The organism is Pannonibacter sp. Q-1 (assembly GCF_054073275.1).
Window position 1 is genome coordinate 229,306 of sequence record NZ_JBSXNB010000003.1, and the last position, 53,897, is coordinate 283,202.

The 53,897-nt window shown below is 63.9% G+C and carries 60 protein-coding genes and 1 pseudogene (2 of these 61 only partly in view); 39 read left to right on the plus strand and 22 right to left on the minus strand.

Annotated elements, in window-relative coordinates; all coding sequences use genetic code 11:
* Positions 1 to 1,076, minus strand: partial view of a PAS domain-containing protein gene (locus ACVNHC_RS08935; protein ID WP_457167031.1) — the 5' portion only. Its footprint begins 64 nt before the window's first position; 1,076 of the gene's 1,140 nt are visible here — the first part of the coding sequence; the start codon lies at positions 1,074 to 1,076; its stop codon lies off the left edge, out of view.
* Between the two features lie 227 nt (positions 1,077 to 1,303).
* On the opposite strand from ACVNHC_RS08935, the gene ACVNHC_RS08940 reads away from it, so the two are divergent.
* The 4 genes from ACVNHC_RS08940 to ACVNHC_RS08955 all read left to right on the plus strand — a co-directional run bounded on the left by ACVNHC_RS08940 (position 1,304) and on the right by ACVNHC_RS08955 (position 3,846).
* Entirely contained in the window at positions 1,304 to 1,585 is a 282-nt protein-coding gene (locus tag ACVNHC_RS08940; protein WP_050474872.1) for a hypothetical protein, read from the plus strand.
* A 64-nt stretch (positions 1,586 to 1,649) separates the two neighbouring features.
* Positions 1,650 to 1,895 (plus strand): hypothetical protein, encoded by a 246-nt coding sequence (locus tag ACVNHC_RS08945; protein ID WP_123194773.1) that lies wholly within the window; start codon positions 1,650 to 1,652, stop codon positions 1,893 to 1,895.
* A 185-nt stretch (positions 1,896 to 2,080) separates the two neighbouring features.
* Positions 2,081 to 2,491, plus strand: a complete 411-nt coding sequence (locus tag ACVNHC_RS08950) for a DUF3775 domain-containing protein (protein WP_050474870.1) — start codon at positions 2,081 to 2,083, stop codon at positions 2,489 to 2,491.
* Between the two features lie 356 nt (positions 2,492 to 2,847).
* Positions 2,848 to 3,846 carry a DUF1624 domain-containing protein gene (locus tag ACVNHC_RS08955; protein ID WP_457167032.1) on the plus strand — a complete coding sequence of 333 codons (999 nt, stop codon included), beginning with the start codon at positions 2,848 to 2,850 and terminating at the stop codon, positions 3,844 to 3,846.
* A 9-nt stretch (positions 3,847 to 3,855) separates the two neighbouring features.
* Here the strand turns inward: ACVNHC_RS08955 and ACVNHC_RS08960 are convergent, their stop codons facing one another.
* The gene (locus ACVNHC_RS08960) at positions 3,856 to 4,776 is read right to left on the minus strand and encodes a choline/ethanolamine kinase family protein (RefSeq protein WP_457167033.1); all 921 of its coding nucleotides are present in this window, start codon (positions 4,774 to 4,776) and stop codon (positions 3,856 to 3,858) included.
* Between the two features lie 139 nt (positions 4,777 to 4,915).
* Between ACVNHC_RS08960 and ACVNHC_RS08965 the strand changes: the two genes are divergently transcribed.
* Positions 4,916 to 5,209, plus strand: coding sequence for a SelT/SelW/SelH family protein (locus ACVNHC_RS08965; protein WP_457167368.1), 294 nt, complete (start codon positions 4,916 to 4,918; stop codon positions 5,207 to 5,209).
* Here the strand turns inward: ACVNHC_RS08965 and ACVNHC_RS08970 are convergent.
* Complete coding sequence (locus ACVNHC_RS08970; RefSeq protein WP_050474866.1) at positions 5,206 to 5,652, minus strand: MarR family transcriptional regulator; 447 nt, start codon at positions 5,650 to 5,652, stop codon at positions 5,206 to 5,208. The genes ACVNHC_RS08965 and ACVNHC_RS08970 overlap by 4 nt on opposite strands.
* A 128-nt stretch (positions 5,653 to 5,780) precedes the next feature.
* Here ACVNHC_RS08970 and ACVNHC_RS08975 point away from each other — a divergent pair, with 128 nt between their 5' ends.
* The gene (locus ACVNHC_RS08975) at positions 5,781 to 6,266 is read left to right on the plus strand and encodes a DUF1579 domain-containing protein (protein WP_457167034.1); all 486 of its coding nucleotides are present in this window, start codon (positions 5,781 to 5,783) and stop codon (positions 6,264 to 6,266) included.
* Between the two features lie 36 nt (positions 6,267 to 6,302).
* Complete coding sequence (locus ACVNHC_RS08980; protein WP_457167035.1) at positions 6,303 to 7,079, plus strand: VOC family protein; 777 nt, start codon at positions 6,303 to 6,305, stop codon at positions 7,077 to 7,079.
* 57 nt (positions 7,080 to 7,136) lie between these two features.
* Here ACVNHC_RS08980 and ACVNHC_RS08985 read toward each other — a convergent pair whose 3' ends face one another.
* The 9 genes and pseudogenes from ACVNHC_RS08985 to ACVNHC_RS09025 form a co-directional block, all read right to left on the minus strand.
* The gene (locus ACVNHC_RS08985; protein ID WP_186391145.1) at positions 7,137 to 7,520 is read right to left on the minus strand and encodes a carboxymuconolactone decarboxylase family protein; all 384 of its coding nucleotides are present in this window, start codon (positions 7,518 to 7,520) and stop codon (positions 7,137 to 7,139) included.
* A complete protein-coding gene (locus ACVNHC_RS08990; RefSeq protein ID WP_050474863.1) occupies positions 7,520 to 7,951 on the minus strand; it encodes a MerR family transcriptional regulator in 432 nt (143 codons plus the stop codon). Before ACVNHC_RS08990 ends, ACVNHC_RS08985 begins: the two co-directional genes overlap by 1 nt.
* A 208-nt stretch (positions 7,952 to 8,159) precedes the next feature.
* A complete protein-coding gene (locus tag ACVNHC_RS08995) occupies positions 8,160 to 8,624 on the minus strand; it encodes an SDR family NAD(P)-dependent oxidoreductase (RefSeq protein WP_457167036.1) in 465 nt (154 codons plus the stop codon).
* 247 nt (positions 8,625 to 8,871) lie between these two features.
* Positions 8,872 to 9,357, minus strand: a pseudogene (locus ACVNHC_RS09000) (hypothetical protein); the annotation flags it as partial.
* The gene (locus ACVNHC_RS09005) at positions 9,248 to 10,270 is read right to left on the minus strand and encodes an SDR family NAD(P)-dependent oxidoreductase (RefSeq protein ID WP_457167037.1); all 1,023 of its coding nucleotides are present in this window, start codon (positions 10,268 to 10,270) and stop codon (positions 9,248 to 9,250) included. The gene ACVNHC_RS09005 and the pseudogene ACVNHC_RS09000, both read right to left, overlap by 110 nt.
* A gap of 26 nt (positions 10,271 to 10,296) precedes the next feature.
* A complete protein-coding gene (locus ACVNHC_RS09010) occupies positions 10,297 to 11,889 on the minus strand; it encodes an alginate export family protein (RefSeq protein WP_457167038.1) in 1,593 nt (530 codons plus the stop codon).
* A gap of 357 nt (positions 11,890 to 12,246) precedes the next feature.
* Positions 12,247 to 12,663, minus strand: coding sequence for a very short patch repair endonuclease (locus ACVNHC_RS09015; RefSeq protein WP_457167039.1), 417 nt, complete (start codon positions 12,661 to 12,663; stop codon positions 12,247 to 12,249).
* 75 nt (positions 12,664 to 12,738) lie between these two features.
* Positions 12,739 to 13,626 (minus strand): NaeI family type II restriction endonuclease, encoded by an 888-nt coding sequence (locus tag ACVNHC_RS09020; RefSeq protein WP_457167040.1) that lies wholly within the window; start codon positions 13,624 to 13,626, stop codon positions 12,739 to 12,741.
* Positions 13,623 to 14,600 carry a DNA cytosine methyltransferase gene (locus ACVNHC_RS09025; RefSeq protein WP_186391149.1) on the minus strand — a complete coding sequence of 326 codons (978 nt, stop codon included), beginning with the start codon at positions 14,598 to 14,600 and terminating at the stop codon, positions 13,623 to 13,625. The genes ACVNHC_RS09020 and ACVNHC_RS09025 overlap by 4 nt, the downstream gene beginning before the upstream one ends.
* A 210-nt stretch (positions 14,601 to 14,810) precedes the next feature.
* On the opposite strand from ACVNHC_RS09025, the gene uvrB reads away from it, so the two are divergent.
* The 7 genes from uvrB (at position 14,811) to ACVNHC_RS09060 (ending at position 23,256) form a co-directional block, all read left to right on the plus strand.
* Entirely contained in the window at positions 14,811 to 17,732 is a 2,922-nt protein-coding gene (gene uvrB / locus ACVNHC_RS09030) for an excinuclease ABC subunit UvrB (RefSeq protein ID WP_457167041.1), read from the plus strand.
* Positions 17,729 to 18,070, plus strand: a complete 342-nt coding sequence (locus ACVNHC_RS09035; RefSeq protein WP_186391151.1) for a PAAR domain-containing protein — start codon at positions 17,729 to 17,731, stop codon at positions 18,068 to 18,070. The genes uvrB and ACVNHC_RS09035 overlap by 4 nt, the downstream gene beginning before the upstream one ends.
* Before the next feature lie 707 nt (positions 18,071 to 18,777).
* Positions 18,778 to 19,356 (plus strand): ABC transporter, encoded by a 579-nt coding sequence (locus tag ACVNHC_RS09040; protein ID WP_457167042.1) that lies wholly within the window; start codon positions 18,778 to 18,780, stop codon positions 19,354 to 19,356.
* 210 nt (positions 19,357 to 19,566) lie between these two features.
* Complete coding sequence (locus ACVNHC_RS09045) at positions 19,567 to 20,208, plus strand: chalcone isomerase family protein (protein WP_457167043.1); 642 nt, start codon at positions 19,567 to 19,569, stop codon at positions 20,206 to 20,208.
* Positions 20,208 to 21,530 carry an MFS transporter gene (locus ACVNHC_RS09050; protein WP_457167044.1) on the plus strand — a complete coding sequence of 441 codons (1,323 nt, stop codon included), beginning with the start codon at positions 20,208 to 20,210 and terminating at the stop codon, positions 21,528 to 21,530. The genes ACVNHC_RS09045 and ACVNHC_RS09050 overlap by 1 nt, the downstream gene beginning before the upstream one ends.
* 35 nt (positions 21,531 to 21,565) lie before the next feature.
* The gene (locus ACVNHC_RS09055) at positions 21,566 to 21,919 is read left to right on the plus strand and encodes a DUF6665 family protein (RefSeq protein WP_209004878.1); all 354 of its coding nucleotides are present in this window, start codon (positions 21,566 to 21,568) and stop codon (positions 21,917 to 21,919) included.
* A 338-nt stretch (positions 21,920 to 22,257) separates the two neighbouring features.
* On the plus strand, positions 22,258 to 23,256 hold the full coding sequence (locus ACVNHC_RS09060) for a DUF1402 family protein (protein ID WP_457167045.1): 999 nt from the start codon (positions 22,258 to 22,260) through the stop codon (positions 23,254 to 23,256).
* 206 nt (positions 23,257 to 23,462) lie between these two features.
* On the opposite strand, the gene ACVNHC_RS09065 is transcribed toward ACVNHC_RS09060, so the two are convergent.
* Complete coding sequence (locus tag ACVNHC_RS09065) at positions 23,463 to 24,137, minus strand: MBL fold metallo-hydrolase (RefSeq protein ID WP_282097392.1); 675 nt, start codon at positions 24,135 to 24,137, stop codon at positions 23,463 to 23,465.
* Positions 24,138 to 24,591: 454 nt separating this feature from the next.
* On the opposite strand from ACVNHC_RS09065, the gene ACVNHC_RS09070 reads away from it, so the two are divergent.
* From ACVNHC_RS09070 to ACVNHC_RS09090, 5 genes are all read left to right on the plus strand, one after another.
* On the plus strand, positions 24,592 to 25,434 hold the full coding sequence (locus tag ACVNHC_RS09070; RefSeq protein ID WP_019963977.1) for a cold-shock protein: 843 nt from the start codon (positions 24,592 to 24,594) through the stop codon (positions 25,432 to 25,434).
* Between the two features lie 278 nt (positions 25,435 to 25,712).
* Positions 25,713 to 26,561 carry a 23S rRNA (adenine(2030)-N(6))-methyltransferase RlmJ gene (locus ACVNHC_RS09075; RefSeq protein ID WP_050475022.1) on the plus strand — a complete coding sequence of 283 codons (849 nt, stop codon included), beginning with the start codon at positions 25,713 to 25,715 and terminating at the stop codon, positions 26,559 to 26,561.
* Between the two features lie 181 nt (positions 26,562 to 26,742).
* A complete protein-coding gene (locus ACVNHC_RS09080) occupies positions 26,743 to 27,171 on the plus strand; it encodes a hypothetical protein (protein ID WP_208982813.1) in 429 nt (142 codons plus the stop codon).
* Positions 27,172 to 27,212: 41 nt separating this feature from the next.
* Positions 27,213 to 27,863, plus strand: coding sequence for a ribonuclease T2 family protein (locus tag ACVNHC_RS09085; RefSeq protein WP_050475031.1), 651 nt, complete (start codon positions 27,213 to 27,215; stop codon positions 27,861 to 27,863).
* 108 nt (positions 27,864 to 27,971) lie between these two features.
* A complete protein-coding gene (locus ACVNHC_RS09090) occupies positions 27,972 to 28,589 on the plus strand; it encodes a glutathione S-transferase family protein (RefSeq protein WP_050475021.1) in 618 nt (205 codons plus the stop codon).
* Between the two features lie 79 nt (positions 28,590 to 28,668).
* Here the strand turns inward: ACVNHC_RS09090 and ACVNHC_RS09095 are convergent, their stop codons facing one another.
* Positions 28,669 to 29,340, minus strand: coding sequence for an outer membrane protein (locus ACVNHC_RS09095; protein WP_055454062.1), 672 nt, complete (start codon positions 29,338 to 29,340; stop codon positions 28,669 to 28,671).
* Between the two features lie 324 nt (positions 29,341 to 29,664).
* On the opposite strand from ACVNHC_RS09095, the gene ACVNHC_RS09100 reads away from it, so the two are divergent.
* The 5 genes from ACVNHC_RS09100 to ACVNHC_RS09120 all read left to right on the plus strand — a co-directional run bounded on the left by ACVNHC_RS09100 (position 29,665) and on the right by ACVNHC_RS09120 (position 34,851).
* Positions 29,665 to 30,429 carry an SDR family oxidoreductase gene (locus ACVNHC_RS09100; protein ID WP_050475019.1) on the plus strand — a complete coding sequence of 255 codons (765 nt, stop codon included), beginning with the start codon at positions 29,665 to 29,667 and terminating at the stop codon, positions 30,427 to 30,429.
* 121 nt (positions 30,430 to 30,550) lie between these two features.
* Complete coding sequence (gene uvrC / locus ACVNHC_RS09105; RefSeq protein WP_457167046.1) at positions 30,551 to 32,596, plus strand: excinuclease ABC subunit UvrC; 2,046 nt, start codon at positions 30,551 to 30,553, stop codon at positions 32,594 to 32,596.
* Positions 32,597 to 32,654: 58 nt separating this feature from the next.
* Positions 32,655 to 33,740 carry an endonuclease/exonuclease/phosphatase family protein gene (locus tag ACVNHC_RS09110; RefSeq protein ID WP_082206140.1) on the plus strand — a complete coding sequence of 362 codons (1,086 nt, stop codon included), beginning with the start codon at positions 32,655 to 32,657 and terminating at the stop codon, positions 33,738 to 33,740.
* Between the two features lie 140 nt (positions 33,741 to 33,880).
* Positions 33,881 to 34,471, plus strand: coding sequence for a thymidine kinase (locus ACVNHC_RS09115; protein WP_050475016.1), 591 nt, complete (start codon positions 33,881 to 33,883; stop codon positions 34,469 to 34,471).
* A gap of 86 nt (positions 34,472 to 34,557) precedes the next feature.
* Positions 34,558 to 34,851 (plus strand): HlyU family transcriptional regulator, encoded by a 294-nt coding sequence (locus tag ACVNHC_RS09120; protein WP_050475015.1) that lies wholly within the window; start codon positions 34,558 to 34,560, stop codon positions 34,849 to 34,851.
* 232 nt (positions 34,852 to 35,083) lie between these two features.
* Here ACVNHC_RS09120 and ACVNHC_RS09125 read toward each other — a convergent pair whose 3' ends face one another.
* Positions 35,084 to 35,788 (minus strand): GNAT family N-acetyltransferase, encoded by a 705-nt coding sequence (locus ACVNHC_RS09125; protein WP_457167047.1) that lies wholly within the window; start codon positions 35,786 to 35,788, stop codon positions 35,084 to 35,086.
* A gap of 205 nt (positions 35,789 to 35,993) precedes the next feature.
* Between ACVNHC_RS09125 and pgsA the strand changes: the two genes are divergently transcribed.
* The 4 genes from pgsA (at position 35,994) to ACVNHC_RS09145 (ending at position 38,728) form a co-directional block, all read left to right on the plus strand.
* Positions 35,994 to 36,566 (plus strand): CDP-diacylglycerol--glycerol-3-phosphate 3-phosphatidyltransferase, encoded by a 573-nt coding sequence (gene pgsA, locus ACVNHC_RS09130; RefSeq protein ID WP_050475012.1) that lies wholly within the window; start codon positions 35,994 to 35,996, stop codon positions 36,564 to 36,566.
* A 32-nt stretch (positions 36,567 to 36,598) separates the two neighbouring features.
* Positions 36,599 to 36,850 carry a molybdopterin converting factor subunit 1 gene (gene moaD, locus ACVNHC_RS09135; protein ID WP_019963964.1) on the plus strand — a complete coding sequence of 84 codons (252 nt, stop codon included), beginning with the start codon at positions 36,599 to 36,601 and terminating at the stop codon, positions 36,848 to 36,850.
* A gap of 2 nt (positions 36,851 to 36,852) precedes the next feature.
* Positions 36,853 to 37,332, plus strand: coding sequence for a molybdenum cofactor biosynthesis protein MoaE (locus ACVNHC_RS09140; RefSeq protein ID WP_050475010.1), 480 nt, complete (start codon positions 36,853 to 36,855; stop codon positions 37,330 to 37,332).
* A 133-nt stretch (positions 37,333 to 37,465) separates the two neighbouring features.
* Complete coding sequence (locus tag ACVNHC_RS09145; protein ID WP_123194791.1) at positions 37,466 to 38,728, plus strand: multidrug effflux MFS transporter; 1,263 nt, start codon at positions 37,466 to 37,468, stop codon at positions 38,726 to 38,728.
* 85 nt (positions 38,729 to 38,813) lie between these two features.
* Here ACVNHC_RS09145 and ACVNHC_RS09150 read toward each other — a convergent pair whose 3' ends face one another.
* Positions 38,814 to 39,713 (minus strand): branched-chain amino acid aminotransferase, encoded by a 900-nt coding sequence (locus tag ACVNHC_RS09150; protein WP_123194792.1) that lies wholly within the window; start codon positions 39,711 to 39,713, stop codon positions 38,814 to 38,816.
* Between the two features lie 316 nt (positions 39,714 to 40,029).
* Between ACVNHC_RS09150 and ACVNHC_RS09155 the strand changes: the two genes are divergently transcribed.
* The 3 genes from ACVNHC_RS09155 to ACVNHC_RS09165 all read left to right on the plus strand — a co-directional run bounded on the left by ACVNHC_RS09155 (position 40,030) and on the right by ACVNHC_RS09165 (position 42,713).
* Positions 40,030 to 40,575, plus strand: a complete 546-nt coding sequence (locus tag ACVNHC_RS09155) for a MarR family winged helix-turn-helix transcriptional regulator (RefSeq protein ID WP_457167048.1) — start codon at positions 40,030 to 40,032, stop codon at positions 40,573 to 40,575.
* Positions 40,576 to 40,579: 4 nt separating this feature from the next.
* Positions 40,580 to 41,275: a response regulator gene (locus ACVNHC_RS09160; protein WP_019963959.1), complete on the plus strand. Its 696-nt coding sequence runs from the start codon at positions 40,580 to 40,582 to the stop codon at positions 41,273 to 41,275.
* 145 nt (positions 41,276 to 41,420) lie between these two features.
* Positions 41,421 to 42,713 (plus strand): ATP-binding protein, encoded by a 1,293-nt coding sequence (locus ACVNHC_RS09165; RefSeq protein WP_208982814.1) that lies wholly within the window; start codon positions 41,421 to 41,423, stop codon positions 42,711 to 42,713.
* Positions 42,714 to 42,716: 3 nt separating this feature from the next.
* On the opposite strand, the gene ACVNHC_RS09170 is transcribed toward ACVNHC_RS09165, so the two are convergent.
* From ACVNHC_RS09170 to ACVNHC_RS09190, 5 genes are all read right to left on the minus strand, one after another.
* The gene (locus ACVNHC_RS09170; RefSeq protein WP_050475004.1) at positions 42,717 to 43,073 is read right to left on the minus strand and encodes a tRNA-binding protein; all 357 of its coding nucleotides are present in this window, start codon (positions 43,071 to 43,073) and stop codon (positions 42,717 to 42,719) included.
* 90 nt (positions 43,074 to 43,163) lie between these two features.
* On the minus strand, positions 43,164 to 43,931 hold the full coding sequence (locus ACVNHC_RS09175; protein ID WP_457167049.1) for a TetR/AcrR family transcriptional regulator: 768 nt from the start codon (positions 43,929 to 43,931) through the stop codon (positions 43,164 to 43,166).
* Between the two features lie 102 nt (positions 43,932 to 44,033).
* The gene (gene proC / locus ACVNHC_RS09180) at positions 44,034 to 44,855 is read right to left on the minus strand and encodes a pyrroline-5-carboxylate reductase (RefSeq protein ID WP_457167050.1); all 822 of its coding nucleotides are present in this window, start codon (positions 44,853 to 44,855) and stop codon (positions 44,034 to 44,036) included.
* Positions 44,852 to 45,352, minus strand: a complete 501-nt coding sequence (locus tag ACVNHC_RS09185; RefSeq protein WP_019963954.1) for a type III secretion system chaperone family protein — start codon at positions 45,350 to 45,352, stop codon at positions 44,852 to 44,854. The genes proC and ACVNHC_RS09185 overlap by 4 nt, the downstream gene beginning before the upstream one ends.
* Before the next feature lie 311 nt (positions 45,353 to 45,663).
* Positions 45,664 to 45,954, minus strand: coding sequence for an accessory factor UbiK family protein (locus ACVNHC_RS09190; RefSeq protein ID WP_457167051.1), 291 nt, complete (start codon positions 45,952 to 45,954; stop codon positions 45,664 to 45,666).
* A gap of 204 nt (positions 45,955 to 46,158) precedes the next feature.
* On the opposite strand from ACVNHC_RS09190, the gene lgt reads away from it, so the two are divergent.
* The 8 genes from lgt to ACVNHC_RS09230 all read left to right on the plus strand — a co-directional run bounded on the left by lgt (position 46,159) and on the right by ACVNHC_RS09230 (position 53,410).
* Entirely contained in the window at positions 46,159 to 46,980 is an 822-nt protein-coding gene (gene lgt, locus ACVNHC_RS09195) for a prolipoprotein diacylglyceryl transferase (RefSeq protein WP_457167052.1), read from the plus strand.
* Entirely contained in the window at positions 46,977 to 48,125 is a 1,149-nt protein-coding gene (locus tag ACVNHC_RS09200; protein ID WP_457167053.1) for a class I SAM-dependent methyltransferase, read from the plus strand. Before lgt ends, ACVNHC_RS09200 begins: the two co-directional genes overlap by 4 nt.
* Positions 48,122 to 48,895, plus strand: a complete 774-nt coding sequence (gene pgeF, locus ACVNHC_RS09205) for a peptidoglycan editing factor PgeF (RefSeq protein WP_457167054.1) — start codon at positions 48,122 to 48,124, stop codon at positions 48,893 to 48,895. The genes ACVNHC_RS09200 and pgeF overlap by 4 nt, the downstream gene beginning before the upstream one ends.
* A gap of 4 nt (positions 48,896 to 48,899) precedes the next feature.
* Positions 48,900 to 50,057: a M24 family metallopeptidase gene (locus tag ACVNHC_RS09210; RefSeq protein WP_050474997.1), complete on the plus strand. Its 1,158-nt coding sequence runs from the start codon at positions 48,900 to 48,902 to the stop codon at positions 50,055 to 50,057.
* A gap of 74 nt (positions 50,058 to 50,131) precedes the next feature.
* Positions 50,132 to 50,650, plus strand: a complete 519-nt coding sequence (locus ACVNHC_RS09215; RefSeq protein WP_209004882.1) for a hypothetical protein — start codon at positions 50,132 to 50,134, stop codon at positions 50,648 to 50,650.
* 249 nt (positions 50,651 to 50,899) lie between these two features.
* Positions 50,900 to 51,832 carry a ribose-phosphate pyrophosphokinase gene (locus ACVNHC_RS09220; protein ID WP_019963947.1) on the plus strand — a complete coding sequence of 311 codons (933 nt, stop codon included), beginning with the start codon at positions 50,900 to 50,902 and terminating at the stop codon, positions 51,830 to 51,832.
* Positions 51,833 to 51,948: 116 nt separating this feature from the next.
* Positions 51,949 to 52,641: an MOSC domain-containing protein gene (locus tag ACVNHC_RS09225; RefSeq protein ID WP_094463805.1), complete on the plus strand. Its 693-nt coding sequence runs from the start codon at positions 51,949 to 51,951 to the stop codon at positions 52,639 to 52,641.
* Positions 52,642 to 52,804: 163 nt separating this feature from the next.
* Entirely contained in the window at positions 52,805 to 53,410 is a 606-nt protein-coding gene (locus tag ACVNHC_RS09230; protein ID WP_058899226.1) for a 50S ribosomal protein L25/general stress protein Ctc, read from the plus strand.
* Between the two features lie 56 nt (positions 53,411 to 53,466).
* On the opposite strand, the gene ACVNHC_RS09235 is transcribed toward ACVNHC_RS09230, so the two are convergent.
* On the minus strand, positions 53,467 to 53,897 hold the end of the coding sequence (locus tag ACVNHC_RS09235) for a LysR substrate-binding domain-containing protein (RefSeq protein WP_348771096.1). It continues 532 nt past the right edge of the window; only the last 431 of its 963 coding nucleotides appear in the window; the start codon falls outside the window, past its right edge; the stop codon is at positions 53,467 to 53,469.

Genomic DNA, 53,897 nt, shown 5'->3' on the forward strand with positions numbered 1-53,897 from the left:
ATGCGCTTGTTTCTGGACGAGCCGTCAAGGCTGTTCACCACCACGGCGATGGGAATGTTGTTGGCCTTTTTCGCGGCCTCAAGCAGCAGCCCGTAGCTCTTGGGATGCAACAGCGTTTCGGTGATGGGATGCTCATCCATCGACTGCTGGGTCAGCTGAAAGGCCTTGCGCGCCGCCTTGTTGGCCGCCAGAATCTTGCGTGTCTTCGTGTCGACGACGATCAACGGCGACGTCATCACATCAAAAATACGGGTAAAATCCGCATCGCCGTGGCCATCCGGCTCTGCCGTAAAGACGACACCTCCGGCAGTTTCTGAAAGGCGAAAGAACAGCGCTGAATAGTTCATCACCATCGTGTCGCCATTGGGCATCTTGAAACGCCCCTTGCCGGAGGCGCTGGACGTGCGGGCGAGAACCGTCTGGATCAGCGCCGCCAGCGTCTTGCCGACCCGCTTCGGGATATGGGCGATGTTGCGCCCGATGCAGAGCGCCGGATCGTCAATGCCGAAGGCGTGAAAGAAGCCGGGGCTGGCATAGCGGACATAGCCGAAATTATCGGCCGTCATGACGATCTTGCCTGAATTCTCGACGAAGTGCTTCAGGATCGGCGCAAGGCCGCGCACCACATGCCCGCCCTCTCCGCCGGCGGCAACGGCCGAAGGATGGCAAATGACAAACTGGCGCCCATCGCCTGCGTCGTAACGCCAGCCGGTCAGGCTGATGCCGGCAATGCCGCTCTCCGCATCCGTGCCCACATCCATCGGGCCGCACTTGCCTTTCCGGATGACGGTGTTGAACAGATTGAGAAGATTTTTCTGCGTCTGCGGCGCCAGTGCGGAAAGCGCCTCGGACAGGGCGGCTTGTTTCAGCCCGGACCCCTTGCCCTCGATCTGGGCCGTCGAGGTTTCGAGCCACATCAGCCGCTTGGCGGATGGATCGGCGATCAGAAACCAAAGGCCTGAGAGGCTGAGATGCGGCCCGGCGTGGGCATCCGGCACCGCGGAAGCCGCAGTCTGCAAAAGCTTCTGGTCCGGCGCCTGCATCACTGCCGCCGCCGCCTCGCTTGATCCGCTCATGCCTCTTGCCCGTCCCTGGCGGGCCCATCCCCGCGCCGAAACATCCAGTACGTTCCGGTATCGCCTGCAAGGGCAAAAATCCAGTGAAGATGATCGTTACAAACTGAAACTTTTCCCGCCACGAAATGGCCATGAAAAATGCTGCAACCCGCCCGTTTCCGGGCCGCAGGCCGTCGCATTTTCAGGCCAGTTTCTGCCCGTCTGGGCGCTGATGAAAGGGCCTTGGAATGGTAGATCAGACGATGCTCGACCCACAGAACTCCTTCAAGGAGATTTTCCGGCTCACTCCCTTCACCGCCGCCGGCGGTGCTGGCGTTGCAGCCGTTGCGATTTATGCGGTGACCGCGTCCCCCTCAGAAGATGGCCTGATGCTGACGCTGGCAGCCGCCTTCGCCGGCATGCTCTCCCTGACCCTCAGCCTTGGCATGAAGCTGCTGCAGGATCTGGAGGCGCGCCCGCTGCGGCAGGCATTCCCCGTGACGGAGAGGACCTGCGATGACCGGAGCTGACCGCACAGCCACAGGCTCCTCTGCGCCAGAACCGGAACGGCAGGCACAAGCAGGGAACACCCGGATGGATGCCCCGCCGATGGCCACCATCCGCACTGCACGCAAGACGCGTCCCGAAGACGAGGCGAGCCTGCGTCCCCTCGGCATGGCGATTGTGTTCGGCGTCATGCTCGCCGCTGCCGTTGCCTTCCTCGGCTCTTCGCCTTCGGCGCATGAGCCCGGGCAGAACAATGCCGCTCAACAGGACATGCAGCACCCCGCGCAGGCCGGCAAGGACCTGCGCCACCTGCAGGCTCTGCGCTCCGGGTGAAGCTCCGGCCAGATCCGTTGTGCATTTATGCGAAAGCCCCGGGAGCGCGCTCTGCGGGGCTTTCGCATGTCCGGCACACACCTGGCCGCGTGCCGCATTGCACCAGCCGCCTCCGGGCCTGCCCCGTTGCGTCTCTGTTCATCCAATGACTTAATGAGGGAGTGAAAGACACATGGAGTTCTGCCATGGCCGTTGAACTGACCCTGTCGCCTGAAACAATCCGCATGCTGGTGCAGAAGGCCCGCTCCGCAGCTGCCGCCCTCAACGACGCTTTCGAGGAAGACCGCGGCAATGGCATCGACTTTGATGAGGACCATCTCTCCGACCTCCACATGCACGATGGCCTTGCGGAAGAGGAATCCATCGACCTCAGCGAGGAGGAACTGCGGGAGCTGATCTCGGACCTGAACGTGGATGAGTCGGCCGAACTGGTCGCCATTGCCTGGGTCGGCCGCGGCGACTTTGATGCCAGCGACTTCGATCAGGCCGTCGAGGAAGCCCGGGCCAGAGGCATGAAGGGCGCCGCCAGCTATCTGATCGGCCTGCCCCTGCTCGCCGACTATCTGGAAAACGGCTTGGAAACACTCGGCTTTTAGGATCTTTTCCACAGCCGCGGAAAAAACATGCAGGACAACGGAACCGGAGGGTCAAATAGGGCTTTAACCAGACGTTAACCATATGCAACGTTCCTAGGGACGTCACATATGGACCAACCCCAACCGGGAGGAGCCCTGAGATGAGCATTCAGGATCGTTATGATACCGATAGTCTCGTCAGCAGTCCGCGTTCACCCTGGCCCTATGTAGCGGGCTTTATCGCAGTTTCAGCCTTTGCCAGCGTTCTGGCGTCCGCCTTTCTTGGCTAGGCATACCGTCAGGCACCTGCCCGGCTCGCTCCGGCAGCCTGCCAGAAGCGCCGGGCACGGCAGGCGGAGTTTCAACGGATCTCCGCAATGACCGCCAGCCCGGCACCCAGTTCCCCAAGTACCGGTTCTTCCACGCTGCGCCTTCACGGGCTGGACCTTGCCCGTGGCCTCGCGCTGCTGGCCATGGTGTCCTATCACCTGTCCTGGGATCTTTCCTGGTTCGGGATCGTGGACTGGCCCGTCAACGAGGATGGCGGCTGGCAGACCTATGCCCGGCTGATTGCAGGCACCTTCCTGTTTCTCGCCGGTGTCAGCCTGAGCCTTGCCCATGCCAGCGGCATCCGCTGGCGCGCCTTCTGGCGGCGGGAAGCCGTGATCCTGGTGGCTGCGGCAGCCGTCAGCGCCGGCACATGGTATGCACTCGAAGCCAACATGGTGCGCTTCGGCATTCTCCACTGCATTGCCGCAGCCAGCCTGCTGGCCCTGCCCTTTGTCCGCCTGCCCGCCCTTGCGTCCGTTGCCGCCGCGCTGCTGGTCTTCTCCCTGCCCTTCTGGGCTGCTGGCCCTGCCTTCGACGGGCCGCTGTGGCTCTGGACAGGACTTGGCGATCCGGGCTTTTCCAGCGTGGACTGGGTACCGCTGGTGCCCTGGGCAGGCGCAACCCTGCTGGGCGTTGCTGCCGGGCATATGCTGCGCCACCCTGACGTAAAATTCTGGGCCTCCCGCTGGCAGCCGCGCTCCGCATTCAGCCATCAGCTGTGCCGGGGTGGACGCCACTCGCTGGCGGTCTATCTGATCCATCAGCCCGTGCTGTTCGGCAGCCTCTGGCTCGTGGCAGCCACCGGCGTCATCGAGGACAGAATCTCCCGTGACTTTCAGGAAAACTGCACCCTGACCTGCACGGCGGGCGGTGTGGAACAGCCCGCCTGCGCGCGCATCTGTTCCTGCACCCTCAGCACAATGAAATCGGAAGGCCTGTGGGACAAGCTGCTGGGCAATCCGGAAGATACCGGCCTTCTGAGCCAGATGAACACGAGCCATGCTGCTTGCGTGCAGCAGGAGTTCGAGGCCAATCCGCCGCAGTGACCGCAGCGCTCAGACGCCGGTGCTGTGCCGCGCCCGCGCCAGCCGCTCAACCGCAAAGGCCCTGAAATCCGCCGCATCATTGCCGCGCGCGGCCTGCCCCAGCGCCCAGAGCGCGGAAATGCCGTCGCAGACCGGCTTCATCGCGGCCACCCGGCGGCGCATCAGGTCAGGGTCTTCGCCATGGGCAAGGCCTGCGGCATGGGCAGTCAGAAGCGCGGCTTCGGCAGCCGCATCCAGCCCGCATTCCAGCACCGCATAAGCCAGATCCCAGGCTGGATCGGACCAGCCCGCATATTCCCAGTCGATCAGCCACAGGCGCTCGGCGTCACTGAGGATATTCCCCGGCACCAGATCGCAATGGCATGGGGCGGGCAGCCCCTGCGGCACGGCTGCAAGGCCACCGGCAGCATCCCGCAGAAAGGCAAGATCCTCCGGTGCAGCACCGTCTGCCTCTGCCGCAAGGATCATCTCCCGAAGCCGCTGCGAGGGCACGAAGACCGGCGGCCGTGCCAGCCCGCCGAAAGCGGCAGCCGCCCCATGCAGCCGGGCCAGCAACGCCCCCAGAAGCTCTGCCCCGGCAACACCCGCCGCTGCAAGCGGATGGGCATCCGGCACCGCCTCGATCAGCATCACGCCCTGCTCCGGCACCGCCAGAATGACACGTGGCCCCAGCCCCAGCCGTTCGGCAACGCGCGAAAACTCAGCCTCGGTCTGGCGGTCGACAAGCCCCTGGTTCTCCGCCCGCTCCACCCGCAGGACAAAGCTGCCCGCCTCCCCCGTCAGCCGGTAGACGTGATTGCTGAGGCCGGAGACCGCCGTCACCTGCAGCCTGTCTCCCGCCTCCCGGCGCAACGCCCCGGCCAGCGGCGGACAGGCCGCAAGAGCAGCCGCAAGAGGCGCAGGCAAAGGCTGGGGCGACAGATCAGGCATGAACGGGAACCACGAAATCGGGGCGGGCAGCAAAGTGCATCCCTTCTGCTCCATCCTGTCCCCGGCGGCAAGCGCCAGCCGCAAGCGCAATTTCCACGCGCCTCTTCCCGGAGCGACGGACTCACCGCATACTCACGCCATGACCGAAAAGCCCGCCATCACCATCACCTACTGCCGCCAATGCAACTGGATGCTCCGCTCCGCCTGGCTGGCCCAGGAACTGCTGTCCACCTTCTCCGAGGAAATCGGTTCCGTCACCCTAATCCCCAGCACCGGCGGTGTATTCGTCATCACCTGCGACGGCACGCAGATCTGGGAGCGCAAGGAGGACGGCGGCTTCCCCGAGGCCAAGGTGCTGAAACAGCGCCTGCGCAATCTCGTCTGGCCGGAGCGGGATCTCGGCCATTCGGACGGGCCTAAAAGCGGCGGCTAACCGCTGATTTCCGCCAGCCCATCGCGCAGGACCTGCGGATCGGCCGTCATCCTTGCTTCAAGGGCACCATGCACCTCATCCCAGATGGGCACCGCAGCGGCAAGCGTCAGCGCCCCGGCTTGCGTCAGATGCAGCCGCTTGCCGCGCCTGTCCTTCGGATCCGGCAGAACCTCCACCCAGCCCTTGCGCGCCAGCGGCTTCAGCGCCGCCGTCAGCGTTGTCCGGTCCATGCCCAGAAGCCCGGCCACCTGCCCCAGCGCCGGAGCCTCCGGCCGGTTCAACGCCATCATCAGGGAGAATTGCTGGTTCGTCAGCCCGGTGGGCTTCAGCGCCAGATCAAAGCGGCGCGCCAGTGCACGGGCGGCACGCTGGGCGAAAAGGCACAGGCAGGTGTCCTTCACCTGCAGGGTCTTGGCATAGGGAACGGGCGGGGTGTTTGACATGGTCTATTTATGTTGATATCAACTCATATCGTCAATCGGCAGTTTTCGGGGATAGAGCGCCCTGATCCGGCGCGCAAGCGCGCTCGTGCCGGACGGCACCAATCAGCAACCGGGAGAGGAGGCCCGTCATGCAACCTTCAACCGCAACAGAGCATCACAAGATCCTGCGCAGGCTCGCGGGCGAATGGCGGATGGTCTCGTCCACCGGTCACCCGGATTATGATCCGGAGGATCCGGCGAAGCGCTGGACCGAAACCGGCCGCATGCTCGGAGATCTCTGGGCCATCATCGAAACGCGCGGCCCCATGCCGGATGGTGAACCGGCAGAAATGCTGATGACCATCGGCTACGACCCTGCCCTTGGCCGCTACACCGGCACCTGGACCGGCTCCATGATGGATTATCTCTGGATCTACCGCGGCTGGGTGGAAGACGAGGGACAAACGCTGGTCCTGGAAGCCGATGGCCCGGATTTCGACACGCCGGGCAAAAGCGCCGTCTACCGCGACGTGATCCGCTTCCTGCCGGACGGCACCCGCAGCTTCACCGGCAGCGTGCAGCAGCCGGACGGCACCTTCCGCGAATTCATGACCCACATTCTGGCTCCAGCCTGACGGCTCGCCCCTTTAATTTGCAATGAGGAGACTCCCATGATCGGGAAATTCATCTGGTACGAGCTGATGACGACGGACCCGGAAGCAGCCGCTGCGTTCTATTCGGACGTGGTGGGGTGGCAGGTCTCGGATTCGGGCATGCCGGGCTTCGATTACACGCTTCTGACCGTTCCCGGCCAGCCGATGCCCAGCGCAGGCCTGATGGCCCTGCCGGGCGAACTGGCAGGCTCAGGCGTGCCGCCCCATTGGATCGGCTATGTGGGTGTTGCCGATGTGGATGCCAAGGCCGCCGAATTTGCCGCCAGCGGCGGCAGGATTGTCCGCCCGGCAGAGGATATCCCGCAGGTCGGCCGCTTTGCCGTCGTGGCCGATCCACACGGCGCCGTCCTCAGCCTGTTCAAGCCGGACATGCCGGATGGGCCTCTGCCGCCGGAACCGGCCATGGGCCTTCCCGGCACCTTCGGCTGGAACGAGCTTTATGCCGGAGATGGGGTGGAAGCCTTCACCTTCTACAGCAAGATGTTCGGCTGGGAGAAGGACATGGCCGTCGATATGGGGCCAATGGGCACCTACCAGTGCTTCGCCCTGAACGGCCGGGGCATCGGCGGCATCATGACCAAAATGCCGGACATGCCGCAGCCTTTCTGGAACTACTACATCAACGTCGAAGCCCTTGACGCCGCCATCGCCCGCGTCACCAAGGCCGGCGGCAAGGTCATCCACGGCCCGCAGGAAGTCCCCGGCGGCGCCTGGATCATCAACGCCCTCGACCCGCAAGGCGCCATGTTCTCGCTGGTGTCGATGAAGCGGTGACAAAGAAAACCTTCAGCCCGGACCTGTCCGAAGGCCCGGGCTGAGGGCACAGGAAATTCACTCCGGCTGGCCCGCTTCGGCAAATACCTCGCGCGCGGCATTGAGGCCGTTGATTGCGGCCGGAAGCCCGCCATAGACAGCCATCTGCCAGACAGCCTCTACAATCTCCCCGCGGCTCGCCCCTGCCGCCAGCGCATGGGCAATATTCACCTTCAGCTGCGGGCCGGTCTGGCCGCCCAGCGCCGTGAGTGCGGCGACAGTGCAGAGCTGCCGGGTTTTCAGATCCAGCCCGGTGCGGGCATAGTGGCGGCCATAGGCCCATTCCACCAGACTTTCGCTAAAGCCCGGCACCAGATCGTCATACCGCTCTGCGAGCACCTGCTCGAGACCGGGATTCAGCAGGCGGACGACATCACGTCCCTGTTCAAGCGCTGCAGTCATCATGCTCTCCGTTTGGCTTTGCGAACGGCTGGAGCTCCAGCCTGTGAGGCCGGAACAGCCGCCGGATCTTCGGCTTCCCCGGCTTCGATCTTGCGGTAAAGCGCCACCTTGCCGTCGAGCAGTTCCAGCGTTTGCTGCAGTTCCCAGATGCTGGCCGAAACCTTCTGGCGGTGCCGCTCAATCATCTCCCGCCGCTCACGGGCCGTGGCGGCTCCCCGTGCCCGCAGCTCCGCATAGGCCAGCCGGTCGCGGATGCCCATGCCGGTGGCCTTCAGCCTTTCGAGGAACTCAAGCCAGCGCAGGGCCGGCTCGTCATAGACCCGGTGGCCGCCGGCATCCCGCAAAGGGGGCGGGATCAGGCCGATCTTTTCGTAATAGCGTAAGGTATCGACACTCAGGCCCGTCCGGGCCGCGAGATCACCGATCTTCATGAAACCTCTTTCCCGGGCATGCCCTGCTTCTCCGCAAGCCGCCCGCATGGCTGTTCGATCCATGACATTTGCCCAGTTGCGCTGGACAGTTACCAACGCTAGGTGCTGGAGCGCACTCCAGGTCAAGAGGCGAAATTCAGAAGGGCGATGACATGTCTGCCGCTTCAGCGGGAGGAACCTGCACGCAGCACCGGCAGTAGAACTCAGCTCAGTAGGTTGTCCAGCCGCCGTCCGTCGCCCAGTTGGCTCCGGTGATGTTGGAGGCCTCATCAGAAAGCAGGAACAGCATGATTGCCACCTGCTCCGCTGGCGTGGCCGGACGGTGCGCCGGATCGGCATAGGCAAGGATGCTCTGGGTCTTGATCCGGCCCATGCCGCCGCCGTCCTTCATGCTGGCGGCTACCAGCGCACCGGCGCGGGCAACCATCGGCGTATCGGTAGCAGCCATGTTCACGGAATTGATGCGGATGCCATAGGGGGCATAGTCGATGGCCGCGTTCTTGGTGAGCCCGTTCACAGCGTGCTTGCTGGCGACATAGGCCGGATTGCCGGCAAGACCCGTCAGGCCGGCGATGGAGCCCACATTGACGATGGCGCCGCCCTGCCCCTGCTTGACCAGCTGCGCCAGCTGCGGCCGCAGCGAGCGGAACACACCGCCGGCGTTGATCTCCAAGCCGCGTCCCAGTACTTGTCGGTCGCCTCATGGATCGGGGCAAAGACGCGCGGCTTCTGGGCCGCGTAATCGACCGGGTCACCGGAGTACACACCGTCCATGACACCGGCGTTGTTGATGGCGCCGGACAGCCCGCCAAAACTTGCGACGGCCACGTCGACCGCCGTCTGGCAGACGGCGGCATCGCGCACACGAACTCGGCCTTGCCACCCGCCTTGCGGATCCCGTCGATCACCGCCGTGCCCTGATCCTCGATCCAGTCGACGCCGGCGACATTTGCGCCCTCGCGCGCAAGGCGCTCGGCTGCCGCCTGCCCCATGCCGCGCGCGCAACCGGTGACTATGACCGTGCGGCCCTTGAAACGATCCGGCACGAAATAAGCCGGGTCAGTCGGAGCAATGGCCAGGCCGCCGGCATATCCACCGCCGCCACCGTCTGGTGAGGCAGCAGCGGCAGGCTGTGTCTGGGCCTGTGCCATCTGCAAACCGCTGGCGGCATGAACGCCAACGGCACCACCGGCCAAGGTCATTCCCTTCAGGGCATCGCGACGATCAAGGGTCATTTCAACTTTCCCCCTGGCGCACGGGGACAGACAGGACGCAACGTCCGGGCAGCTCCAGTCATCAGTAGGTGGTGAAGCCGCCATCAGTTGCCCAATTGGCGCCGGTGATGTTGGAGGCCTCGTCTGACAGTAGGAACAGCATGATCGCCGCCTGCTCCTCCGGCGTGGCATCGCGGTAGCTGGTGTCGGCGTATTGCAGAAGGCTGCGGGTCTTGATCGTACCCATGCCCACCCCGCCCAAGGCCTTCATTCGAGCACCGACGAGCTGCTTGGCCCGCTGCACCATCGGCGTGTCGGTGTTAGCCATGTTCACGGAATTGATGCGGATACCATAGGGTGCGTAGTCGATGGACGCGTTCTTGGTCAGGCCATTTACCGCATGCTTGCTGGCGACATAGGACGGCGTGGAGCTGAAGCCCCGCAAACCCGCGACACTGGCGACGTTAACGATCGAGCCGCCCTTGCCCTGGGCCACCATGTGGCGCAGCTGTGCCCGCATGCAGCGGAACACACCGGTGGCATTCACCCGCATGACCACGTCCCAGTAAGCGTCGCTGGCGAGATGAACCGGGTTGAAGGCGAGGTCCTTCTGCTTGTCGTAGTCGATGGGCTCACTGGGCGGAATGGCATCCATGACGCCGGCGTTGTTGATCGCCCCGTCTAGGCCGCCAAAGGCCGACACCGCCACCTCGACCATCTGATCGCAGATGGCATTCTCGGAGACGTCACCCGGCACGAACTCGGCCTTGCCGCCGGCTGCCTTGATTGCGGCAATGACGGCGGCGCCCTCGTCGGTAATCCAGTCCGCTCCCACGACGTTGGCACCTTCCCGCGCCAGACGCTCGGCGGCCACCTTGCCCATGCCCCGCGCACTGCCCGTGACGATGTAGGTCTTGCCGGCAAAGCGGTCTGAGATGAAATAGTCTGGACTCACCGGCGTCACGTCATGGTGCCCCGGCATGGCGGCAATCGGGTTTCCGGCCTGAGCCTGAGCCTGCGTGGCCGAGGCACCCGCAACCGCGCCAGCGGCGGCGGGGGCAGCTGCAGCCAGTGCCATCGTCTTCAGAAGATCCCTGCGTTCCATGTCAAAAACTCCCTTTTCGCAAAGCATCAATAGGCCACGCGCACGAAGAGCATCGTGCTGAGCCAGGGATCGGGATCGGCGTTGAAGGCTTTCTTGACGGCAGCCCCCGGGAACGTCGCCGCCACATGACCCTGAACATAAACATTGCGCGAGGCGAAGTACTTGCCGGTCAGGTTGAGTTCGTAGCCGTAGTCCTTCGATCCCAGGAACGACAGGGCCGGATTGCCGCCCAGGTTCGTCAGGCTGTCGGCGCGGAAGAGCCAGACCTGCGGCACCAGCTCGAACTTCGCAGACGGACGCAGCCGCAACTGAAAACGATGCGCGATGATGTTGGAATCCTGCACCACCTTGAAATGATTGATGCCCTGCACCCACTGCTCGCCATTGCCGCCCGACAGCAGCGGATCCCAGCGCTCGAAGGTGGAGGTGTTCGGATCATCGCCCGAGAACTGTGCGTAGCGGTAGCTGAAGGTGGGCGACCAGGGCAGGCTGGCAAAGCTCCAGCCGGCCTCGCCATAGAAGCCATAGGCCTGCATGTCGAAGTTTTCATTGCGCTGTAGCGCGGCTTCCGCCGCAACGAATGGCCCCGGCGTTCCGGCCGGATTGGGCTGCCAGCGCAGCCGGGCATCGAAGACCTGCAGCCCTTCCCGGGTAAAGGTTTGGGCCGGCGTGAAATACTTGAAGCTGGACTGTGGCACACGCAGGAAGCTGGCGGCCGCCTCGAAGCCGTTGCTCAGCCGGGTCTCGATGTTGACACCATCGATGACGGTCTTGCTGTCGAGAATGGGAAGCTCGTCTGGATCGACCCGGAACAGCTCGACCTTGGTGTTGTTGTAGCGCAGCCGCGCCAGCGCAACCATGTCTGCCGACCAGCGCGGATTGGCCTGCAGCGCCGCCCGGTCCCGGCCATTGGCTGCCGTGTTGATGATCAGGAAGCCGTCGCCCAGCGTGAAACGCTGACGCCCGGCAGACGCGTCGAGCTGAAGCCGGTCACCGTTCTCGCGCGTGACCCCGGTGATGAAGCCGGCAAAGGCATCTTCGATCGCGACATGGCTGCGGGTGCGGTTGCTGAACAGCTCCTGGCCATACGAGCCGCTGGCAAGAACACTCGCACCGCCAAAGATATAGAACCGCTCGCTGAGCGGCGTGATGCCATAGAGGCCGGTGTGCACCATGCCCTCGACCCATTGCTGATAGCCCTTGCCGGAGGGCTTGCCCTGCACCATGGGATTGCCATTCAGCATCAGATCGGGCCGGCCGTACCAGGCATCCGCGTTGCCATAGTGCAACGCGATGGACTCGGCTTTCACCTTCACGTAGGTCCCACCGCTGTCATAGAGCACGGGGAAATCTGATGTCGTGCCCGTTGCAAGCATGCCGCGCGGCGCCCCGGCAGCCGCAGAATCCCCCAGCCTAAGGTCGAAGGTCAGCGTCAGGCCGCCGGTGTCGGCAAAGCCGATGTCGTAACTGGCGCTGGCGAGTCCTGCCGCGCGGGTGGCCCGGTTCAGCGCAAAATCAACCAGCGTCCGGTAGAAATGGTCATCTGGATAGACCGCAAGACCGCGCCGGAATTGATCTATGGCGCGGTCGTTGAGCGCCTTGTCCGGCGACGGGTTCATCAACCGGACCCGGATTTCGGCGATCCGTTGGCCTTCATCAGGCCCAATAGAAGCTTGCGCCCAAGCCCGCTGCGCCCCGGGCAGCCAGGTGAAAGTGGCTGACACCACAAGCACCACGATGCCGCGAGCAAGGGCGGCAAAGGTCTGCAGTGACAAGAGGGGCCGCGAAACCATAGGAGCTACTCGCCAACCGACCGTCCTTCTCAATTATTAATGGCAATTGACGACTGAATCAATCAAAAGAAGCAAAATGCAAGACCACCCTTGGCAGGATGCATACGGGACACCACGTCTGTACCCCGAAGCCCCAGCCTGGAAACTCCTTCGAGGGACAAGGCGGGCGTCGCCGGGCTGTCCTCACAGCCTAAGGAAAGCAAGGATTTTGTCCTTCAGCGCATCCGGCCTGCGGACTTCGCATTCCCAGATGATCAGAACCTGCCAGCCCATGGCCTCCAGCTGCTGCACATGGTCCCGGTCCCGTTCGGTGTTGCGGGTCAGCTTGGGCAGCCAGTAGTCGCGGCGGGACTGGGGGATGCGGGCATCCTTGCAGTCCGGGTCAGGATGCAGATGCCAGAAGCAGCCATGCACGAAAATCACCTTCCGGCGCGGGCCGAACACCAGATCCGGCTTGCCCGGCAGATCCTTGCGGTGCAGGCGGTACCGGAAGCCCAGCCCGTGCACCATTAACCGGACAATCATCTCCGGCTTCGTGTTCTTCGAGCGGATCGCCGCCATATTGCGCGACCGTCGCTCGGGTGAAAGCTTGTCTGCCATTGATACCAGGGCTAATGCGCCGCACGGGCTTGACCAGCTCACGATGAGCCAGGCTCATCGTGAGCTGATGTGACTTCAGTCTTTTGCCGCCAGATACCCGCCTGCAAGCACCATATCCCACTCCGTCTCATCGCAGCGGCGCGCGATGAACTCTTCCCTGTCACAGGCGGGAAGCCCGAGTGCCGCGATGAGAGCACTGTGATACAGCCCTGAAAATAGCGCCGTCCGCTCCGCCATCAGAATATCACGCGCGCCGCCATTGCCGCGAACGCGCTTCATGTAGTCTTTCTGGTCAAAGAGCAGCGCCTGCAGCACCGTGCGGTGGATCACCTTGCCGGTGTTCTCCCGGAAGAACTGCACCACACGCTTCGTCCCGCCGTTCACGGCCCGCAGTTCGCGGAAGCGAACCATGTCCAGCCCTTCAAAGCGGCTGTCCGGCAGCTGGCCATCACGGATCATCCAGTGAATATGCTCGAAACTGGACCGCCGGACACTGCGCTTTCCATCCCGGTTCGGCTGGTTCAGATAGTCCTCGCGGGCAATCATGATGCCGATGGAACAGCGGCGCTCTTCCGTTGCCACCATAACCAGCAGGCAGGGCTCGGCATTGCGGAAGGTCTCGGGCGGGATCATCCAAGTTTCCCGGACGGTGTTCTTCACGTCCACGTCTTCGCCCAGCAGGCGGAAATCGCGCAGGCCTTTCGGAACACCGAGAAAGTCGCGCAGGAAATGCTCCACCTTCAGGCCGATGAAGGTCTTTTCCACGTTGTCGAGGTCCGACACCCGCGTGCGTGCCGTGCGCACGGGATCGATGACATATTCCACGGCTTCGCGGATCAGCTCGGGAAAGGTCCGGATGAACTGCGCCTCGCCGCCAGCAAGCCGGAACACCTCATCCGCGATCAGTTTCAGCTTCTGCTGATCCTGCTGCCGCAGATCCGCCGGGGAGCCATCGCCGATCATTCCGCCGCTTCACGCCCTGCCAGCGCTTCCAGCGCGGGCATGCCCAGAGCCACGGCTATGCAGCGGGCAACAGCAGCAGCCACAGGCGGCGGGAAGGCATTGCCGACCTGCCGGTAGGCGGCCGTCTTGCGGCCCGAAAATTCCCAGCTGTCCGGGAAGCCCTGAATCCGGGCCACCATGCGCACGGTCAGCCGGGGCATGCCCTCGTGGTCCGGCGCAGGACACTCATCGGCAATCGTCCGCCCCTCGACCCCCAGCTCGGCCCAAGCCCGACGGGCACGTGTCGGACCAAGATCCGGTCCGCCGTGCTTCTTGGAACCGCCAACCACCGTCGGAGCGATGCGGCAGGCCTGTTCCTTCCAGGCAGCAGCACCTGCCCAGCCCCGCGCTGCCATCAGATCATGCAGCGTTTCGCCCACGGTTGCCGCCGGCACCTTTGTTTCGGGCCATGTGAAATTGTCCGCGAACTCGCGCTGCAGCGCCACCATCACCACACGGGGCCGGAGCTGCGGCACGCCGAAATCGGAGGCCTGCAGCAGCTTCCAGAACACCTTGAAGCCAATCTTGCGCAGACGCAGCTCGATGAACTCGCGGTAGGACAGGAACGAAGGGTCCAGCATGCCGCGCACATTCTCGAACATGATGGCACGCGGCTTCACCCGCTCGGCAATCTCGACGCCCCGGGTGAAGAGATTGCGCTCGTCCTTCTCGCCCAGCTGCTTTCCTGCCACGGAGAACGGCGGACAGGGCAAGCCGCCCGCCAGAAGATCCACGCCCCGGAACTGCTCGAATGCGAAATCCTGAAACAGGTCATGCTCGTGAACCGTCCACTCCGGACGGTTGAGCCGCAGCGTCTGGCAGGCGTGGGGATCATTCTCGAACAGGGCAGCATGATCGAAACCCGCCATCTCCAGGCCAAGCGCCTGCCCGCCGCCGCCGGCGCAGAGTTCCAGAGATGTCAGCTGATTCCTCATGCGGTATCCTCAAAGACGGCGGGGCGCCGTTCTGGCGGGAGCATATATTGCCCTCCGGATATCACGAAAAGAACAAAATATGAACAGTTTTCTTATCCCCAGTTCGGCGGCAGCATTCCGGCCAGCATCATGCCGCCACAAAGCAGCTTGCCAGAACAAAGCCGCAACACCCCCTTTCCCCGGCTGCGGTTTCGGCCCATATTGCACGGCATGAGCAAGAAGCCTGTCTCCCCCTCCACTCCGGAACCCTCAAGCCAGCCGGAAGGCTTTGGCGAAGCGCCTCAGGCGGCGTTTGAGGGAGCGCCTCTGCCATCCGTCAACCTGTCGGGATCGATTGCCGACTGGGCGGAAGAGATCGCGGGAGCGGCGGAGAAACTTCCGGCTGAACCACCCGCACCGGCGGCAGATGCGGCGCCACGCAAGGCTGCACGCGGCAAGGGCAAGGCGGAAACCGGCAGCCGCTCGTCGCGCGGCACCTCCATCGGCAAGGCGGAAAGCGCCAGAGAGCGGGCAGCGGGCGGTCTCAACCCGGTGGCCGGGCTCGATATCTCGCTGGAAGAGGCCGAGAAGCTCGAGCAGCACCTCAAGGAAAACAAAAAGAAGAAGGGCCGCAACGCCCTGCCGGAACTGTCCGGCAATCAGGGCGCCACGGCCACCGTACAGGCTCTGTCCGCGCTGATCGAAAGCGGCAATCCGCTGCACAAGAACGGCGAGCTGTGGGTGCCGCACCGGCCCGACCGGCCGGAGAAATCCGAAGGCGGCGTGCCGATCGTGCTGAAATCCGCCTATGAGCCCCGCGGCGACCAGCCCACGGCCATTGCGGAGCTGGTGTCCGGCCTTGAAAGCGGCGAGCAGACGCAGGTTCTGCTGGGCGTCACCGGCTCGGGCAAGACCTACACCATGGCGCAGGTCATCGCCCGCACCCAGCGCCCGGCACTGATCCTGGCACCAAACAAGACGCTGGCGGCGCAGCTTTACGGCGAGTTCAAGAGCTTCTTCCCGGACAATGCCGTCGAATATTTCGTGTCCTACTACGACTATTACCAGCCCGAGGCCTATGTGCCGCGGACGGACACCTACATCGAGAAGGAATCGTCGATCAACGAGCAGATCGACCGGATGCGCCACGCGGCCACCCGCGCCCTGATCGAGCGCGATGACGTGATCATCGTCGCCTCCGTCTCCTGCATCTACGGTATCGGCTCGGTCGAGACCTATACGGCCATGACCTTCGCGCTGGAGGTGGGCGAGCGCATCGACCAGCGCCAGCTGCTGGCCGATCTGGTGGCGCTGCAATACAAGCGCAATGACGCGGCCTTCCAGCGCGGCGCCTTCCGGGTGCGCGGCGACACGGTGGAACTGTTCCCGGCCCACCTTGAGGACCGGGCCTGGCGCATTACGCTGTTTGGCGACGAGGTGGAGTCGATCACCGAATTCGACCCGCTCACCGGCAAGAAGTCCGGCGAGATGAAGAGCGTCAAGATCTACGCCAACTCGCACTATGTGACGCCCAAGCCGACGCTGCAGCAGGCAACCCGCTCCATCAAGACCGAGCTGAAGCAGCGGCTGGAAGAGCTGCACGCCCACGGCCGCCTGCTGGAAGCGCAGCGGCTGGAACAGCGCACCATGTATGATCTGGAGATGCTGGAGGCCACCGGCTCCTGCGCCGGCATCGAGAACTATTCGCGCTATCTGACGGGCCGCAAGCCGGGCGAGCCGCCCCCGACCCTGTTCGAATACCTGCCGGACAACGCGCTGGTGTTCCTTGACGAAAGCCATGTCACCGTGCCGCAGATCGGCGCCATGTACCGGGGCGACTTCCGGCGCAAGGCGACGCTGGCGGAATACGGCTTCCGCCTGCCGTCCTGCATGGACAACCGGCCGCTGCGCTTCGAGGAATGGAACGCCATGCGGCCCCAGTCCATCGCCGTGTCGGCCACGCCCGGCAAGTGGGAGCTGGACGAATCCGGCGGCGTCTTCGCCGAGCAGGTGATCCGCCCCACCGGCCTGATCGACCCGCCGGTTCTGGTGCGCCCCGCTTCCTCGCAGGTGGACGACCTGCTGGGCGAGGTGCGCGAGACATCTGCCAAGGGTTACCGCACGCTGGTCACAACCCTGACCAAGCGCATGGCCGAGGATCTGACGGAATATCTGCACGAAAACGGCGTGCGGGTGCGCTACATGCACTCGGACATCGACACGCTGGAGCGCATCGAGATCATCCGTGACCTGCGCCTTGGCGCCTTCGACGTGCTGGTGGGCATCAACCTGCTGCGCGAAGGCCTCGACATTCCCGAATGCGCGCTGGTCGCCATTCTGGACGCGGACAAGGAAGGCTTCCTGCGCTCGGAAACCTCGCTGGTGCAGACCATCGGCCGCGCGGCGCGTAACGTGGATGGCAAGGTCATCCTCTATGCGGACAACATCACCGGCTCCATGGAGCGGGCGATGGCGGAAACCACCCGCCGCCGCGAGAAGCAGATCGCCTACAACACCGAGCACGGCATCACCCCGGAAAGCGTGAAGCGCTCCATCGGCGACATTCTGGAAAGCGTCTACGAGCAGGATCACGTCACCGTGGATGCGGGCTTTGCCGAGGACGGCAATCTGGTCGGGCACAATTTCAAGGCCCATCTGGAAAGCCTCGAAAAACAGATGCGCGAAGCCGCCGCCGATCTCGACTTCGAAACCGCCGCCCGGCTGCGCGACGAAATCCGCCGCCTGCAGGCAACCGAGCTTGCCCTCAGCAGCGATCCCTTGGCCCGCCAGTCCGATGTGGAAGAGCAAGGCGGCAGCTATCGGGGCGAACGGCTCTATGGCGCAGGCGGCACCAAGGAAGGCGCCAGCGGCAAGAAGAAGGAAACGGCGGCCGACCGCGCCCGGGCGGCCAAGTCCTCAAGCATGCCAGCGCCGAGCTCAAAGGTGCGCAAGAACTCGCTGGACGAAATGACCGTCGGCCGCACGGAAGTGCCGGCCCATGCAGGCCCGCTGCCGAAGAAGCCCGTCATCCAGGCAGAGGACGCTCCGCATCTCACCCCGCGCGGCAAGACCGGCATCGGCTCCTACGAAGACCCGGCAGACGAAAAACGACGCAAAGGCCGCTCCCGCAAGACAGGAAGGCCTGGACAGTGAAATCATTCGTCTTCCTCCTCGCTGCGGCCCTCGCCCTGCCCTCTCTCATCCCTGCCCCGGTTCTGGCGGCAGGGGCGGAGCTGCCGGCCTGTGCGGTGACGGGGGCACGGTCGGTGTTCATCAATGGGCGCCCGGCGCTGCGGCTGGCAGATGTGGCGGGATGCCCGGCGGGCATGTTCGAGACCGTGCCGGGGCTTTTCATTGAAGGGCAGCCCGCCGTGCGGCTGTCGGCGCCAAAGGAAGGCTGTATCGCCACCGGCTCATCCAACGTGATTGCGGGGGGCGGCATGGCACCAAGAGCGGGTGATGTGGCCTGCCCGCCTGCTCCGCAGCGCTAATCCCAACTTTCGATGCGCTCGACGCATCGGAAGTTGGTCAAGCCCGCGCGACGCTTGAGCAACTTCAAAGCGTGATGCGTCAGCATCGAAAGCCTTGGCATAAGCGCAGGCCGATGAAAAAGGAGCCGCCGAACGTGCTTCCTCTCTTTGTTGTCACGCAACTGCGGAGGCAAACCGGTTCCCGCTTTTGCTGGACTTGCTCCAGTTGACTTTGCGTTAGTTTTATTTAACCTTTAACGTCACAGTGCGGTGGCGCAGACATATCATGCCAGATCCGGCGAGATCCGGTTGCCCCTGAATTACCAGAAACCGGCCATTTCCGTGCGGCACGTGAGCATTTTCAAGACTTGACCGGCCGGTAGCAAGCAACCCGGCTTCACCATCATGCCTTGTGAGTGCTCCATCACTGCGCCAGCTGGTCCAGGCACTCAGGAAACGGGTTCAGCGAACTTGGTATAAGCACATCATCCGGTTACCTGGCCTTAAGCGGAACGGGACAAACTGCGCGAGCGATCTGGCGCCTGTGGGAGGGGGGCATGGTGAGGTGTCTGACCGGCAGAGCACGGAAGTGTTTCAGATACTCCGCCATCCTCGCGGCACTGATTGTGCCGCTGGCTTCGGGCCAAGCCGGTGCAGAGGCGAAACCGGCCTTGCGGCTGACCACACTGGAATGGCCGCCTCATGTTTTCGCAGATGGTTCCGGTCCCGTGGCAGATGCGGTCAGGCAGGCCTTCAGCCGGACCGGGCAGGCTGTGATCATAGAGGTTCACCCGTGGCACCGGGCGGTGTCGCTGGCGGCGGAGAACGAGGCCTATGCGGGCGTCTTTCCCGAATATTATTCGCTCAAGGCGGATGCAGAAGCGGACGGTCACCGCTGTCTTTTCTCGCAGCCTTTTGACAAAAGCCCACTGGGCTTGGCCGAGCACCGCAGCGGGCCCGTGACATGGGACAGGATCGGCGATCTCGCAGATCTGCGGATCGGCACGGTCCGCGGCTACAAAAATGAGGACATGTTTGATCTTCTGGTCGCAACGGGCAGAATCCACGCAGTTGAAGCCACCAGCGACGAGCAGAACCTGCGTAATCTCGTCGAGGGGAAAATTGCCGCCGCGGTGATCGATCTCAAGGTCTACGAGCACCTGACCGCCAACACGCAGGATCTGAAGGACGCAGCCGGAAACTTGCAGTTCAACAGCCGGCTCCTGGGAACCCCGGACTTCCATATCTGCTTTCAGAACTCCCCCGAGGGCCGCCGCGCGCGGGAGATCTTCGAGAAGGGCCTCTGATCCCGGCTCCCAAAGAGCTTGGCTCACCGGGAGTTGGTCAAGCCCATGCGGCGTCTATGTCTTTTCGAGCCGTCATGCCTCAACCCCGGCAGAGCCGGCATCACGCTCCCGTGAAACTCCACCTGCCCTCTTGTTCAAACAAGGAACAATCCGGCCCGCGCTGCATTGCGTAAAGGCCTGAAACGGAATGGCAGACAGGAGGATGAATTCATGACCATCACCCCGCCGCAAGATCAGCAGCCCGCCATCCGCGCCGCGCGTGCGCGCAGCATGTCCCACGCCATAGCAGGCGGCTTCACCGGTACCCAGTCGCGCCGTATCGTCATGGCCTTCGTCATGGGGCTGCTGCTGGCTTTGGCCGTCACGGCCATGCCCCGCACGGCAGCAGCCGACGCCGGTCCGGCCGCCCGGCTTGTCCCGTCCGCCGAACTCGTCGGCCAGGGCCGCATGACCTATTTCGGCTTCCGCGTCTTTGACGCAGAACTCTACGCCCCCCAGGGCCGCTATTCGCCGTCGAAACCCTTCGCCCTGAAGCTGACGTATCTGCGCAATTTCAAGGGCGCGGACATTGCCAAACGCTCCGTCGATGAAATGCGCCGTCAGGGCCTGCGGGACGAGGCCAAGCTGAAGCAATGGGGCGACCAGATGCGCGCCATCTTTCCGGATGTGGCACAGGGCGCTTCCATCACCGGCGTTCGCGATGCCTCCGGCAAGGCCATTTTCTACAAGGACGGCCGCCGGATCGGCACGATCAATGATGCCGAATTCTCCCGCCGCTTCTTTGCCATCTGGCTGGGCGACAACACGGCAAACCCGGGCCTGCAGGCCAGCCTGACCGGATCTGCCCGCTGATGAGTGCCCCTTTGCCCGCGGAAGCTTCCGCAGACCAGCGCAAGGGCAAAGGGGCTCTCTTCGCCTATGGCTTCATGGCGCTGCCCCTCGCCTTTGCCGGGCTGCCCGTCTATCTGCACGCCCCGGATTTCTATGCGGCCGCACTGGGCGTTCCGCTCGCCAGCCTCGGCACAGTGCTTCTGTTGTTGCGGCTGGTGGATGCAGTCCAGGATCCACTGATCGGCAGCCTCAGCGACCGCTTTTCCCATCTGCGCTGGCTGGTGCTGATGCTGGGCAGCCTGCTGCTGGGAGGGGGCTTCTTCATGGTGTTCACACCGCCCGCCGGGGAGGGAGCACTCGGCTGGTTCGCCCTGTCCATCCTGCTCTGCACCACCGGTTATTCCATTGTCGCCATCAACCTGCAGGCCCTCGGCGGGTTGTGGATCGCCGCCGAGCATGAGCGCACCCGTATCGCCGGATGGCGCGAGGCGCTGGGGCTGATCGGCCTGCTGCTGGCCTCCATTGCCCCAACGGTGCTGGATCAGGGCGCAGGCAAGGAAGCGGCATTCTCCCGGCTTGCCTGGCTCTATCTGCCGCTCCTGGCGCTTGCGCTGGTGCTGCTGCTGCGCTGGCTGCGCCATGCACCGCTGGCGCAGGAGGCCGCAGGCACCAGCCCTGCGTTCCGCTGGCAGGATGTGACGGGCGACCGGTGGCGGCGGAGCTTCTTCGCCATCTATCTGGCCAACACGTTCGCCAGCGCCATTCCGGCGGTTCTGGTCATTTTCTTCATCCGCGACCGGCTGGGCGCAGAAGGTCTCACAGGCTTGTTCCTGCTGGCCTATTTCCTTTCCGGTGCCGCATCCATGCTGCTGTGGCAGGTGCTGTCCCGGCACATGGGCAAGCTGCAGGCCTGGGCCGCCTCCATGGGCCTGAGCGTGCTCACCTTCGTCTGGGCCATCTTCATCGGCGAGGGTGATATCGCAGCCTACACGGCCATCTGCCTGCTCTCGGGCCTTGCGCTGGGGGCGGATCTGGCTCTGCCGGCCTCGATCCTTGCCGACCACATTGCCCGCAGCCGCAGCGAAGGGGCCGCCAGCCGTCTTTATGCCGTGATGGCGCTGTTCACCAAGGGCGCCTTGGCGCTGGCAACAGGCCTCACCCTGCCGGCGCTGGGCCTTGCAGGCTATCAGCCCGGTGCACCGCTGACGGCGCAGACGGCGCTTGCGCTCAGCATTGCCTATGCCGCGGTTCCCTGTCTGCTGAAACTGGCTACAATGGCATGGCTCTGGCGCAAGTCGGCCCTGCTGACCCACGGCGGAGCAACGGGCCACGCCCCCGCCTAGGCGCAGAGAATGACCCCACCGGGAGACAGGCCGCGATGAGCGTACGCCCGCCCAGCCAGTACAGGATGGAAGACAAGGACCCGCTCGCCGCCGCCCTTGCGCAAGAGGTGATGGCAGAGAAGGCCGGAACCCTCGCCCGCCTGACCCGCAAGCTGGATGAGGCTCTGGCCCGGCTCGAAGGTGCCGCCCGGCGTCTGGCCGAAGCCCCGGAGGACGAAAGGCTTCGATCGCGTCATCAGGACCGGCTGGAGGAGGCTGCCGAAGCACTCTGGCATGTGGTGATCCAGCGCGAGCTCTGCGGCCTGCGTCAGCACCGGGAGTTTCTGGACCTGATGCAGGTACCGGCACCGGTGCGCCTGCGCATGGGACCAAGGCCGGCGCGCCGCTGAAGACTGGCTCCGTCAAAGCTCCCATCTTCCGTCAAGGCCTTGCAGCGTCTCCGTTTTTCCCCAGACTGACGCAACGGCACACAAAGACGTGATATAAAACCGCAACACCTGCCAGAAACCTTGCCGCCAAAGCTCTGGATGATGCGGTATAAACGGCCGCAGACATTGATTCGGGCGCTGGCCTCGCGTATTGGTTCGCACGCCTGAGAGCACTGCATTGTGGACTGGAAACAACACATTTTCAGGTTCCACGGCTGTTCCGGTGAGTTTCCTTGTTTTGGACTTGTATCTTGCGGAGAGCCCCGTCTATTTCTCCCGGCGGGGGCCTGGAGTCAGGCATGAGCATGTTTAATGGATTGCGTCTGACGGGACGCAGTGTGAAATTTGCCGCGCGTCAGCTTGCAGCGGCAGGACTTTCGGCTTCGGTTCTCCTTGGTGCATTTGCCGAGGCTTCTGCTGCTCCGCGCAGCGTGCCTCCCGGCAACCGCAATGCGGAGCAGCCCGCAATACCCTTCGCCTCGGCCCGCCGCACGGCAGCCATGCGCTCGACCTATGACGCGAAGTTTGAGCGCGTTCTGGGCGTGCTGCGCCGTGACACGGCTCTGATTTCCGACATCAAGCGCGTTGCCGCCCGGTATGACATCGACCCGGTCCATATGATCGGCGCTATCGTTGGCGAACACACCTATAATTATGACAGTCTCGACAGCGCCCAGAGCTATTACGTCAAGGCCCTGTCCTATGCCGGTGTCAGCCTGAATTTCGCCCATGGCGGCGTCAACGTGACGGACTTCGTTCAGAAGCCGCAGTTCAGCGCCTGCAACACCGGCGCCACCCAGAACGACAGCAACAAGCTGTGGACCTGTTACGAACGGGTCTGGGACAGCGACTTCCGCGGCAAGAGCGTGGACGGCACGCGCTATCCCCGTACGAATTTCAACGAGACCTTTTTCCAGCCGCTCTTCTCGGGCCAGAGCTTCGGCCTCGGCCAGCTCAGCCCGCTCACGGTGTTGAAAATGACAGACCGGGTCGCCCGCCAGAGCCGGATGCAGCGCCTGACCGCCGACAATGCCCGCGATGTCTATCAGGCAACGATGGATCCGAACATCTCGCTGCATTACATGGCCGCGATCATCCAGGATGCGATCGAGGCCTACCGGATCGTCGGCGATGTGGACATTTCCAACAATCCCGGGATCACGGCAACTCTTTATAACCTTGGCGACTCCTGGAACCGGGCGGCCCAGTTCCGCCGCAGCGGCAACACCTGGCCCCAGGAAAACTATTACGGCTGGCTCGTGAACGAGAAACTCGAGAAGCTGAGATCGCTTCTGTGAACATGACAAAGGGGCCGAAAGGCACCTCAGACTGCTGACAAACCTGCTGCTTCTCCATCGTCATCCTCGGCCTTGTGCCGAGGATCTATAGAAATCGATGGCCTGTAGATGGCCGGGACAAGCCCGACCATGACGAAAGAGAAGAAAACCTGCTTTGTCATCAACCTCAGGGGCCTCGCGGCCCCTTCTTTCATATCTGGCTCATATCAGCGCAGGAACGGATTGGTCAGGCGCTCGTGACCGAAGGTGGACGGGTCGCCGTGTCCGGGCAGGAACGTGACGTCATCGCCCAGCGGCAGCAGCTTTTCCCGGATGGAGCGGATCAGCGTGGCATGATCGCCCCCCGGCAGATCGGTGCGGCCGACAGATCCGGCAAACAGCACATCCCCGGAAATGGCGAACTTCAGCTCCGCATTGAAGAACACCACGTGACCGGGCGCATGGCCGGGGCAATGCAGCACCTGGAACACCAGCCCGCCGATATCCACCGTGTCACCCTCGTCCAGCCATCGGGCCGGTTCGATCTTCCGGAACGGCGGCATGTTGAACTGCTGCGCCTGACCTTCCGAACGGTCGATCAGCATCTGATCCGCCAGATGCGGCCCCTCGATCGGAACCTTGAGCGCATCGGCAAGATCGGCAGCGCCGGCGATGTGATCAATGTGGCCATGCGTGATGAGGATGCGTTCCACCTCGACCTTGTAAGCTGCAACTGTCTCCAGAATGATCTCGACGTCACCGCCCGGATCCACCACCACGCCCTTCATGCTGCGCGGGTTCCAGATGAGGGAGCAATTCTGGCGGAAGGGCGTCACCGGGATCACGGCAATCTGCACGGGCGGCAGGCCATCCTGCATCGCATCACCGTCGGTTGAAGTCATTTCGGGCTCCTGAAAGCTGGCATCTGCAGTTTCAGTAGCCTGCAGCCCCTCCCCCCGCAAGCCGCAGATCAGATGGAAAGCCGGACGGCAGATCCCCGGATTGGCGGAACACAGCTTGAAATGCCTGATTGGAAGGCAGAAGGCAGCAGCTTTCCCGCAAATTGGGCAGCAAGAGCGCAGGTGCCCAAATCACGTTGCGGCATTTGTGACCTTTAGACCATCGTCCGGTAAGGATTCGCTTGCCGGGAGCCGTTTTTCACAGCTATGATAATTCTGCGGCGGATTGGATCGGGTTGCGGCAGCGTTGTTTCTTCCCAATACCATGTTGTTGGCAGTGGCAAGTCCGTTGGCCTTGCGGGGTCAGCAGGCTGCATGGAACGTCCGCACTTCGGTGCGGGAGAGATAGGAATGGGTCGGAGCCGTGAAGACGGCACGCAAATAGGGTGTTTCAGCAATGCACGATGGCGATTCGGACCGGCGTTCGCGCGGACGGCGCGGCGGCAAGCGTGAGTTCGGCGGTCCGCAGGACTTCGGCAGCGATTTCGGCGGCGGCGGCAGTGAATTCGGCGGTGGTGACTATAGCGCCCCCCGCCGTAGTGGCGGATTTGGTGGCGGTTACGGCGGTGGCGAGGAATACGCTTCTGCCGGCGGCGGCCGTGATGGCGGTGGCGGCTACGGCGGTGGACGCAGCGGCGGCGGTTACGGCGGTGGCCGTGAAGGCGGCGGTGGCGGTTACGGCGGCGGCCGTGAAGGCGGCGGCGGCTACGGCGGTGGACGCAGCGGCGGCGGCGGTTACGGCGGTGGCCGTGAAGGCGGCGGCGGTGGCTACGGCGGCGGACGCAGCGGCGGCGGCGGTTACGGCGGCGGCCGTGATGGCGGCGGCGGCGGCTACGGCGGCGGACGCAGCGGTGGCGGCGGTTATGGCGGCGGCGGCGGTGGCCGTGGCGGCTTCGGCGGCGGTGGTGACGGTGATGGCGGCCCGCGCCGTCCGCGTCCCGAGTTCGACGGTCCGGTCGAGCGCGGCCCGCGCCAGATGGGCACTGTGAAGTTCTTCAAGGCCGACAAGGGCTTTGGCTTCATCACCCCGGACAACGGCGACGCCGATGTCTTCGTCCACATCTCGGCTGTGGAGCGTTCGGGCTTCCAGGCTCTGGACAGCGGTCAGCGCGTCTCCTTCGAGACCGAGCCGGATCGCCGTGGCAAGGGCCCGAAGGCTGTGAACCTGCAGGCTCTGGAAGGTGAAGCCACCTCCAGCGAGCAGGACGGCCAGGACGACGATGCAGGCTACGACGACTGATCTGGCCTGATACCGGACCCATGGTCCGGTGAGATTGCGGTGGCCTTCCCCGGAGGGCCACCGTTTTTCTTTTCAGCGGCAGCCGCCTTGCTGTGCTCAGCCGATCCGGCACGGGCTGTTGAGACGCGCCGGAGACACCGAGCCGCGCCATGAAGCCGGCAGCGCCCCGCCTGTGCTCCTGTTCCGGACCCAGGAGCCGCGAAGCTCCCCTTGCCAGACACGCCTCTTCCCCATAAAGCCCATCTGAGCGCCGCATCTTTCGACATGAGGAACACCACATGAATTACCGGCACGCCTATCACGCCGGCAACATCGGCGATGTCCTCAAACATCTCGTTCTCGCCCGCTGCATCTCCTACATGCAGCGCAAGGACGCGGCGTTCCGCATCATCGACACCCATGCGGGCATTGGCGGCTATGATCTGCGCGCCGAAGAGACGCAGAAGACCGGCGAATGGCAGCAAGGCATCGCCAAGGTGCTGGCGGCTGACGTGCCCGCAAAGGCAGCACCCGTGCTGGCGGACTGGCTCGATGTGGTGAAGGGACTCAACCCGGGCACCGAACTCACCCAGTATCCCGGCTCCCCTGCCCTGGCCCGTGCCCTTATGCGCCCGCAGGACCGGCTGACGCTGACAGAGCTGCATCCCGCCGATTTCGAAACGCTCGCCGCCCGGTTTGAAGGCGACTGGCAGGTAAAGACCATCCATCTGGACGGCTGGCTGGCACTTGGCAGCTTCGTGCCGCCCAAGGAAAAGCGCGGCCTTGTGCTGATTGATCCGGCCTTCGAAGTCACCAACGAGTTCGAACTCATGGCGGACGGGATGATCAAGGCTTGGAAGCGCTGGCGCAGCGGCATGTATCTGGCCTGGTATCCGCTCAAGGACCGCAAGAGCGTGGAGCGCTTCCACCGGACGCTGGAAGAGGCGGAGCTGCGCGATGTGCTGGTCCTGGAGCTCAACGCCGGTTACAGCTCACCCGATCGTCCGATGAAGGGGTCAGGCATGACCATCATCAATCCGCCCTTTACGCTGGCGGAAGAGATGCGCAACACTCTGCCCTGGCTGGCAGAGGTTCTGGCGCAAGGGCCGGGGGCATCTGCCCGGATCTTCCAGCTTCTGGACGAATGATATCAAGACGTTGCCGGCTGGTGCGGGATGCCTTGCACTTGCTCCGCACCGGCTTGACCAGCGCTCCGTGGAGTTGGTTCACCAAGGGCGGGTATGAGAGACACCGCTTGACGGGGACGCAGGCTTCCCGCAAGGTTTCGCGGATTTTCTAGGCATGTTTTGCAAGGGAAGGTTCCGCGAAATGCGCGCATTTCTGAAGTCAGGTTCCATCGTACTGGCAGCCGCAGGCCTTGTTGCAGCGCTGGGCGTATCTTCCCCTGCGCTATCTGCCCCCGCGCCCGGCCGTCTCCCGGCCTGTGAGACGCCATCCGTCCTCAACGCCGCCATGGCCCGTATCGCCGCAGCAGACAAGGACTACAGGGACGGCATCACCATTCAAGCCATCGACCGCATTGCGCAGACCGCTTACCGCGAGCCCCTCGGCAGTCCTTTCGCCCAGCGCTATTGCTCCGGCCGCGCGGCCCTGTCCAATGGCACGCAGCAGACGGTCTACTTCCGTATCGTGGAAGACCGTGGCTTTCTCGGCCAGACCTGGGGTGTGCAGGCCTGTCTGCCCGGCCTCGACAAGTGGCATGTGCATGACGGCAAGTGCAAGGCAATCCGGCCCTGACCATCGATCATGAGACATCTCCGGCAAAGGCCTGCGCCTTGATGCGTCTGGCTTGTCTTGTGCTTGCCCTGTTGCCTGCACTGCTGCTGCCGTCCCCGGCTGCAGCACAGAACAGGGGCGCGCCCGAGCCCTTCGATTTCTATGTCCTCGCCCTGTCATGGTCACCCGCCTATTGCGAACTGAACCGGCAGCGCGCGGACCCGCAGCAATGCGGCAATGACAAGAATTACCGCTTCATCGTCCATGGCCTGTGGCCGCAGCGTGAACGGGGGTGGCCTGATTACTGTCCGCTGCCGCGTGACCTTCCGCCCTCCGCCGGTGACATCCGGTCCATGCTGGACATCATGCCGAGCCAGGGCCTCATCCAGCATCAGTGGCGCAAACATGGCACCTGCTCCGGCCTGCCGCCGTCAGACTATTTCTCCAAGACCCGCCAGGCCTTCGAAAAGATCCGCATTCCCGAAACCTTCACCCGTATGACACGCCGCGGCAGGATCAGTCCCGAAGGCGCCGAGGCCGCCTTTGCTGCGGTGAACCCGGGCCTCACCCGGGAAGGCATGGCCGTCTCCTGCAACCGCGGTATCCTGACAGAGTTGCGCATCTGCCTGACGAAGGACCTCGAGTTCCGGGCCTGCCCCTCCGTTGACCGCAGCGGCTGCCGTGCCTCCAGCCTCGACGTTCCGGCCCCCTGACAGGGACCTCCGCTGCGGAGTGTGGCAAGCAGAAGGCATGCACAGTGACCTTGCGCCTGCGCCAAGGGCATGCACAACTGACGTCCCCACAAAGGAGATTTCAGCCCGATGCTCATTCTGCGCTCCTCGCCTGCCTCCCCCTTCGGCCGCAAGTGCAAGATTGCCGCAAGCGTTCTCGGCATCTTCGACAAGATCGAGATACAGGCCACCGACACGACGAATCCGGCGGACACGATTCGCCTGCAGAACCCGCTCGGCAAGATCCCGGCGCTGATCCTGGAAGACGGCACCGTGCTCTATGACAGCCGCGTGATCGTTGAATATCTGGACTTTTTCGCCGGTGGCGGCCGCATCATCCCGGCAGGCGAAGGCCGGTTCGAGGTTCTGCGCCTGCAGGCGCTGGCCGACGGCATGCAGGATGCCAGCATCCTGCAGGTTTATGAAACCCGCTTCCGCGCGGAGGAAAAACGCTCGGCCGATTGGCTCAGCTATCAGGCGGAGAAAGTCTCCCGCGCCCTGTCCTCTCTGGAGGCTGCCCCTCCCGCTCCGGTCAAGGTGGCCAACGGGGTGGATGCCGGTCAGATCGCCCTTGCCTGCGCGCTCGGCTATCTGGACCTTCGCTTCGAGGGCGCCTGGCGCCAGCAGGCGCCGCATCTCGTCACCTGGCTGGACGGTTTCGAGGCGCATGTTCCGATGTTCGCAAAGACCCGGATCTTGCCTGCCTGACCTGTGAACAGCACCAGAAACAAAAGGCCCGGCGGAATGTCCGCCGGGCCTTTGTCTTGATCGTCCGGAATGGCCGGGATCAGAACTTGTAGCTCAGACCAACGCGGGTCACGTTGTCCTGCAGCTTCACGCGCTGGCTCACGCCACCAACGTCGAAGTTGTCACGGCCGTAGTCGGAGTGCAGATACTCGACGCGGGCAGTGATGTTGTTGGTCAGAGCGCCTTCAACACCGGCGCCGAGGACCCAACCGGTCTTCGTTTCATCGCGCTTGGTGCCGGCAACATTGGTTTCCATGTTGGCGATCGCCAGACCACCGGTGCTGTAGACCATCAGACGGTCGAACACGACACCGGCACGGGCGCGCAGCGAGCCGTTCCAGTTGGACGAGTTCTTGATCGAAACGCCATTGCCGGAGCTGCGCTTGTCAAGATCACGGTACTGGAAGTCAGCTTCAGCACCCGCCAGGAAGTTCGGCGTGATCTGGTAGTTGTAACCACCATGGATACCGATGGTCGGGCCATTGGTGCTGCTCTTGACGTTGCCCGTCAGAGCGGACGAATTCTTGAACTCGCCCCAAGCCCAGCCTGCGTTCGCACCGAAGTAGAAGCCGGACCAGTCAAAGCGAGCGTCCGAAACCGGAGCCTGATCATACATCACCGGTGCGGCCGGCGCAGGGAGGTCGGCAGCGAATGCCGGAGCCGCTGCGGCGAGCGCAACCAGGGACACACCAGCAACTGCGAGACTCTTCATGTTTTTGCTCCACGCAATACAGGTTCAAAGTCGAGGATCATACCTCATGGGCAAGACAGCCGATTGTCGTGGCGGCTATCCCCATCCTCACCCACATCGAGGTATGCCCCCCGTTTGTGTCGGAAAATTTGGCAGAATATGGAAAAATCGTGGCAAGCCCGGGGTTCTTTCGGGATGGTAAGCATCCGGTAAAATCACCCGGCAGAAGCTGCCCGCCGTTGCAAAATGCAAGAAATCCAGGGCAATGAGCGGTTCAGGAGAGTTGATCCGCGTTGAGCGATGCGCCGTATTCAAAGCATCAGACCGAAGAAGAGACAAGCACGAATGACACAGGCGGCCGGAACGGCACTCATCACCGGCGCATCCAGCCGCATTGGCGGAGCGATCGCCCGCGATCTGGCGGCGCATGGCTGGACAGTGCTCCTCCATGCCCACCATGGGTTGGAGCGGGCAGACGCCCTGAAGCAGTCGATCCTGTCAGGCGGCGGCACCGCACATGTCTTCCAGGCGGACCTGACCCGGCCGGATGAACTGGCTGGCCTGATTCCTGCGGCCACAAAGGCCGCCGGTCAGTTGGATCTTCTCATCAACAATGCCTCCATCTTCCAGCCCGACGAGGCCGGTGCTCTCGACCCGGCCCTTTTCGATGCGCATTTTGCCATTCACGTAAAAGCGCCGCTGTTCCTGACAGATGCCTTCGCCAGCGCCTTGCCTGCGCCGTCCGAGGGGCTGGTGGTCAACATCATCGACCAGCGCGTCTGGAAGACGACGCCGCGCTTTGTCAGCTACTCGCTCTCCAAGGCGGCCCTGTGGGAGCAGACCCGTATGATGGCGCAGGCCCTGGCGCCGCGCATCCGCGTCAACGCCATCGGCCCCGGCCCCAGCTTCCGCAATGAGCGCCAGACGGAAGAGGATTTCGCCCGCCAGCAGCGGGCCGTCCTGTTGCAGCATGGACCGGCCCCGGAAGAGTTTGGCGCCACCGTCCGTCATTTCTGGGCCATGCGCTCGATCACCGGCCAGATGCTGGCACTGGATGGCGGGCAGCATCTCGCCTGGGAAACGGCGGATGTGGTGGGCGTCGGGGAATAGACCTGCATTTTCCTCGCGCCGGGCGCCCCCATATTAGCGTCAGAGCACAAGCCGTCTAGAATGGCGCCACGTTGGAGCAGATTCGCCGGGCCTTTGTGCCCGGCCGAGGTATAGTGAAATCATGACATCCCGCCCGTCAGCCATGGACCGCCCGGAAGAGGCCGAGGAAACCGTTGAGGCCCCGGCTGCGCCGGAGGTGAGCTTCACGCCTGCCCAGGACGAGAACTCAAGCGGCAAGAAGGGCGTCGAGGTGATTGCCGATGTGGTGCGCCGCCTGCCCATGGGGCCGGGGGTCTACCGCATGCTGGATGAGAATGGCGACGTGCTCTATGTGGGCAAAGCCCGCAGCCTGAAGAAGCGTGTCACCAGCTACACCCGCCTGCAAGGCCAGTCGAACCGCATCATGCGCATGATCATGGCCACCGCCGCCATGGAATTCGTGCTCACCCGCACGGAAACCGAAGCCCTGCTGCTGGAAGCGAACCTGATCAAGCGCCTGCGGCCGCGTTTCAACGTGCTGCTGCGCGACGACAAGTCCTTCCCCTATATCCTGCTGACCGGCGACCATGCAGCGCCCGCCATCGTCAAGCATCGCGGTGCGCGGCGGCGCAAGGGCGATTATTTCGGCCCCTTTGCCTCGGCAGGCGCGGTCAACCGCACGATCAATGCGCTGCAGAAGGCCTTTCTCATCCGCAACTGCACGGACAGCTATTTCGAGAACCGCTCCCGCCCCTGCCTGCTGTTCCAGATCAAGCGCTGCGCCGGACCCTGCACCGGCGAGACCTCAAACGAGGATTACGCGCAGCTCGTGGCCGAGGCGCGCGGCTTTCTTTCCGGCCGCAGCCAGGCGGTGAAGAAGGAACTGGCCGCCCAGATGGAGGCAGCCTCCCAGCAGCTCGACTTCGAGCATGCCGCCGTCTACCGGGACCGGCTGGCGGCCCTGTCGCATGTGCAGTCGCATCAGGGCATCAACCCGCAGACCGTCGATGAGGCCGATGTGGTCGCCATCCATCAGGAAGGCGGGCAGACCTGTGTGCAGGTGTTCTTCTTCCGGACCGGCCAGAACTGGGGCAACCGCGCCTATTTCCCCAAGGCCGACAAGTCCATCGAGGAAGCCGCCATTTTGGAAAGCTTCCTTGCCCAGTTCTATGACGACAAGCCCGCCCCGCGCCTGATCCTGCTGTCGCATGAGATCGAGGAAATGGACCTGCTGTCGCAGGCTCTTTCCGAGAGAGCTGAACGAAAGGTGGAAATCGCCGTTCCCAAGCGCGGCGAGAAGAAGGAACTGGTGGACCACGCCCTCACCAACGCCCGCGAGGCGCTTGGCCGCCGGCTGGCGGAAACCTCCAGCCAGGGCCGCCTGCTGCAGGGCGTTGCGGAAGTCTTCGGCCTGCCCGCCGCCCCGCGCCGCATCGAGGTCTACGACAACTCGCACATCATGGGCACCAATGCGGTCGGCGGCATGATCGTTGCCGGGCCGGAAGGCTTCGCCAAGGGCCAGTACCGCAAGTTCAACATCAAGTCGCAGGACATCACCCCCGGCGATGACTACGGCATGATGCGCGAGGTGCTGACCCGCCGCTTCTCCCGCCTGTTGAAGGAACACGCCCGCACGCCGCTGGCCGCAGCCGATGCCCCTGTCCCCGAAAGCGCCGAAGAGACCAGCCTTGAGGAGGACGAGGAAGATGATGGCGTGCAGACCGGCAACGCCGACATGCCTGCATGGCCGGATCTCGTCTTCATCGACGGCGGGCAGGGCCAGCTCAATGCGGTGCGGGAGATGCTGACGGAGCTGGGTGTCACCGATGTGCCGCTGGTCGGCATCGCCAAGGGGCCGGACCGGGATGCAGGACGTGAGAAATTCTTCATGGAAGGCCGCCCGTCCTTCATGCTGCCGGAGCGCGATCCCGTGCTCTACTTCGTCCAGCGCCTGCGCGACGAGGCACACCGTTTTGCCATCGGCACCCACCGGGCCAAGCGCAAGAAGGACATTGCCCGCAATCCGCTGGATGACATTTCCGGCGTCGGCCCGGCCCGCAAGCGCGCCCTGCTGCGCCACTTCGGCACGGCAAAGGCCGTTTCAAAGGCGGGCATTGACGATCTGATGGCCGTGCCCGGCATTTCGGAATCGGTCGCAAAGCTGGTCTACGATCATTTTCACGAATGACCGTCTGTGCTAGGACGGGCCTGCCCGCGCTGCAGTGCAACAGGAGACGGCAGGCCCGATGACAGATCAAACCGGCGGCAAGACCTCGATTTTCGCCCGGCTTCTGCGCCTTGCCTCCGTCATGGGCCTGCTGGTGGCCCTGCTGTTCGGCCTTCTGTCCTTCGGGCCCTTCGCCGCGCCGGACGTCTGGGTTGCCGACAACATGAGCTTCTTCCTGCCGCAGCTGATTGGCGGCGGCTTTGTGGCCGTGTTTCTTGCGGCCATCTGCCGGCGCCTTGCCGGGCCGCCGCGCGCAGGCAAGGCCCTGCGGCGGCTGTTCCTGCTGACGGGCCTCACCCTGTCGCTGGCGCTGGGTGTCTCGCTCTACCAGACATACAGGATCGTCGCTCCCGGCTTCGCCGAAGCCCGCATCCCCGGCACGAAGAACCTGCGCATCGTCTCGATCAATCTGGAAGTGCGATATCTGGGTGATCCGGAGTTCATGGCCTATCTGGAGAGCCTCAATCCCGACATTCTCGTGTTTCAGGAGGCCGAGTGGCATCATCAGATGCGCTACCGCAAGCGCCAGGGGGATGACACGCCCCTGATCGGCCTCGGCCCCTATTTCGAGAATTTCCTGATCGGCGATCTTGGCAGCATGATCGCCTTCTCCCGGTACCCGGTCAAATCCAGCAAGATCATACCAGTTGAGGGTGCCTGCGGCCCCAGACGCTATGGCAACAGGGAAATCTTCTCGGCCATCATCGATGTGGACGGGTCCCCGCTCAACTTCATCGCGGTGCATCCGGACAGCCCGCGCTCGCCCTGCCGCTGGCAGTCCCGGCAGGATTATTTTGCAGCGCTTGCCGGTGTGATCGACGCATTGCCCGCCTCCGAACCGGCCATCATGATCGGCGACTGGAACACCTCCCCCCTTTCGAACCACTTCGAGAATCTGCTGGAGCAGGCCGGCATGCGTGTGCGCTTCCCGGCCGTGGTGCCCGTGATCACACGCTATTTCTATCACTACCGCTTCCGCTGGATCCTGGGCTCGGCGGTGGACCATGCCGCCGTCTCGGATGAAATCACGATCAGGGATGTTTCCATCGGCGGGGACGTGGGCTCGGACCATGTGCCGCTGATCGTGGACATCGCCATCCCCTGAGAAAGCCCGTCAGCTTCTGCCTTCCACAGTTTATGCCCGCAGCCTGCCGCCTGCCGTTTGTGTCTGACCGGCTGGATGGCAAGAGTGTGACAGACAGCGGGACCGATTCCCGCTGATGCGAACAGACCGGCGCAGGACCGATGGCCAAGCTCTATTTCAACTACTCCTCCATGAATGCCGGCAAATCGACGGTGCTGCTGCAGGCCTCCTACAACTATGTGGAACGGGGCATGCGCACCCTGCTGCTGACGGCTGCGGTGGATGACCGGGCGGGCGTCGGCCGCATTTCCTCCCGCATCGGCCTTGTGGCAGAGGCGGATATTTTCCGCGCCGGCGACAACCTGCTCGACCATATCCGCAAAGCCCATGAAGCGGCCCCCATTGACGCGGTGTTTGTCGATGAGGCGCAGTTCCTCACCGAAGACCAGGTGTGGCAGCTGGCCCATGCCTCCGACCGGCTCGGCATGCCGGTCATGTGCTTCGGCCTGCGCACGGATTTTCAGGGCAAGCTCTTCCCGGGCAGCAAGGCCCTGCTGGCGCTGGCCGACAGCCTGAAGGAAATCAAGACCATCTGCTGGTGCGGCCGCAAGGCAACCATGGTCGCACGGCTTGACGGCAGCGGACGGATCGTCGAGGAAGGCGAACAGGTGGTGATTGGCGGCGAAGAGTCCTATGTTTCCCTTTGCCGCCGCCACTGGGTCGACCGTGACCTCGGGCCGCGCTGCGACTGAGCAATTTCAAGGCGTGATGCGTCAGCACCGAAAGCCTTGGTATAACGGGCGCAGATCACTTCAAACCGCAAGGACGGGACAGGCAGATGCTGGGAAAACTGTTCGGATCACTTTTCAAGGGCGGCTCTTCCGCTGAAGCCCCCCCTGCCCCCGTGGCCACCGAGGACTACAAGAACTGCCGCATCATCGCCGAGCCGCGCCAGGCCGGCAGCCAGTGGCAGATCGCCGGCCGTATCCTGAAGGAGATCGACGGCGAACCGCACGAGCACACCTTCATCCGCGCCGACCAGTTGCCCACCCGCGATGAAGCCGCCGAATTCACCATCCGCAAGGCCAAGCTCATGATCGACCAGCAGGGTGATCTGATTTTCAAGAGCTGAAGGAGAGGGAAAGCTCGCTCAAGCGCAGCTTGTTTCTCAGCCCCTACCTCTCCATCGTCATCCCGGACGCGCATCGCGCGATCCGGGACCGGTGAGCCGAAGTGCCCATTGCTTCAAGAAGCTAGAGCCGAAAGACCGTGACTCACCGGTCCCGGATCTTCGCTTCGCTGCGTCCGGGACGACGCCCAAGGTTGGCAAGGCCTCAGCAAGAGCGCGCTTCTCGCCTAACCCCTCAGTCCCCCCGGCAATCCGCCAGACTGCGCTTCTGCCGGCCATCGGCGTCGAAGTTTTCCGGTGAGAGCCAGGCCTCGAAGCCGGCCTTCAGCCGCGGCCATTCCTTGTCGAGAATGGAGAACCACGCCGTATCGCGGTTGCGGCCCTTGTAGACGGTGGCCTGCCGGAAGATCCCCTCGAAGGTGAAGCCGAGCCGTGCGGCAGCCGCGCGCGAGGGAGCGTTGAGATCGTCGCATTTCCATTCGTAACGGCGGAAGCCCAGCCCTTCGAAGGCATGGCGCATCATCAGATACATGGCCTCGGTCGCCAGCGGCGTGCGCTGCAAGGCGGGGGCGAAGTTCAGATGCCCAACCTCGATGCAGCCTGTCGCAGGCTCCACACGCAGATAGCTGCCAACACCCATGGCCTTGCCGCTGGCCTGATCGATGATGGCGAACATCATCGGGTCCGCCTTGCCTTCCATCGTTTTCAGAAAGGCGATGCACTCCGCCTCTTCGGCGAAAGGTCCATAGGCCAGATAGGTCCAGACCCGGTTCTCCCTGTCGGCGGACCATGCGGCATGAAGCTCCGCACCGTGGCGTTCCGCGCTCAGCGGCTCAAGCCGGCACCAGCGCCCCTGCAGCACCTGAGCCACCGGCGCTGCCGCGCCCGCCCATCCACTCACCGGCTCTCCAATCGGCTGTCCCAATTCGTTCAGGCGCATACGCTCAGGTCTCCCAGCTTCAACTTGCTGTGACAGGCTTACCGCTCCATCCTTGCCGGCACCAGTTCAAAGACGGCACTCAGGGTGGTTTGCGCCGTCTGCCCCATTGTCAAAGTCACTCATCCGCCAGATGCGTTGACACCCGCGCGCCCTCATGCTTGTGTCCGGCTGACCCGCCGCCCGAGACGCGAAGCAGATACTTCACATGGCCAGACACGTCGCCCTGACCCTGCCTAACCTCTTGACCTATGCGCGCATCCTGGCGGTGCCTGCGGTGGTGGGATGCTTCTATTTCGATGGCCACACGGCGCGCTGGATTGCGCTGGCCATCTTCATCGCCGCCGCCGTGACCGATTTCTTCGACGGCTATCTGGCCCGCGCCTGGCAGCAGCAGTCCGCGCTCGGCCGGATGCTGGACCCGATTGCCGACAAGCTGCTTGTGTCCGTCTGCCTGCTGCTGCTGGTGGCCAAGGGGGATATTGGCGGCTGGTCGCTGATTGCCGCCATCATCATCCTGTGCCGCGAAATTCTGGTCTCCGGCCTGCGCGAGTTTCTGGCCGAGCTGCGCGTCAGCGTGCCGGTCACGAAACTGGCCAAATGGAAGACCACGGTGCAGCTCGTGGCGCTTGCCCTGCTGCTGGCAGGCCCCGCCGGGGAAGAGGTGCTGCCGGGAACCGAATTGTCCGGCCTTGTCGCCCTCTGGATTGCGGCTGTCCTGACGCTCTACACCGGCTACGACTATTTCCGGGCTGGCATCGGCCATCTGATCGAGGAGTAGTCTCTCAAGGACTGCCGAAGAAGGAGAGGCGCATGATCATCCGTTACTTTGCCTGGGTGCGAGAGCGGACCGGCGTGGAGCAGGAAGAGATCACCCTGCCGGACAGCGTGACCACCGTGGGCGGCCTGATCAACTGGCTGCAGACCATCGACGATGCCCATGGCCATGCCTTTGCCGAGCCGGAACTGATCCGCGCCGCCATCGACCAGACCCATGCCGAACATGACGCTCCGATTGCGGGCGCGCGCGAGATTGCCTTTTTCCCGCCCATGACCGGGGGCTGACGATGAGCCCGGTCCTGCGCGTCATCGTCCAGCCCGGCCCCTTCGATGCGGAGGCCGAATCCCGGCAGCTGTCCGAAGGCCGCGCCGATGTGGGCGCCATCGTCAGCTTCACGGGCCTGTGCCGTGACGAGGACGGGCGGCTGGAAGCACTGGTGCTGGAGCACTTCCCCGGCATGGCGGAGAAGGAGCTGGAGCGCATCGCCCGCGAGGCGCTGGAGCGCTGGCCGCTGACCGGCCTCACCGTCATTCACCGCCATGGCCGCATTCTGCCGGGCGAGCAGATCGTGCTCGTCACCGCCGCCTCGCGCCACCGCCGGGCCGCGTTCGAAGCCGCTGATTTCCTGATGGATTTTCTTAAATCCAGGGCCCCGTTCTGGAAGAAGGAAATCCTGCGTGAAGGCGGAACAGGCGGCTGGGTTGCGGCCAAAGCCGAGGATGAAACAGCGCTGGATCGCTGGAACGGCGTTCAGCCAAAAGCGTGAAATTTCCCGGAGTCCCAGGGTTGACCGACCGGTCAATTTGGACCACTGATAGGCAACACTGATATTTTGCACGCCGGAACGCAGGCTGCGGGCCGCGTTTCAGGCCGCTGTGCACCATACCTAAGGTTTGTTTATGTCCGATCTTGCCCGGAACACTGGCGCGAGCCAGACGCCCCATCCTGGGCTGTCCTTCGCCGAATTCGTCACCATGGTTGCCGCGCTGATGGCGCTGAATGCGCTGGCGATGGACATCATGCTGCCCGCCCTGCCCGACATCGGCAACGCACTCGGCATTGCCAACGAGAATGACCGTCAGCAGATCCTGATCTTCTATCTGATCGGTTTCGGCGGCGCGCAGCTCATCTTCGGGCCGCTGTCGGACTCCTTCGGCCGCAAGACCATTCTCGTCGGTGGCCTGGCGCTCTATGCCGCAGCCAGTGTCTTCGCCCTGTTCAGCACCAATCTCGATCAGTTGCTGATTGCCCGCGTGCTGCAGGGCATCGGCTGTGCCGGAACCCGCGTCATCGCGGTCTCCATTGTCCGCGACTGCTATTCCGGCCGCCGCATGGGGCAGGTCATGTCGCTGGTGATGATGATCTTCATGGCCGTGCCCATTGTTGCGCCTTCCATCGGCCAGTTGATTCTTCTGGTGGCCGAGTGGCACTGGATCTTCAGCACCCTGATGGGCGCAGGCGTTCTCATGCTGGTCTGGACCGCTTTCCGCCTGCCGGAAACGCTGCCCGAGGATGCCCGCCAGTCATTTTCGCCAGGCTCCATCTCCCTGGCCTATCTCAAGGTGGCGACGACCCGCATCAGCGTCGGCTACACCATGGCGACGACCTTCATCTTCGGCGGCCTTTTCGCCTTCATCTCCATGGCGCAGCAGATCTATGTCGATATCTTCGATCTCGGCGTCTGGTTCCCGCTCGTGTTTGCCGCCGTCGCCGTCACCATGGCCATTGCCTCCTTCCTGAACTCGCGGCTGGTCACCATCATCGGCATGCGGCGCCTGTCGCATGGCGCGGTGCTGGTCTTCACCGCCATGGGCCTGCTGCAGGTCGCCCTGGCGCTGGCCGGTGTCGAGAACCTTGCCATCTTCACCGTGTGCATGGCCATCAACATGGCCAGCTTCGGCTTCATGGGCGCTAATTTCAACGCCATGTCCATGGAGCCGCTGGGCGATATCGCCGGAACCGCCTCCTCCGCCATCGGCTTCACCACCACGCTGGGCGGCGCCATCCTCGGCTTCATCATCGGCCAGAATTTCGATGGAACCCTGCTGCCGATGTCCCTGGCCTGCGCCGTCTATGGCCTCATCGCGATCGGTTGGGTGCTCTTGGCCGAGAAGGGCAAACTCTTCCACGCCCAGCATCCGTCAGGCGCAAAACCGCACTGAGGCGGTAAGCACAGGCGGCAGAATCAAAAAGGGCGGCTGCACCGGATGCAGCCGCCCTTTATGACTTACCAAACAGGTTGACGCGTCACTCCGCCGCTTTCAGCCCGGCCGGATCGGCGCGCACCAGCGCGTCATAGTCCAGCATCAGCGTCTTGGTGATCTCGCCGACGGTGAAGCTGTGCGGCCCGATCTCCGAGACCGGCGTCACTTCTGCGGCAGTGCCGGTGAGGAAGCACTGCTCGAAGCCGTCCAGTTCCTCCGGCATGATCACCCGCTCGATCACCTCGAAACCGCGCGCCTTGGCAAGGTCGATCACCGTGCGGCGGGTGATGCCATTGAGGAAGCAGTCCGGCTTCGGCGTGTGGATCTTGCCGTCCTTGACAAAGAAGACATTGGCACCGGTCGCCTCGGCCACCTGACCGCGCCAGTCGAGCATCAGCGCATCGGCATAGCCCTTGCGCTCGGCTTCATGCTTGGACAGGGTGCAGATCATGTAAAGGCCAGCCGCCTTGGACTTGAACGGGGCAGTAGCCGGGTCCGGTCGGCGGTATTTTGCCATGTCGAGGCGGATGCCTTTCAGCCGCTCTTCCGGCTTGAAGTAGCTCGGCCATTCCCAGGCGGCGATGGCCAGGTGAATGGTGTTGTGCTGGGCCGACACGCCCATCATCTCGCTGCCGCGCCAGGCAATCGGGCGCAGATAGGCATCAACGAGGTTCATCCGCGTCAGCAGCTCTTCCTTGGCGGCATTGATGACCTCCGAAGAATAGGGAATCTCGAAGCCAAGCACCTCAGCCGAGGCATGCAGGCGCTCGGTGTGCTCGGCGCTCTTGAAGATCCGGCCGTTATAGGCCCGCTCCCCTTCAAATACCGCGCTGGCATAGTGCAGGCCATGCGTCAGCACATGCACCTTGGCATCGGCCCAGGGAATGAACTTCCCGTCGAACCAGATTTCACCATCGCGTTGATCAAAGGGAATACCAGCCATTGTTCTTGTCTCCCGCGCCTTGTCGCCCGGCGCAATCTGCTTCTTGTATCCATTTTTGTGGGCGTATGTGCCCAAAGGCTTTTGGCCCACTATTGCGGTTTTGCATACCTCTGCAACAATCGGTATCCATTTTTGTGGACACAACAGGCCCGGATTCTCTTAAAAGAATGAGGGCCATGTACGATCCGGACAAACACCCGGCACGGGGGCGCATGCGACCGAACATTTCGTCAAGGTGCCGCTACAGGTAACAATCGATCAGAAATAAGTCAATATGGCTGACATAAATTTCAAGACAGCACCTGCAGCGCCCCAGATGGCCCAAGACAGCACCCCCGTTTCAGGCAGCGGGACCACCGAGTCCACACCTTATGACCTGATCGAACTGCTGTTCTTCGCCTACCGGGATTTCACCGCAGACCCCGATCAGCTGCTCTCCGGGCTCGAATTTGGCCGTGCCCACCACCGGGTACTGCACTTTGTCGACAGAAATCCGGGCATCCGCGTGTCAGATCTGCTCGCCATCCTGCGCATCACCAAGCAGAGCCTTGGGCGGGTGCTGAAGCAGCTGGTGGATGAAGGCTTCATCGACCAGCGCCCCGGCGAGACGGACCGCCGCCAGCGCCTGCTGCACACCACGGACAAGGGCCACAAGCTGTCACGCAAGCTGGATGCGCTGCAGGCGGTGCGCATCAACGCAGCGGTGGATGCCCTGCCCGGACAGGATGCCGCCATCGTGCGCCAGTTCCTGTTCCAGATGATTGATCCGGAGCGGCGGCCCGAGGTGGCCCGCATGCTCTCCAACATTCCCCAAAGCGGCAGCAGCGGCCCAGCGCCCGAGCTGGCCGATACGGAGGCTTGACGCAATGACACGGGTGCCGGACGACAACGCCATCCACATCCTGCTGGTTGACGACGACAGCCGCATCCGCGATCTGCTGGGCCGGGTGCTGCAGGAAAACGGCTACCGGGTGACAACAGCCGCCAACGCCGCCGAGGCCCGGCGCTGCCTGTCTGGCCTCGCCTTTGACCTCCTGATCCTCGACATCATGATGCCGGGGGAGAACGGCCTGGATCTTGCCGCCTCGCTGCGGGCCGACAGCCCTGTGCCCATCCTGATGCTGACGGCCCGCGCCGAGGCGGAAGACCGTATCGCCGGGCTTGAGGCCGGGGTGGATGACTATCTGCCCAAGCCCTTCGACCCGCGCGAGCTGATGCTGCGCATCGCCGCCATCCTGCGGCGCGGTGCCACCCGCCGGATAGACCGCCAGCCGGAAATCCGCTTCGGCCCCTTCGTCTTCGTCACGGAACGGGGCGAATTGCGCCGGGGCGACAGCCAGATCCGCCTGACCGACCGCGAACGCCAGATCCTGACCATTTTCGCCGAACAGCCCGGCGCCACCGTGCCGCGCCACAAGATCGTCGGTGATGACAGCGGCCTTGGCGAGCGCACGGTGGACGTGCAGATCAACCGGCTGCGCCGCAAGATCGAGGATGATCCGGCCAACCCGGTGTATCTGCAGACGGTGCGCGGCATTGGCTACAGGCTGGCCTGTGACTGAAGCGCGCGCCCGCCTCCGCAGCCTTTTCGCAGGCCTTGGCGCATTTCTGGCCCCGGCTGCGAAACTGGCGGGCAAGCTGCTGCATCCGCTGCTGGTCCCCTTCGCCTTCATCTATGACCGGGTGGCCGGGCGGATCTACCGTCATATGCCCAAGGGGCTTTTCACCCGCGCGCTGCTCATCATCGTCACGCCCATGGTGCTGCTGCAGTCCGTGCTCGCTTTCGTGATCATGGAACAGCACTACCAGCAGGTCACCTTCCGCCTGTCACAGGCGGTGGTGCGCGAGATCGCGGCGCTGGTCTATACGCTGGAGAACTACCCCCAGGATGCGGATTACCGGCTGATCGAGGAAATGGGCAGCCGGACGCTGGACATGTCCGTCTCCATCCTGCCGCCCGAGCCCTTGCCCTCTCCCCGGCCCAGGGCCTTCTTCGATCTGGTCGCCGAAAATCTCAGCCGCGAGATCTCCCAGCGCATCGGCAAGCCCTTCTGGGTGGACACCATCGGCCGCTCCCGCTTCGTCGAGATCCGTATTCAGCTCAAGGACAAGGTGCTGCGCGTGGTGGCCCGCCACAGCCAGACCTATGCCTCCAACTCGCATATTTTTCTGGTCTGGATGGTCGGCAGCTCGCTGGTGCTGATCTCCATTGCCATGCTGTTCCTGCGCAATCAGATCCGGCCCATCGAGCGGCTGGCCAATGCGGCGGAAGGCTTCGGCAAGGGCCGTCCGGTGGATGATTTCCGCCCCAGCGGCGCACGCGAAGTGCGCAGGGCCGCACAGGCCTTCATCGAAATGCGCCGGCGCATCGAGCGGCAGATCGACCAGCGCACCACCATGCTGGCCGGTGTCAGCCATGACCTGCGCACGATCCTCACCCGCTTCCGCCTGCAACTCGCCCTCATCCCCGAAACGCCGGAGACCGAAGGCCTCAAGCGTGACGTGGACGAGATGAGCAACATGCTGGAGGATTATCTCGCCTTCACGCGCGGCGACAATGGCGAGGCGGTGGAGACGGCGGACATTACCCTGATGCTGGAGGAACTGGAGGAAGCCGCCGAGATTTCCGGTGCGAGCGTCTCCTCAAGTTTCACCGGCGAGCCGGAGGTGGAGTTGCGGCGCAATGCCGTGAAACGCAGCCTCATGAACCTGGTCATGAATGCCGCAAGGCATGCCAGCCATGTCGATATCCAGGGCCGCCATATGGACGGCTGGCTGACCGTGATCATCGATGACGACGGCCCCGGCATTCCGGAGGAAGAGCGGGAAAACGTCTTCCGCCCCTTCTACCGGCTGGACGAAGCCCGCAATCAGGACGCCTCCGGCAGCGGCCTTGGCCTTGCCATCGCCCGCGACATAGCCCGCAGCCACGGCGGCGACATCCAGCTGGAAGAAAGCCCCCTCGGCGGCCTCAGGGCCCGCTTCCGCATTCCGGGGTAAAGCTCAGAACAAGCGCCCGCCCAGCGGGGTGTCCTGATCGGGGGTGATGAGGACGACTTCGCCGTCGGCATCCGGCACGCCGAGCGTCAGGACTTCGGAGCGCATCGGGCCAATCTGGCGCGGGGGGAAGTTGACGACCGCCAGCACCCGGCGGCCGACGAGGCCTTCCGGCGTGTAGTGCCTGGTGATCTGGGCGGAGCTTTTCTTGATGCCGATATCCGGGCCAAAGTCGATCACCAGCTTGATCGCCGGCTTGCGCGCCTCGGGAAAGGGCGCAGCCTCGATGATCTGCCCGACGCGGATATCCACCTTCAGGAAATCGTCAAAACTGATCGGCTGCGCGGGAGCGCTCGGGGTCATGGCAGGTCTCCGGAAAATCCATGCGAAAGGATCTTCACAGTGCCGCGCCCGGCGCAACCGCGCAAGCCCTTGCAGACAGCCAGATAACGGTTAGACCGGCTGAGCCGCAGCCTCTCCGCCAGCCTCAGATACAGCGCCTGGGGCAGCTTCGCTGCGCCGGGACTTGCGGCGGGACATCGCCTTGCCGGCGAGTTTGATCAGGCCGCAGGCCACAGGGCGCGTCACCCGTTCCACCGCTCCCAGCCGCCGAAGCCAGTCCTCGCCCCGGTCCAGTTCCCTGTCGAGGGCAGCCATGGTGCGCGGCAGGCTTTCGTCTTCCTCCTCAAGGAAGGTTTCGAGCACGCGGGCGAAGGAAACCGCCAGCCCCTGCTGCACCAGACGGCCCTTGATGCCGGGAATGGAAACACCGGCAGCGGCCAGCATCCAGCCTTGCGAGCGCACGGCGATACCGTTCAGGCACATGGCCAGCGCCGGATCACGCATGGCGTCCTTGCGCAGCTGGGCCAGCGCAGATTTGTGGGGGCCCAGCGCATCCAGGCGTGTCATCAGCACGTCGAACAGCCGATCACGCGGCGGCTGGTCAAACATGCTGTCATCGCGGCCATCCAGCACGGCGGCATCCACCTGCCCGGCAAAAGCAGCCAGAAGCTCGCTCTTGCCGGAAACAGCCTGCCGGAGAGCCGAGGGCTTCAGCCCGGCTGCGTCAGCGATGTCAGTCAGGGAAATGTCCGCGTAGGGGCGGGTGGCGAGCAGTCCGAGAAAAGCCTCGACGGCCATCGTCCGGTCATCGGGACGTGGCGCGGCTTTGCGGCCGCTCTTCCCGGTCTTGCCTGCGGTGCCTTCTGCTTCCGGTGCCATGTCCGCCTCCTTCTTGGATGCCTTGGCAGGATGTGTTCCCCTTATAGGTAGGCACATCCTGTCCGCATGGAAGAGGCAAAGGCAAGCAATGCGGCAGGCCCGTCAGGAGCCGGCGAGTTCCCGGGCGCGGCGGGCAGCAGCTTCAACCGCTGCATCCATCAGAGGCTGCAGGCCGTTTTCCGCCATCAGCACGGAAAGAGCCGCCGCCGTCGTGCCATTGGGCGAAGTGACGTTCTGCCGCAGGATTGCGGGCGTGTCGTCAGACTGATGCATCAGTTCCCCTGCCCCGCTCACCGTTACTTCGGCAAGCCGTGCAGCCAGATCCGCCGGAAGACCGGCGCGCCGCCCGGCTTCCGCCAGGCACTCGGCCAGCAGGAACACATAGGCAGGGCCCGAGCCGGAGACGGCGGTGACAAGATCGATCTGCTCTTCCGAGGTCAGCCACTCGACGGCACCGATCGCCGACAGAAGCTGTCCGGCCGTCTCGCGCTGAGCTGCCGTGACGCGGGCGTTGGGGTAAAGCGCAGTGATGCCCCTTCCCACCATGGCGGGCGTGTTGGGCATGGCGCGGATGACGGCGATATCGCCGAATGCCGCTTCGAAGGTGCGCACCGGCGTGCCGGCGGCAACCGACAGCACCAGCGTATCGTCAGCCACCGCAGGCTTCAGCCCCGGCAGCACATCGCCCATGATCTGCGGCTTGACGGCCAGCAGCACCATACCCGCCTTGACGCCTTCCGGCACCTTCGACGCATGGGCAATGCCGTGGCTGTCCAGCTGGGCCACGAGAGCGGCGGACGGCGCGGGATCAACGACCAGAAGGCTGGCGGCATCAACGCCGCGGGCCATCCATCCGGCGATCATTGCGCCGCCCATCTTGCCCGCGCCGACAACGGCGAACGGGCGCTCAGCTGAAAAACTCATGCTTCTCCTGCGGTCTCGAACAGGGCGCACTCCAGCGCCTCCTGAGCTGTCTTGCCAGCCCAGACAACAAACTGGAAGGACTGATAATAGCGCTCGCAGGCTTCCAGCGCATTGGCCAGCAGCCCTTCGATCTGAGCACCGGAAGCTTCCGCACCGCCTGCCAGCAGCAGGGACTGGCGGAACATGATGACGTTTTCCTTGCTCCACAGATCGAAGTGCCCCATCCACATCTGCTCGTTGACGAGCGAGAGGAGGCGCATCACCTCGGTCTTGCGCGGCTCGGTGACCTTCAGATCGAAGGCACAGGCCAGGTGCAGGGCCTCCAGCTCCTCCATCCAGGAGAAGGAGACGTGATAGTCGCACCAGTATCCGCCGATGGAAATGGTGATCTCGTCATCATCCGAACGCTCGAAAGCCCACTCATTGAGCGCAGCCACGTGTTCGATCAGATCGACGGGATTGTCGGGGCGTTCAAAGTCGATTTCGATGAGGCTCATGGCGATCCTCCCCGTTTACGGGAGCCGGATAAGGGGCGGATTTCCGCAAATCCAGCGTCTTCCCCTGAACAGAGGCCGCGCCAAACCGCCTAAGGCGGCAGGGTCAAAACAGGACCCATTTCGGGGCGCGTGCGAATCCCTGTTTGGAATCAGTATATAAACTTCCTTCGCAAATGCAGCAGGAAACCGCCCTGAGGTTTTGATCAAATCCTGTGGACGATTGTTTCCACGCACCGGCGCAGGTCGCTTCACGGCATTGTGACGGCGGAAACACCTCCCGCCGCCGCTGCATTGCAGCCATTCGGGCTTGATCAGCCCTCGGTCTTGGCCTTGCGGGAGGGCTTTGCCTCGGCTTCAGCCAGCTTTGCCTCCAGCGCCGCGATCCGGGCTTCCAGAGCCTCGATCTGGTCCAGCGCACGCACCGCCATGTCACGGGCGACGTCAAAGTCCTCACGCTTCACCAGATCCATATCGGCCAGGAAACGCTCGGCTTGAGCGCGGAAAGCGGTCTCGACCTCACGGCGGGCTCCCTGCGCCACACCGGCGGCGTCAGTCATGAGCTTGGCGAAATCGTCGAAAATCCTGTTCGGGCCCTGGGTCATGACGCACTCCTGAAGATGGTGACGGCCCACCCTTGCGCTTGCTCTCCGGACCAATCCGGCGAGGCACTGCGGGCCGTGTCACACAGGTATTGACCTTTTGCTCCAAGTTCAAGGCGGCAATGCAGCGCCTTGACGCACCGGGGGGAATGCGCAAGGTCTGGTGCCGCTGGCAAATCGCCCCGGATCAACAGCACTGGACCCTGCATGCCCGTTCTCGCCCTGCCCTTCCCCGCCGTTGACCCGGTCATCTTTGAGGTTGGCCCCTTCGCGCTGCGCTGGTACGCGCTGTCCTACATCGTGGGCATCCTGCTGGCCTGGCGCTACATGCGCCTTGCGGTGCAGAAGGACAGGCTGTGGCAGGCCGTTCCCCGGCCCGGCCTTGTGGATATTGATGACTTCGTCACCTGGGGCACCGTCGGCATCATCGTGGGCGGGCGCTTGGGCTATGTGCTGATCTATGACCCGCTGACCTATCTCGCCAATCCAGTGGAGATTTTCGCCGTCTGGAACGGCGGCATGTCCTTCCACGGCGGCTTTGCCGGAACCGTTCTGGCCATGGTGCTGTTCGCCCGTGCCCGCGGCATCCCGCTGCTGACGCTGTTTGACCTTGCCGGCATTGCCGCGCCCATCGGGCTTTTCTTCGGGCGGCTCGCCAACTTCATCAATGACGAATTGTGGGGCCGCCCCACGGATGTGCCCTGGGCGGTGGAGTTCCCCTCCGGCGGCTACATCCCGCGCCATCCGAGCCAGCTCTATGAGGCAGCGCTGGAAGGCGTGCTGCTGTTCCTCGTCCTGCGCCTCATGTCGCACCGCTTCGGCCTGTTGCAGAAGCCGGGCTTCCTGGCAGGTGCCTTTGCCGCCGGTTATGGCATCACCCGCTCCATCGCCGAAGAGTTCCGCATGCCCGACGCCCAGATCGGCTTCCTGCCCGGCGGCTTCACCATGGGCATGCTGCTGTCCGGACCGATGATCATCGCCGGCATCGCGCTGATGGTCTGGAGCTGGCGCAGAGCCAAGGCCGCATGAGGAGAGACGCCCTGCCCGCCTCGCCGCTGAAGGAAAAGCTCATCCGCCAGATCGCGGCGGAAGGCCCGATGACGGTGGCCGCCTATATGGCCGCCTGTCTCGCCGATCCGCAGCATGGCTACTATACCACCGCCGCAGAGCCCTTTGGCGCGAAGGGCGACTTCATCACCGCGCCGGAAGTGAGCCAGATGTTCGGCGAGCTCATCGGCGCCTTCGTCCTCTCCGCCTGGGAGGCGATGGGCGCACCGCAAACCGTGCGACTGGTGGAAACCGGTCCCGGACGCGGCACGCTGATGGCGGATCTGTTGCGCATGGCAAGCCTGCGCCCGGCCTTCCTGCGCGCTGCCAGCCTGCATCTCGTCGAAATCAGCCCCCGGCTGAAGGCCCGGCAGGCAGAGGCGCTTGCCAATGCGCCGCTTGCGCCGAACTGGCATGACAGCCTGCGCGAAGTACCCGAAGGGCCGGTGATCCTGATCGCCAACGAATTCTTCGATGCGCTGCCCATCCATCAATATGTGAGAACGCCGGAGGGCTGGCGCGAGCGGATGGTGGGGCTGAGTGAGACCGGAGACCTTGCCTTCGGCACGGGTCCGGGCCGCCTGCCGCTTGCGGCCATTCCTCAGACCGCCGCAAACGCCCCGCTTGGCGCCATCCTCGAAACCTCGCCACTCTCCGCCGCGATTGCGCAGGAAGCTGCCGCCAGAATCACGGCGCATGGCGGGGCAGCCCTGTTCATCGATTACGGCTACCTGCGCTCTGCCCCCGGCGACACCCTGCAGGCGCTGCGCCGCCACGCCTATCAGGACGTGCTGGCCGAACCCGGCCTTGCCGATCTGACGGCGCATGTGGATTTCGAGGTGCTGGCCGCTGCTGCCCGGCGCGGCGGGGCAACAGTAGCCTCACCGCTGACACAAGGCGAATTCCTGCTGCGCATGGGGCTGCTTGAGCGGGCCGGGCAACTGGGCGCTGGCAAGGACGCCACCACGCAGGAACGCATCCGCAGCGAGGTGGAGCGGTTGGCGGCGCCGCAGGAAATGGGCGAACTTTTCAAGGTGCTGTGCGTTGCGCAACCGGGCCTTGTTCCCGCCCCGTTTGACAGTGAGGCTCTTCCGCCGCACGCTGGCGCAAATTCCGGAGAGGCTTGATGATTACCGCTGACCTTCTGACCCTGCCCGGCGTCCTCCGCCATGGCTTCTTCACCCGGCAGGGCGGCGTTTCCACCGGCATTTACAGCAGCCTCAACATTGGCCTTGGCTCAGATGATGACCGGTCGCATGTGCTGGAAAACCGCGCCCGCGTTGCCGCCATGCTGGACGTGGCACCGGAGCAGCTCGTCTCGCCCTATCAGGTGCATTCGCCCGATGTCATCACCGTCACCCGTCCCTTTACCGAAGGCGAGAACCGTACGGCAGACGCGCTGGTCACCGCCACCCCCGGCCTTGCCATCGGCGTGTCCACCGCCGACTGCGGCCCCGTGCTGTTTGCCGATCCTCAGGCCCGCGTCATCGGCGCGGCTCATGCAGGCTGGCGCGGCGCGCTGACCGGCGTGCTCGACAACACGCTGACGGCCATGGAAAAGCTCGGCGCAAGGCGGGAGAACATCATCGCCGTGCTCGGTCCCTGCATTTCGGCCGCCGCCTATGAAGTGGGACCGGATTTCCGCGAGCGTTTCGAGGCGGAAGCGCCCGGCTGCGGCCGCTTCTTCGGCACGTCGGGGCGCGAAAACCACTTCATGTTCGATCTGCAGGCCTTCATCATCGCCCGTCTGCAGGCGGCAGGCGCGGGCCGGGCCGAAAGCCTTGGTCTGTGCACCTATGCCGATGAAGCCCGCTTCTTCTCCTACCGGCGCACGACGCACCGCAAGGAGCCGGACTATGGCCGCCAGATTTCCGCACTCGTGCTGACAGGAGACTGACCCGATGGCGCTGCATTTCACCGACGCGGAATTCGAGAGCCGGTTCGAGCGGCTGAGGATCCGGATGGAAGACGAAAAGCTGGATGCCATGCTGCTGTTCGCACAGGACAGCAACTACTGGCTGACGGGCTATGACACCTTCGGCTTCTGCTTCTTCCAGTGCCTGGTCGTCACGGCCGACGGGCGCAAGGTGCTGCTGACACGCTCGGCCGACGAGCGGCAGGCCAAGCACACGTCCAACATCTCCGACATCCGCATCTGGGTGGACCGGGGCGGCGCCAGCCCGGTGGGGCAGTTGAAGGACATGCTCTTCGACATGGACCTGCTCGGAGCCCGGCTCGGCATCGAATATGACACCCACGGGCTGACCGCAAAGCTGGGCCGGGAGCTGGACGAAGCCCTGCGCAGCTTCGCCGAACTGTCGGATGCCTCGCACATCATCCCGCGCCTCAGGGCGATCAAGAGCGCTGAAGAACTGGTCTATGTGCGGCAGGCCGCAAAACTCGCAGATGCCGCCTATCTGGCCGGCCTCGACGAAATCCGACCCGGCGCGGATGAAGGACGCATTCTGGCAGCGATGCATACGGCCATCTTCGAGGGCGGCGGCGACTATCCGGGCAATGAATTCATCATCGGTTCGGGCCGTGATGCCCTGCTGTGCCGCTACAAATCCGGCCGCCGGGCATTATCGCCGCAAGACCAGATCACGCTGGAACTGGCCGGCACCTACCGGCACTATCACGCCGCCCTGATGCGAACAGTGGCGGTTGGCGCCGCAACGCCCCGCCACATGGTCATGCACGAAGCCTGCTGCGAGGCCTTGGCGGCCGTTGAGAGCAAGCTTCAGACCGGCTGCACCTTTGGCGAGATCTTCGACGCCCATGCCGGCGCCATGGATGCGCGCAACATGCTGCCCCACCGGCTCAATGCCTGCGGCTACTCGCTCGGCGCCCGCTTCACGCCCAGCTGGATGGACTGGCCCATGGCCTATAGCGGCAATGATGCTGCCGTTGAACCGAACATGGTCATCTTCATGCACATGATTCTGGCTGATTCGGGTTCGGAAACGGCCATGTCACTGGGTCGGACCTATCTGACTGGCGTGGATGGACCTGTTTCTCTTTCGGAACTGCCTCTCGACCTTCCGGTCAAGGCAAGCTAAACCTGTCCACACACAGGATTTCCGGCGCTCAGGCGACTGCGGCCGCCGCCACCAGAAACGGTATTCGGGAACAGATGACGACACTCATGTCCTCCACGGCCAAGAGGCTTTGCGCCGCGACCCTTCTTCTCGCCGTTGCGGCCTGCAACCAGACAGCGCCCACACCAAGGACTGTCGCCCCGTCCGTGCCGGGAAACCAGGCCCTCACTCCGGCTCCGAAGGTTCCCGCAAGCCAGGCCACCTTTGCGTTTGAGCCCTTCACCGGTGCTCCGGGCAACACGGCGGACGAACTGGCGCAGGAAATCGGCGCCCGGGCGGGCACCGAGCGGCTGAAGCTGGTGCGCCGCATCGACGCCAAGCCGACCTACCGCGTCAAAGGATATCTGACGGCCACCGGAACGGCGGCTGGCGGCTCGATCTTTTTCGTTTTCGACGTCTTTGATGCCAATGGCGTGCGCCTGACGCGCATCTCCGGCACCGAGGCCACCTCTGGCGTGAGCGGTGATCCCTGGACCGCTGTGGATGTGTCCACCCTGAAGCAAGTCGCGGCCCGTACGGTGCTTGAGCTGAAGGCCTGGGTAAACACGTATTGAGCCTTTGAAGCATCAATTGCACGTCTAAGTATTCACCTTAGGTGCAACGCAGCAGAAAAAAGCAGCCGGATGGCCTTTTGTGGTGTTGTCGGAAGGCAGCGGGGTTGTTACAACGCCGCCGCCTGAGACAAGCAAAACTCAGGGTGCTGCGCACCGCCCTGGTGCGTGACATGGACGCGTAACTGAAGACGTGAGGCAGGGGCCTTCCGGGTCCGGCGTTGCCGCGTCGCACAAAAGGACCAGTCGCCCATGAAAATTGTCGCGGGCAACTCCAATCGCGCGCTTGCCGAAGAAATTTCCAAATATCTGGATGTTCCTCTGGCTGCCTGCCAGGTGCGGCGTTTCGCTGACCAGGAGATTTTCGTCGAGCTTCAGGAAAACGTCCGTGGTGAGGATGTCTTCGTGGTTCAGTCCACAAGCTACCCCGCCAATGACCACCTGATGGAACTGCTGATCATCATTGATGCGCTGCGCCGCTCCTCGGCCCGCCGCATCACCGCAGTGATCCCCTACTTCGGCTATGCCCGCCAGGACCGCCGCGCCTCGGGCCGCACGCCGATCTCCGCCAAGCTGGTGGCCAATCTGATCACCGAAGCCGGCGCCGACCGCATCCTGACCCTTGACCTGCACGCAGGCCAGATCCAGGGCTTCTTCGACATCCCCACCGACAACCTGTTTGCCGCGCCGGTCATGACCCGCGACATCAAGGAGCGCTACGCCACGGATAACGTGATGGTCGTGTCGCCGGACGTCGGCGGCGTGGTGCGCGCCCGTGCGCTGGCCAAGCGAATCGATGCGCCGCTCGCCATCGTCGACAAGCGCCGCGACCGTCCGGGCGAATCGGAAGTCATGAACATCATCGGCACCGTCGATGGCATGGACTGCATCCTCGTGGATGACATCGTCGACAGCGGCGGCACCCTGTGCAACGCGGCAGAAGCGCTGCTGAACAAGGGCGCCAAGTCGGTGACGGCCTACATCACCCACGGCGTTCTGTCCGGCGGGGCAGTTGCCCGCGTCTCTGCCTCCAAGCTCAAGGAACTGGTGATCACCAACTCCATCGAGCCGACCGCCGCCATCAAGGCCGCCGCCAACATCCGCGCCGTCTCCATCGCCCCGCTTATGGGCGAAGCGATCAACCGCACGGCACTGGAAGAATCGGTTTCGAGCCTGTTCAACTGAGGCGGCCGCACGCCTTGGCCAAGATGAAAAGGCATCCGGAAACGGGTGCCTTTTTCGTTTCCAACATAGTCCGGCGGCCGGCAGGTTGCCCGTCACGAGGCAGGAAGGAATAGCTCATGACCCAGCATCTGGAAGCAACCATCCTTGGCGTCTTCACGGGCAAGGCCAGGGACCGCTGGGAGGGCAAGGCCCCAAGTGCCATAGCCAAGCAGGCGGCGCAGGACAGTCTCTGGCTGTCGAAGACAGGGCTTTCCGGCGACGAGCAGGCAGACACGGCCGTTCATGGCGGGCTGGAAAAGGCACTGCATCACTATGCTGCCGATCACATGCCGCACTGGGCTGCCGCATGGCCGGAGCAGGCGGAGTTCTTCAACCCCGGCTGTTTTGGCGAGAACATCTCCAGCCACGGCCTGACCGAAGAGAGCCTGTGCCTTGGTGACATCCTGAAGATGGACGGCGCCACGGTGCAGATCTGTCAGGGCCGCCAGCCCTGCTGGAAGCTGAACATGCACACCGGCCTGCCGGGCATGGCCCCTGCCTTCCAGAAAACCGGCTTCACCGGCTGGTACTACCGGGTTCTGGAAGAAGGCAATGTGGCGGCGGGCGGCACGATCCGCCTCATCGAGCGGCTGCATCCGGACTGGCCGCTGAGCCGCGTGATCGCTGCGCGCTTCAATCCGCGCCTTGATGCGGCAGAGGCCGCAGAGCTGGCGGCCATGGAGGTTCTCGCCGAAGGCTGGCGCAACGCCTTTGCCCGCAAGGTTGATCCGGCCTTCGTGGAAAACACGGACCGGCGCCTGAAGGGCTGAAAACGCCAGCAATCCGGGGCGCATTGCTTGCGCTTTCCCGGCCTTTCGGCTATAGACCCGCTCGCGCCCGCACCCCTGGAGGCGGCGCAGGGACCGATCCCGTCACTCTGGCCAATGGGTCTGGGAGGCGCCGGTCCATTTTTACATCCGAAGGAGTACTGTCATGGCTGCCAGCTACGAGCTGAAGGCATCTGTGCGGAACCGGGTGGGCAAGGGGGCCGCTCGTGCATTGCGTCGCGAAGGTCTCATCCCCGCCGTCATCTATGGTGACAAGAAGGCCGCGCTGCCGATTTCCATTCCGCTCAAGGAAACCACTTTGGCCCTGCACAAGGGCGGCTTCCTGACGCACATCGCCACCATCGAGGTGGACGGCGAGAAGCACCAGGTCATCGCCAAGGACTTCCAGCGTCATCCGGTCCGCGACGACCTGACCCACGTTGACTTCCTGCGCGTGTCCGCCAACACCACCCTCGTGGTCAACGTTCCGGTTCACTTCCTGAACCAGGAAACCTGCCCGGGCATCAAGCGCGGCGGCGTGCTGAACATCGTCCGTCACACGGTTGAAATGACCGTTCCGGCGAACGCCATTCCGGAGTTCCTGGAGCTGGATCTTGCGAACGCCAAGCTCGGCGAGTCGCTCCACATCTCCGCCATCAACGTTCCGGCCAACTGCCATCCGACGATCACCGACCGCGATTTCACCATCGCCACGATCGCCGCTCCGGCTGGCCTGAAGGACGTTGAAGAAGAAGGTTCGGCTGAAGCCTGATTTCAGGCTCGCCGGAATTTTCCGCGAAAGGGGGCGCATTGCGTCCCCTTTTTGCGTCAAGCCTCCGCCAGACTGACACCCTCAAGACCTGACCCGGCGATGCCGTCGCGCGCCAGTTCCGCCAGCCGCTGAAAATGAGCCTGACGCGGCGAGCCCTCCCGCCAGGCCAGCACGATATGCCGCTGCATGGGCCAGTCGCCCGGGCTCCGCAGCACCACCTGCCGCTCCCGCGCAAATTCGGAAGCCACATAGGCGGCCGGAAACAGGGAAAGCCCCATGCCGATGGCCACCATCTGGCGCAGGGCGTCAAGGCTGGTACCTTCGTAGTCTTCGCTCATCACCGCGCCGGACGCCGCGCACAGCGCCTGCACCTGATCATAGAGCCGGTGGCCGCGCCCCAGCGTCAGCATCCGCTCGCCCTCAAGGTCGGAAACGGACAGCCCGGGCCTGGCAGCAAGAGGGTGGCGCTGCGGCAGGCCCAGATAGA

Coding starts and splice junctions, on each gene's coding strand:
- ACVNHC_RS08940 (WP_050474872.1), top strand. CDS start 1,304: ATGGTAGATCAGACGATGCTCGACCCACAGAACTCCTTCAAGGAGATT.
- ACVNHC_RS08945 (WP_123194773.1), top strand. CDS start 1,650: ATGGATGCCCCGCCGATGGCCACCATCCGCACTGCACGCAAGACGCGT.
- ACVNHC_RS08950 (WP_050474870.1), top strand. CDS start 2,081: ATGGCCGTTGAACTGACCCTGTCGCCTGAAACAATCCGCATGCTGGTG.
- ACVNHC_RS08955 (WP_457167032.1), top strand. CDS start 2,848: ATGACCGCCAGCCCGGCACCCAGTTCCCCAAGTACCGGTTCTTCCACG.
- ACVNHC_RS08960 (WP_457167033.1), bottom strand. CDS start 4,776: ATGCCTGATCTGTCGCCCCAGCCTTTGCCTGCGCCTCTTGCGGCTGCT.
- ACVNHC_RS08965 (WP_457167368.1), top strand. CDS start 4,916: ATGACCGAAAAGCCCGCCATCACCATCACCTACTGCCGCCAATGCAAC.
- ACVNHC_RS08970 (WP_050474866.1), bottom strand. CDS start 5,652: ATGTCAAACACCCCGCCCGTTCCCTATGCCAAGACCCTGCAGGTGAAG.
- ACVNHC_RS08975 (WP_457167034.1), top strand. CDS start 5,781: ATGCAACCTTCAACCGCAACAGAGCATCACAAGATCCTGCGCAGGCTC.
- ACVNHC_RS08980 (WP_457167035.1), top strand. CDS start 6,303: ATGATCGGGAAATTCATCTGGTACGAGCTGATGACGACGGACCCGGAA.
- ACVNHC_RS08985 (WP_186391145.1), bottom strand. CDS start 7,520: ATGACTGCAGCGCTTGAACAGGGACGTGATGTCGTCCGCCTGCTGAAT.
- ACVNHC_RS08990 (WP_050474863.1), bottom strand. CDS start 7,951: ATGAAGATCGGTGATCTCGCGGCCCGGACGGGCCTGAGTGTCGATACC.
- ACVNHC_RS09005 (WP_457167037.1), bottom strand. CDS start 10,270: ATGGAACGCAGGGATCTTCTGAAGACGATGGCACTGGCTGCAGCTGCC.
- ACVNHC_RS09010 (WP_457167038.1), bottom strand. CDS start 11,889: ATGAACCCGTCGCCGGACAAGGCGCTCAACGACCGCGCCATAGATCAA.
- ACVNHC_RS09015 (WP_457167039.1), bottom strand. CDS start 12,663: ATGGCAGACAAGCTTTCACCCGAGCGACGGTCGCGCAATATGGCGGCG.
- ACVNHC_RS09020 (WP_457167040.1), bottom strand. CDS start 13,626: ATGATCGGCGATGGCTCCCCGGCGGATCTGCGGCAGCAGGATCAGCAG.
- ACVNHC_RS09025 (WP_186391149.1), bottom strand. CDS start 14,600: ATGAGGAATCAGCTGACATCTCTGGAACTCTGCGCCGGCGGCGGCGGG.
- uvrB (WP_457167041.1), top strand. CDS start 14,811: ATGAGCAAGAAGCCTGTCTCCCCCTCCACTCCGGAACCCTCAAGCCAG.
- ACVNHC_RS09045 (WP_457167043.1), top strand. CDS start 19,567: ATGACCATCACCCCGCCGCAAGATCAGCAGCCCGCCATCCGCGCCGCG.
- ACVNHC_RS09050 (WP_457167044.1), top strand. CDS start 20,208: ATGAGTGCCCCTTTGCCCGCGGAAGCTTCCGCAGACCAGCGCAAGGGC.
- ACVNHC_RS09055 (WP_209004878.1), top strand. CDS start 21,566: ATGAGCGTACGCCCGCCCAGCCAGTACAGGATGGAAGACAAGGACCCG.
- ACVNHC_RS09060 (WP_457167045.1), top strand. CDS start 22,258: ATGAGCATGTTTAATGGATTGCGTCTGACGGGACGCAGTGTGAAATTT.
- ACVNHC_RS09065 (WP_282097392.1), bottom strand. CDS start 24,137: ATGACTTCAACCGACGGTGATGCGATGCAGGATGGCCTGCCGCCCGTG.
- ACVNHC_RS09070 (WP_019963977.1), top strand. CDS start 24,592: ATGCACGATGGCGATTCGGACCGGCGTTCGCGCGGACGGCGCGGCGGC.
- ACVNHC_RS09075 (WP_050475022.1), top strand. CDS start 25,713: ATGAATTACCGGCACGCCTATCACGCCGGCAACATCGGCGATGTCCTC.
- ACVNHC_RS09080 (WP_208982813.1), top strand. CDS start 26,743: ATGCGCGCATTTCTGAAGTCAGGTTCCATCGTACTGGCAGCCGCAGGC.
- ACVNHC_RS09085 (WP_050475031.1), top strand. CDS start 27,213: ATGCGTCTGGCTTGTCTTGTGCTTGCCCTGTTGCCTGCACTGCTGCTG.
- ACVNHC_RS09090 (WP_050475021.1), top strand. CDS start 27,972: ATGCTCATTCTGCGCTCCTCGCCTGCCTCCCCCTTCGGCCGCAAGTGC.
- ACVNHC_RS09095 (WP_055454062.1), bottom strand. CDS start 29,340: ATGAAGAGTCTCGCAGTTGCTGGTGTGTCCCTGGTTGCGCTCGCCGCA.
- ACVNHC_RS09100 (WP_050475019.1), top strand. CDS start 29,665: ATGACACAGGCGGCCGGAACGGCACTCATCACCGGCGCATCCAGCCGC.
- uvrC (WP_457167046.1), top strand. CDS start 30,551: ATGACATCCCGCCCGTCAGCCATGGACCGCCCGGAAGAGGCCGAGGAA.
- ACVNHC_RS09110 (WP_082206140.1), top strand. CDS start 32,655: ATGACAGATCAAACCGGCGGCAAGACCTCGATTTTCGCCCGGCTTCTG.
- ACVNHC_RS09115 (WP_050475016.1), top strand. CDS start 33,881: ATGGCCAAGCTCTATTTCAACTACTCCTCCATGAATGCCGGCAAATCG.
- ACVNHC_RS09120 (WP_050475015.1), top strand. CDS start 34,558: ATGCTGGGAAAACTGTTCGGATCACTTTTCAAGGGCGGCTCTTCCGCT.
- ACVNHC_RS09125 (WP_457167047.1), bottom strand. CDS start 35,788: ATGCGCCTGAACGAATTGGGACAGCCGATTGGAGAGCCGGTGAGTGGA.
- pgsA (WP_050475012.1), top strand. CDS start 35,994: ATGGCCAGACACGTCGCCCTGACCCTGCCTAACCTCTTGACCTATGCG.
- moaD (WP_019963964.1), top strand. CDS start 36,599: ATGATCATCCGTTACTTTGCCTGGGTGCGAGAGCGGACCGGCGTGGAG.
- ACVNHC_RS09140 (WP_050475010.1), top strand. CDS start 36,853: ATGAGCCCGGTCCTGCGCGTCATCGTCCAGCCCGGCCCCTTCGATGCG.
- ACVNHC_RS09145 (WP_123194791.1), top strand. CDS start 37,466: ATGTCCGATCTTGCCCGGAACACTGGCGCGAGCCAGACGCCCCATCCT.
- ACVNHC_RS09150 (WP_123194792.1), bottom strand. CDS start 39,713: ATGGCTGGTATTCCCTTTGATCAACGCGATGGTGAAATCTGGTTCGAC.
- ACVNHC_RS09155 (WP_457167048.1), top strand. CDS start 40,030: ATGGCCCAAGACAGCACCCCCGTTTCAGGCAGCGGGACCACCGAGTCC.
- ACVNHC_RS09160 (WP_019963959.1), top strand. CDS start 40,580: ATGACACGGGTGCCGGACGACAACGCCATCCACATCCTGCTGGTTGAC.
- ACVNHC_RS09165 (WP_208982814.1), top strand. CDS start 41,421: ATGCCCAAGGGGCTTTTCACCCGCGCGCTGCTCATCATCGTCACGCCC.
- ACVNHC_RS09170 (WP_050475004.1), bottom strand. CDS start 43,073: ATGACCCCGAGCGCTCCCGCGCAGCCGATCAGTTTTGACGATTTCCTG.
- ACVNHC_RS09175 (WP_457167049.1), bottom strand. CDS start 43,931: ATGGCACCGGAAGCAGAAGGCACCGCAGGCAAGACCGGGAAGAGCGGC.
- proC (WP_457167050.1), bottom strand. CDS start 44,855: ATGAGTTTTTCAGCTGAGCGCCCGTTCGCCGTTGTCGGCGCGGGCAAG.
- ACVNHC_RS09185 (WP_019963954.1), bottom strand. CDS start 45,352: ATGAGCCTCATCGAAATCGACTTTGAACGCCCCGACAATCCCGTCGAT.
- ACVNHC_RS09190 (WP_457167051.1), bottom strand. CDS start 45,954: ATGACCCAGGGCCCGAACAGGATTTTCGACGATTTCGCCAAGCTCATG.
- lgt (WP_457167052.1), top strand. CDS start 46,159: ATGCCCGTTCTCGCCCTGCCCTTCCCCGCCGTTGACCCGGTCATCTTT.
- ACVNHC_RS09200 (WP_457167053.1), top strand. CDS start 46,977: ATGAGGAGAGACGCCCTGCCCGCCTCGCCGCTGAAGGAAAAGCTCATC.
- ACVNHC_RS09210 (WP_050474997.1), top strand. CDS start 48,900: ATGGCGCTGCATTTCACCGACGCGGAATTCGAGAGCCGGTTCGAGCGG.
- ACVNHC_RS09215 (WP_209004882.1), top strand. CDS start 50,132: ATGACGACACTCATGTCCTCCACGGCCAAGAGGCTTTGCGCCGCGACC.
- ACVNHC_RS09220 (WP_019963947.1), top strand. CDS start 50,900: ATGAAAATTGTCGCGGGCAACTCCAATCGCGCGCTTGCCGAAGAAATT.
- ACVNHC_RS09225 (WP_094463805.1), top strand. CDS start 51,949: ATGACCCAGCATCTGGAAGCAACCATCCTTGGCGTCTTCACGGGCAAG.
- ACVNHC_RS09230 (WP_058899226.1), top strand. CDS start 52,805: ATGGCTGCCAGCTACGAGCTGAAGGCATCTGTGCGGAACCGGGTGGGC.